The 53,633-nt window shown below is 36.4% G+C and carries 49 protein-coding genes, 2 tRNA genes and 1 other RNA gene (1 of these 52 cut by a window edge); 29 read left to right on the top strand and 23 right to left on the bottom strand.

Translation table 11 applies throughout. From position 1 onward, the window contains the following. Positions 1–78: 78 nt before the first annotated feature. Both BC781_RS25515 and BC781_RS25510 read right to left on the bottom strand, forming a co-directional pair. Positions 79–186 (bottom strand) — tRNA-Glu (locus BC781_RS25515). A gap of 161 nt (positions 187–347) precedes the next feature. Further along, a tRNA-Glu gene (locus tag BC781_RS25510) sits at positions 348–455 on the bottom strand. Between the two features lie 820 nt (positions 456–1,275). Here BC781_RS25510 and BC781_RS16245 point away from each other — a divergent pair. Together BC781_RS16245 and BC781_RS16240 are read left to right on the top strand one after the other, a co-directional pair. Further along, the gene (locus BC781_RS16245) at positions 1,276–2,109 is read left to right on the top strand and encodes a hypothetical protein (RefSeq protein WP_109619706.1); all 834 of its coding nucleotides are present in this window, start codon (positions 1,276–1,278) and stop codon (positions 2,107–2,109) included. 146 nt (positions 2,110–2,255) lie between these two features. After that, complete coding sequence (locus BC781_RS16240; RefSeq protein ID WP_109619705.1) at positions 2,256–3,221, top strand: zinc-binding dehydrogenase; 966 nt, start codon at positions 2,256–2,258, stop codon at positions 3,219–3,221. 61 nt (positions 3,222–3,282) lie between these two features. Here BC781_RS16240 and BC781_RS16235 read toward each other — a convergent pair whose 3' ends face one another. The 7 genes from BC781_RS16235 to BC781_RS16205 all read right to left on the bottom strand — a co-directional run bounded on the left by BC781_RS16235 (position 3,283) and on the right by BC781_RS16205 (position 9,270). Beyond that, positions 3,283–3,828, bottom strand: a complete 546-nt coding sequence (locus BC781_RS16235) for an LOG family protein (RefSeq protein ID WP_109619703.1) — start codon at positions 3,826–3,828, stop codon at positions 3,283–3,285. A gap of 37 nt (positions 3,829–3,865) precedes the next feature. Further along, the gene (locus BC781_RS16230) at positions 3,866–4,642 is read right to left on the bottom strand and encodes an adenosylcobinamide-GDP ribazoletransferase (protein WP_109619701.1); all 777 of its coding nucleotides are present in this window, start codon (positions 4,640–4,642) and stop codon (positions 3,866–3,868) included. Positions 4,643–4,645: 3 nt separating this feature from the next. Further along, on the bottom strand, positions 4,646–5,686 hold the full coding sequence (gene cobT, locus BC781_RS16225; protein ID WP_109619699.1) for a nicotinate-nucleotide--dimethylbenzimidazole phosphoribosyltransferase: 1,041 nt from the start codon (positions 5,684–5,686) through the stop codon (positions 4,646–4,648). Positions 5,687–5,775: 89 nt separating this feature from the next. Then, positions 5,776–5,964, bottom strand: coding sequence for a DUF5522 domain-containing protein (locus tag BC781_RS16220; RefSeq protein WP_109619697.1), 189 nt, complete (start codon positions 5,962–5,964; stop codon positions 5,776–5,778). Positions 5,965–6,235: 271 nt separating this feature from the next. Continuing rightward, positions 6,236–7,162: a ribose-phosphate pyrophosphokinase gene (locus BC781_RS16215; RefSeq protein ID WP_109619695.1), complete on the bottom strand. Its 927-nt coding sequence runs from the start codon at positions 7,160–7,162 to the stop codon at positions 6,236–6,238. A 342-nt stretch (positions 7,163–7,504) separates the two neighbouring features. Further along, positions 7,505–8,740 carry a chorismate-binding protein gene (locus tag BC781_RS16210; protein ID WP_109619693.1) on the bottom strand — a complete coding sequence of 412 codons (1,236 nt, stop codon included), beginning with the start codon at positions 8,738–8,740 and terminating at the stop codon, positions 7,505–7,507. Between the two features lie 113 nt (positions 8,741–8,853). Continuing rightward, positions 8,854–9,270 (bottom strand): hotdog fold thioesterase, encoded by a 417-nt coding sequence (locus BC781_RS16205; protein ID WP_109619691.1) that lies wholly within the window; start codon positions 9,268–9,270, stop codon positions 8,854–8,856. Positions 9,271–9,427: 157 nt separating this feature from the next. On the opposite strand from BC781_RS16205, the gene BC781_RS16200 reads away from it, so the two are divergent. Continuing rightward, positions 9,428–10,063 carry a histidine phosphatase family protein gene (locus BC781_RS16200; protein ID WP_109619688.1) on the top strand — a complete coding sequence of 212 codons (636 nt, stop codon included), beginning with the start codon at positions 9,428–9,430 and terminating at the stop codon, positions 10,061–10,063. Between the two features lie 114 nt (positions 10,064–10,177). On the opposite strand, the gene BC781_RS16195 is transcribed toward BC781_RS16200, so the two are convergent. Further along, complete coding sequence (locus BC781_RS16195) at positions 10,178–11,584, bottom strand: MATE family efflux transporter (RefSeq protein WP_146201712.1); 1,407 nt, start codon at positions 11,582–11,584, stop codon at positions 10,178–10,180. A gap of 215 nt (positions 11,585–11,799) precedes the next feature. Between BC781_RS16195 and BC781_RS16190 the strand changes: the two genes are divergently transcribed. From BC781_RS16190 to BC781_RS16160, 7 genes are all read left to right on the top strand, one after another. Beyond that, complete coding sequence (locus BC781_RS16190; protein ID WP_109619685.1) at positions 11,800–12,912, top strand: hypothetical protein; 1,113 nt, start codon at positions 11,800–11,802, stop codon at positions 12,910–12,912. 248 nt (positions 12,913–13,160) lie between these two features. Continuing rightward, positions 13,161–14,468 carry a Na+/H+ antiporter family protein gene (locus BC781_RS16185; protein WP_109619682.1) on the top strand — a complete coding sequence of 436 codons (1,308 nt, stop codon included), beginning with the start codon at positions 13,161–13,163 and terminating at the stop codon, positions 14,466–14,468. 253 nt (positions 14,469–14,721) lie between these two features. Then, entirely contained in the window at positions 14,722–16,215 is a 1,494-nt protein-coding gene (gene cysS / locus BC781_RS16180) for a cysteine--tRNA ligase (protein WP_109619680.1), read from the top strand. 119 nt (positions 16,216–16,334) lie between these two features. Then, positions 16,335–17,348: a M28 family peptidase gene (locus BC781_RS16175; RefSeq protein WP_109619678.1), complete on the top strand. Its 1,014-nt coding sequence runs from the start codon at positions 16,335–16,337 to the stop codon at positions 17,346–17,348. A 301-nt stretch (positions 17,349–17,649) separates the two neighbouring features. After that, on the top strand, positions 17,650–19,323 hold the full coding sequence (gene rho, locus BC781_RS16170; protein ID WP_109619675.1) for a transcription termination factor Rho: 1,674 nt from the start codon (positions 17,650–17,652) through the stop codon (positions 19,321–19,323). 127 nt (positions 19,324–19,450) lie between these two features. Next, positions 19,451–22,879 (top strand): cyclic nucleotide-binding domain-containing protein, encoded by a 3,429-nt coding sequence (locus BC781_RS16165; RefSeq protein WP_146201711.1) that lies wholly within the window; start codon positions 19,451–19,453, stop codon positions 22,877–22,879. Between the two features lie 74 nt (positions 22,880–22,953). After that, entirely contained in the window at positions 22,954–24,354 is a 1,401-nt protein-coding gene (locus tag BC781_RS16160; protein ID WP_109619671.1) for a leucine-rich repeat domain-containing protein, read from the top strand. Between the two features lie 66 nt (positions 24,355–24,420). Here the strand turns inward: BC781_RS16160 and BC781_RS16155 are convergent, their stop codons facing one another. Genes BC781_RS16155 through BC781_RS16145 form a run of 3 tightly spaced genes read right to left on the bottom strand, consistent with a single transcriptional unit; the run spans position 24,421 to position 25,890 of the window. Further along, a complete protein-coding gene (locus BC781_RS16155) occupies positions 24,421–24,897 on the bottom strand; it encodes a hypothetical protein (protein ID WP_146201710.1) in 477 nt (158 codons plus the stop codon). 10 nt (positions 24,898–24,907) lie between these two features. After that, entirely contained in the window at positions 24,908–25,336 is a 429-nt protein-coding gene (locus BC781_RS16150; RefSeq protein WP_109619667.1) for a hypothetical protein, read from the bottom strand. Further along, entirely contained in the window at positions 25,333–25,890 is a 558-nt protein-coding gene (locus tag BC781_RS16145; protein ID WP_109620197.1) for an RNA polymerase sigma factor, read from the bottom strand. Before BC781_RS16145 ends, BC781_RS16150 begins: the two co-directional genes overlap by 4 nt. A gap of 231 nt (positions 25,891–26,121) precedes the next feature. Between BC781_RS16145 and BC781_RS16140 the strand changes: the two genes are divergently transcribed. Continuing rightward, positions 26,122–27,939: an ABC transporter substrate-binding protein gene (locus tag BC781_RS16140; protein ID WP_158281502.1), complete on the top strand. Its 1,818-nt coding sequence runs from the start codon at positions 26,122–26,124 to the stop codon at positions 27,937–27,939. Positions 27,940–28,023: 84 nt separating this feature from the next. On the opposite strand, the gene BC781_RS16135 is transcribed toward BC781_RS16140, so the two are convergent. The 4 genes from BC781_RS16135 to rnpB all read right to left on the bottom strand — a co-directional run bounded on the left by BC781_RS16135 (position 28,024) and on the right by rnpB (position 31,882). After that, the gene (locus BC781_RS16135; protein ID WP_109619662.1) at positions 28,024–29,202 is read right to left on the bottom strand and encodes a class I SAM-dependent methyltransferase; all 1,179 of its coding nucleotides are present in this window, start codon (positions 29,200–29,202) and stop codon (positions 28,024–28,026) included. Between the two features lie 22 nt (positions 29,203–29,224). Beyond that, positions 29,225–30,004, bottom strand: coding sequence for a tryptophan synthase subunit alpha (gene trpA, locus BC781_RS16130; protein WP_109619660.1), 780 nt, complete (start codon positions 30,002–30,004; stop codon positions 29,225–29,227). Between the two features lie 204 nt (positions 30,005–30,208). Continuing rightward, positions 30,209–31,360, bottom strand: a complete 1,152-nt coding sequence (locus BC781_RS16125; protein ID WP_109619658.1) for a sigma-54-dependent transcriptional regulator — start codon at positions 31,358–31,360, stop codon at positions 30,209–30,211. Between the two features lie 120 nt (positions 31,361–31,480). After that, positions 31,481–31,882, bottom strand: an RNA gene (rnpB, locus tag BC781_RS16120) — RNase P RNA component class A. Positions 31,883–32,175: 293 nt separating this feature from the next. Here rnpB and BC781_RS16115 point away from each other — a divergent pair. From BC781_RS16115 to BC781_RS16100, 4 genes are all read left to right on the top strand, one after another. Further along, positions 32,176–33,249: a DUF1573 domain-containing protein gene (locus BC781_RS16115; RefSeq protein ID WP_109619656.1), complete on the top strand. Its 1,074-nt coding sequence runs from the start codon at positions 32,176–32,178 to the stop codon at positions 33,247–33,249. A gap of 68 nt (positions 33,250–33,317) precedes the next feature. Continuing rightward, a complete protein-coding gene (locus BC781_RS16110; protein ID WP_109619654.1) occupies positions 33,318–34,472 on the top strand; it encodes a glycosyltransferase family 4 protein in 1,155 nt (384 codons plus the stop codon). Positions 34,473–34,540: 68 nt separating this feature from the next. Continuing rightward, complete coding sequence (locus BC781_RS25875; protein ID WP_109619652.1) at positions 34,541–34,759, top strand: cysteine-rich CWC family protein; 219 nt, start codon at positions 34,541–34,543, stop codon at positions 34,757–34,759. 142 nt (positions 34,760–34,901) lie between these two features. Continuing rightward, a complete protein-coding gene (locus BC781_RS16100; protein ID WP_109619650.1) occupies positions 34,902–36,077 on the top strand; it encodes a MalY/PatB family protein in 1,176 nt (391 codons plus the stop codon). A gap of 74 nt (positions 36,078–36,151) precedes the next feature. Here the strand turns inward: BC781_RS16100 and BC781_RS16095 are convergent, their stop codons facing one another. Next, positions 36,152–36,769: a glucosaminidase domain-containing protein gene (locus tag BC781_RS16095; protein ID WP_109619648.1), complete on the bottom strand. Its 618-nt coding sequence runs from the start codon at positions 36,767–36,769 to the stop codon at positions 36,152–36,154. A 578-nt stretch (positions 36,770–37,347) separates the two neighbouring features. Here BC781_RS16095 and rpsL point away from each other — a divergent pair. The 5 genes from rpsL (at position 37,348) to pgmB (ending at position 41,714) form a co-directional block, all read left to right on the top strand. After that, positions 37,348–37,731 (top strand): 30S ribosomal protein S12, encoded by a 384-nt coding sequence (rpsL, locus tag BC781_RS16090; RefSeq protein ID WP_109619646.1) that lies wholly within the window; start codon positions 37,348–37,350, stop codon positions 37,729–37,731. A gap of 85 nt (positions 37,732–37,816) precedes the next feature. Further along, the gene (gene rpsG, locus BC781_RS16085; protein WP_109619643.1) at positions 37,817–38,302 is read left to right on the top strand and encodes a 30S ribosomal protein S7; all 486 of its coding nucleotides are present in this window, start codon (positions 37,817–37,819) and stop codon (positions 38,300–38,302) included. A gap of 6 nt (positions 38,303–38,308) precedes the next feature. After that, on the top strand, positions 38,309–40,450 hold the full coding sequence (gene fusA / locus BC781_RS16080) for an elongation factor G (protein WP_109619641.1): 2,142 nt from the start codon (positions 38,309–38,311) through the stop codon (positions 40,448–40,450). A gap of 106 nt (positions 40,451–40,556) precedes the next feature. Further along, entirely contained in the window at positions 40,557–40,862 is a 306-nt protein-coding gene (rpsJ, locus tag BC781_RS16075) for a 30S ribosomal protein S10 (RefSeq protein WP_109619639.1), read from the top strand. A 195-nt stretch (positions 40,863–41,057) separates the two neighbouring features. Then, positions 41,058–41,714 carry a beta-phosphoglucomutase gene (gene pgmB / locus BC781_RS16070; RefSeq protein ID WP_109619637.1) on the top strand — a complete coding sequence of 219 codons (657 nt, stop codon included), beginning with the start codon at positions 41,058–41,060 and terminating at the stop codon, positions 41,712–41,714. A 77-nt stretch (positions 41,715–41,791) separates the two neighbouring features. Here pgmB and BC781_RS16065 read toward each other — a convergent pair whose 3' ends face one another. Further along, positions 41,792–43,018 (bottom strand): ROK family protein, encoded by a 1,227-nt coding sequence (locus BC781_RS16065; RefSeq protein WP_109619635.1) that lies wholly within the window; start codon positions 43,016–43,018, stop codon positions 41,792–41,794. 222 nt (positions 43,019–43,240) lie between these two features. Here BC781_RS16065 and BC781_RS16060 point away from each other — a divergent pair, with 222 nt between their 5' ends. Continuing rightward, on the top strand, positions 43,241–44,092 hold the full coding sequence (locus BC781_RS16060; RefSeq protein ID WP_211323849.1) for a helix-hairpin-helix domain-containing protein: 852 nt from the start codon (positions 43,241–43,243) through the stop codon (positions 44,090–44,092). A 207-nt stretch (positions 44,093–44,299) separates the two neighbouring features. Here the strand turns inward: BC781_RS16060 and BC781_RS16055 are convergent, their stop codons facing one another. Continuing rightward, positions 44,300–45,373, bottom strand: a complete 1,074-nt coding sequence (locus tag BC781_RS16055) for an Ldh family oxidoreductase (protein ID WP_109619631.1) — start codon at positions 45,371–45,373, stop codon at positions 44,300–44,302. A 499-nt stretch (positions 45,374–45,872) separates the two neighbouring features. Here BC781_RS16055 and BC781_RS16050 point away from each other — a divergent pair, with 499 nt between their 5' ends. Continuing rightward, on the top strand, positions 45,873–46,883 hold the full coding sequence (locus BC781_RS16050) for a glycosyltransferase (protein ID WP_109619628.1): 1,011 nt from the start codon (positions 45,873–45,875) through the stop codon (positions 46,881–46,883). A 115-nt stretch (positions 46,884–46,998) separates the two neighbouring features. Next, entirely contained in the window at positions 46,999–47,526 is a 528-nt protein-coding gene (locus BC781_RS16045; RefSeq protein ID WP_109619626.1) for a D-glycero-alpha-D-manno-heptose-1,7-bisphosphate 7-phosphatase, read from the top strand. 60 nt (positions 47,527–47,586) lie between these two features. Here BC781_RS16045 and BC781_RS16040 read toward each other — a convergent pair whose 3' ends face one another. Then, positions 47,587–48,525 (bottom strand): transporter, encoded by a 939-nt coding sequence (locus tag BC781_RS16040; protein WP_109619625.1) that lies wholly within the window; start codon positions 48,523–48,525, stop codon positions 47,587–47,589. A 130-nt stretch (positions 48,526–48,655) separates the two neighbouring features. On the opposite strand from BC781_RS16040, the gene BC781_RS16035 reads away from it, so the two are divergent. The 5 genes from BC781_RS16035 to BC781_RS16015 all read left to right on the top strand — a co-directional run bounded on the left by BC781_RS16035 (position 48,656) and on the right by BC781_RS16015 (position 52,129). Further along, positions 48,656–49,198: a pyridoxamine 5'-phosphate oxidase family protein gene (locus BC781_RS16035; RefSeq protein ID WP_109619623.1), complete on the top strand. Its 543-nt coding sequence runs from the start codon at positions 48,656–48,658 to the stop codon at positions 49,196–49,198. A gap of 117 nt (positions 49,199–49,315) precedes the next feature. After that, positions 49,316–50,017 carry a DUF3291 domain-containing protein gene (locus BC781_RS16030; RefSeq protein WP_109619621.1) on the top strand — a complete coding sequence of 234 codons (702 nt, stop codon included), beginning with the start codon at positions 49,316–49,318 and terminating at the stop codon, positions 50,015–50,017. A 91-nt stretch (positions 50,018–50,108) separates the two neighbouring features. Further along, the gene (locus BC781_RS16025; protein ID WP_109619619.1) at positions 50,109–50,948 is read left to right on the top strand and encodes an ABC transporter ATP-binding protein; all 840 of its coding nucleotides are present in this window, start codon (positions 50,109–50,111) and stop codon (positions 50,946–50,948) included. A 47-nt stretch (positions 50,949–50,995) separates the two neighbouring features. Next, entirely contained in the window at positions 50,996–51,763 is a 768-nt protein-coding gene (locus BC781_RS16020; protein WP_109619617.1) for a hypothetical protein, read from the top strand. 6 nt (positions 51,764–51,769) lie between these two features. After that, complete coding sequence (locus BC781_RS16015) at positions 51,770–52,129, top strand: GntR family transcriptional regulator (RefSeq protein ID WP_109619615.1); 360 nt, start codon at positions 51,770–51,772, stop codon at positions 52,127–52,129. A gap of 75 nt (positions 52,130–52,204) precedes the next feature. Here the strand turns inward: BC781_RS16015 and BC781_RS16010 are convergent, their stop codons facing one another. Next, positions 52,205–52,546, bottom strand: coding sequence for a hypothetical protein (locus tag BC781_RS16010; RefSeq protein WP_146201709.1), 342 nt, complete (start codon positions 52,544–52,546; stop codon positions 52,205–52,207). A gap of 339 nt (positions 52,547–52,885) precedes the next feature. Next, positions 52,886–53,083, bottom strand: a complete 198-nt coding sequence (locus BC781_RS16005; protein ID WP_146201708.1) for a hypothetical protein — start codon at positions 53,081–53,083, stop codon at positions 52,886–52,888. A 93-nt stretch (positions 53,084–53,176) separates the two neighbouring features. Here BC781_RS16005 and BC781_RS16000 point away from each other — a divergent pair, with 93 nt between their 5' ends. Continuing rightward, positions 53,177–53,633, top strand: partial view of a CHAT domain-containing protein gene (locus BC781_RS16000; RefSeq protein ID WP_109619609.1) — the 5' portion only. It continues 2,132 nt past the right edge of the window; 457 of the gene's 2,589 nt are visible here — the first part of the coding sequence; it begins with the start codon at positions 53,177–53,179; its stop codon lies beyond the right edge, outside the window.

Here is a 53,633-nt window from a genome sequence, read left to right as displayed (position 1 = left end):
CGATCTCCACCCTCGAGAAAGGAGGGTATGTCTGCCAATTTCATCACCTCACAGTGTAACCTGTTGTAATTTTAATAGCTGTAAGGGAAGGACTCGAACCTTCACGGAGCAGTTAGGCCGAAGCTTTATGCTGCGATCTCCACCCTCGAGAGAGGAGGGTACGTCTGCCAATTTCGTCACCTCACAGTGTAACTTGTTGTTGTAATTTTAATAGCTGTAAGGGAAGGATTCGAACCTTCACGGAGCAGTTAGGCCGAAGCTTTATGCTGTTATCTCCACCCTCGAGAAAGGAGGGTATGTCTGCCAATTTCATCACCTCACAGTGTAACCTGTTGTAATTTTAATAGCTGTAAGGGAAGGACTCGAACCTTCACGGAGCAGTTAGGCCGAAGCTTTATACTGTTATCTCCACCCTCGAGAGAGGAGGGTACGTCTGCCAATTTCGTCACCTCACAGTGTAACTATTTTGCTGTAGGGGAAGGATTCGAACCTTCACGAAGCGGTTAGACTATCAGAGGGTGAGAAGTAGCTACTCATTCTCTGCAAGTTTTATCCCTTATCTTCACCCCCGAGAAAGGAGGGTATGTCTGCCAATTTCATCACCCCACAGGATTATTTTTGAGATTTTCGTAATGATTATCCCTTTTTGTTGTTACAAAGTAAATGGATTAAGATTTTTATTGCAAATATTTCAAGTAAAAAACTTTATTTTTAGATATTATTCAAATAATTGAGTGAATGTTTGCAAATATGTTAATCAACATTGTAATCAGAGGTGTTTGATTGACATTTTTACATTTCGAATCATTAAAGTGTTAATGAAGTATCTATTTTGATGGGTATTTGATATTTATTTCTATCTATATTATTGAATTCTTAAATATTGTGTATTTTTGTTGTTGTTTTTAAAATGATGATGGAGTTGGTTGAGGAGAGGAAATGTATATGAAATTTAAATGGGCTTAAAAGAGATAGTTTTCTTTTCGTAGCCATTATTTATTAAGAAAAATAGCCAGTCTTAATTTATATTTTTTACATGTTTAGGTATCGGGAGGATATCTTTGATAGAGTGTCGTTTTGAAATGAAAACGCTGTTTTTTAATCAGGTTTTGAAGATTGAAGTATATTCTGAAATACTTATTGGGTAAGTGAGAGAATGAACAGGTATAAGTTCAGGAAAAATATAGGTTGATAAGTAGCCACCACATACTTATATAACTTAGGTTCATATGAATTACTATTGTGACCACTCGATCTTGTAAAAATTTATTTATTATGAGACGCACAAGTTTACACTTGATTTATGCAGCCCTTTTTGCTGCAAGTACTTTGACGATTTCTTCTTGTTCAGAGGATGATATCGTAAACCCAAATTCAGTAGAAGTATCTGCTTCAACATCTGCGAATGCTAGAGCAATTGGCATTGCTGATGTACCCGTAGGAGCTGATAAAACTTTCTATAAGTTTAACCTAAATAATGGAAAATCTAACTGGTCTGATCAAGGAAACTATTGGTTAGGCGTTGTAGCCGATGAAAAAGTTAGGGAAGTATATATTTATGCTAGCTCTAAACACACTACTTGGCAAAGAGTAGACCCTAATGGGGGAGCTTACGGAAAAGGAAGCTTTGATGTAGATGCTTTCTTGAGAAACGAAGCCAAACTATTCAATTCAGAAAAGGAAGGGCTTAATGTAATTGATATTGATTCTGAGGTTTATTTCTTCTTTGGAAATAGATATGCAGCAGTACAGGTTGATCAAGGTGAAGTATTCCGTGAGTCTGTAGGTAATAAGACAGGAGAAATTACAAAAGATATTTCAAGTGTGGATTATTTACCTTTCAAAAATACATACGACTTTAACGGAAGTGGATTTTTTATTGGTGTTACTACTGATGGTTATGTAGCAGCAGCAAAGTCACTAAAAGACACTTTTGTAGTACCTGAAGGAAAAACAAACTCAGATGTAAACATGAGTTCTAAAACTGCAGGAAAAGTAGTGAGCTTAGAAGTGACAAACAGCAAGACGGTTAAGTTTACGCTTACAGATGGGAAAACTAAATTAGGTTTTGCTCAACGTGCTAAACACGAATTTATCAAAGTGGATTAATCATTTGAGTTAAAGAATTAATCATAGTAATTAAGAGAAGTCTAGGTTTAGGCTTCTCTTTTTTGAATTCAATGATCCATATTTCAATTAGAAAGAGCTATTAATTATTGCTTTATCAATTTTATATTTACTTATAAAAACGACCCATGAAAGCGTATGTACTTCAAGTAGAGGGCTTAAAATTAAAAGAAATCAATAAGCCACTCATAAAGTCAAATCAAGTAATGATTGCTACAAAAGCAATCAGTCTGAACCCTGTTGATTACAAAGTCACTCAAGGAACATTTGACCTCAAAAGACCTATCACCATAGGAATTGACGTTGCTGGAGAAATAGTTGAAATAGGCGATAACGTATCCTCAGTTAAATTAGGAGATAGAGTCTGCGCCATGGTTAATATCTTTGAGACAGGTTCTTTTGCTGACTTTGTGGTTGTTGATAGCGAAATCTTGACAATTCTTCCTTCAGATGTATCATATCTAGATGCTTCTACTATTCCTTGTGCAGGAATTACAGCCTATCAAGCCATTCATGAAAAAGTTAATATCCGCAGTGGACAAACTGTTTTTATAACTGCTGGAGGTGGTGGCGTAGGAGGATTCGCTATTCAGTTTGCAAAACAAAGGGGCGCAACGGTTATTACTTCAGCTAGTGGTGACTTTGATAGAATAAGAGAATTAGGCGCAGATTACATTATTAATTATAAGGAAGAAGATATCTCTACGAAAATCATGGAGATTACCCAAGGAAAAGGAGTTGACTACTTTATCAATAGTATTTCTGCATCGGATATTGAAAAATATGCGGCAATTCTGAGATTCAATGGAAGTATTGTGGGAATCACAGGAATACCTGAAAAATATCCATTTATACCATTTACAAAAGCAGCAGGGATTTCGGAAGTAGCACTTGTTGCTACTTATAATACCAATGATAAAGATAGTTTACGAGAGGTAGCTAAAGCTGGAGAACAAATAGCCGAATGGATTAGTAAAGGTGAAATCTCAACGAATATCACTACAGAAATCCGTTTTGAACAAATTCCAGAAGCTTTAGAATGGTTTGAACGAGGAAAAACGAAAGGAAAAGTTGTTGTCAATAAAGAGCTTTAAGTAATAATAAGATTAGTAGAATTCCTTGCTTCTCCTTTTCAGAAACAAGGAATTCAATTTCTTATTGCAATGCATTTTCTAAAAGACTGACTAACTTTAGAGGTTCTTCTACAAAATTAAGACGCTCATAGTCACTTGCCTTAAGGAAACCTTCAGCTATCATTTGTTCTGATAATTGTTTGAAAGGAGTGTAAAACTGGTGAGTATCTAAAATACCAAAAGGTTTAAAGCGCTCTCCTAGCTTCTGAGCAACCCAAAATTCATAGATTTCATCTAGTGTACCGATACCTCCAGGAAGAGCAATGTAAGCATCTGAAAGCTGAGCAATTAAACCTTTACGGTCTAGCATGTTTTTTACAATATGCATTTCTTCTACTCCTCTGTGAGCCACTTCATGCACTACAAGATTTTCAGGAATCACACCAATGATTTCACCTCCCAAACGAAGGACTTCGTCAGCCACTACTCCCATAAGTCCTATATTTCCTCCACCATAAACAATTCGCCAATTGTTCTTTACTAATTCTTCTACTAAAACCTTTGTATCCTCTACAAACTGAGGATTCAGTCCTGTATTTGCTCCACAAAAAATGGCAACTGTTTTCATTCTATATTTGAATTATATTTTAGATCAGTATGATAATTTAGGCTTTCAGTAATGCTAGAAAACCAAAGTAAGTAACAATTTCAGCTACTTGCTGAATTGCTCCCAAGCAATCTCCTGTATAACCACCAATCCATTTGTTGAGGTAAGATCTCATCCATAGTTTGAAAATGATAAAGGGAATAAACAAAGCTATGAGTTCTATTCTAGCAATCAGAGCAAACGGAATTAGGGTGAAAAAGACTGCAATCCACAAATCTTTTCGTTTGAGTTGCTTACTAATTGGCTTTGCTTTACTTAGAGCATCTTCTCTAACGTAAGGCAATGTATAGACAAATGAAGCCGCGAAACATCTGCTTAGGGCATGTCCTCCAACAAAAAATAATAACAATAGATTGATGTCTGCGATTTCAGCAATGCTAGAAAGTAATGAAAACTTAAGCAATAACAGCAGCATAATTCCAACTACGCCATAAGCTCCTGTTCGGCTGTCCTTCATGATTTCTAGAATGCGCTCTTTTGTCCAACCACCACCAAAGCCATCGCAAAAATCAGCAAAACCATCTTCATGAAAAGCTCCAGTCATCAGTATACTTGAAATCATGGATAATACAACTCCTACTGTTTCGGAAGTGTACTGAGCGGTAATCACAAAAACTGCCCATGCTACAAAACCAACAAACCACCCGATGATTGGAAAGTATCGGGTGGCTTTATTAAGGTATTCTTCTTTGTATTCATACTTTGTCCACTTCGGGATCGGAATACGAGAATAAAACATGAGGGCAGTTAAGAATATATCTTTCTCCCTGTTCATTTTTTACATTTTATCACTTACACCTGCAGACTCAAAACTTGCCATTTCATTGAAGAAGTTTACTGCAGATTCTAAAATTGGGTACATCAAAGCCGCACCTGTACCTTCACCTAGTCTAAGGTTCAAGTCCAAGATAGCTGGCGCACCAATATATTCTAACATTTTTCTATGTCCACTCTCATTTGATTGGTGAGTGAAAATAGCGTAATCTTTTAGGTATGGGTAAGAAACAAAACCACCTAAGAATGCTGAAGAAGAAATGAAACCATCTACCAATATCAACATCTTAAGCTCAGCGGCTCTTAACATCGCTCCACACATCATCACGATCTCAAAACCACCAAATGTTTTCAATACCGAAACAGGATTATCTTTTTCTACAGGATTGGCACTTTGCGCAGCTTTCAGAATACGAAGTTTGTGCTTGAATTGTCCATCTGTAACTCCTGTTCCTCTACCAACACATTGCTCAATTGGTAAATGACAAAGAGCACTCATCAATAATGCTGCTGATGAAGTATTGCCAATACCCATTTCACCAAAACCAACAACATTACAACCTTCTTCATGAAGTTCATTGATAATGCGAACACCCTTATCTATAGCTTCAGAAAATTCTAAGGTATTCATGGCTGCTCCATAAAGCATATTTTTTGTTCCTTTACCAACAGAATAATCAAGAAGCTTATCATTAGGAGTGAAATCATGATTAACACCAGCGTTGACAACCTTAATTTTCATATCGTTCTGACGACTGAAGACATTGATTGCAGCACCATCATTCAAGAAATTATGTACCATTTGCTGCGTTACTTCCGAAGGGTATGCACTTACACCTTCTTCTGCAATACCATGATCGGCAGCAAAAATCAACATATGTGGGTTTTTAAGTTCTGGCTGTAGCGTATTTTGAACCATCGCTACTTTACGTGCCATATCTTCTAGTTTCCCTAAAGAACGGATTGGCTTAGTTTTATTATCGATTTTATTATCGATTGCGTCAAGCAATTCTCTATGAGCTGCTTTGATCTGAAATTTCTTCATAGCACTTGTGTTTTTGTAAGTTCCTTAACCCATCAATTTGGTGAGGGTGAATATTTTTGTATCAAAAGTTAGCCCGACACGCTTAATCGCTAACTTTTATCTGTGTTGTTTTTTACTTCTGGTTTCTTTCCGTAAGGGCAATGGCGGCATCCATTTTTACAGCAATAGCCTCTTTTAGAGTGGTAGGAAGCCGTAAAAACATACAGCCCATTTTCTATGTAATAATCCTTCCCCTCTTCCAATGGTGCTTTTTGTGTTGAATTCGGTTGTGTTTTCATCTGTGCGCTCTAAAAAGTACACCTCGTATGGTATTATTGAATTTTGCTAAAGCTAGTCATGATTTTTGTCATCTCATAAATGGAAAGGTAAAAAGTTTCTATAAATAACGCCATTTGATTGTTGAGAAAAGAAAGTGAAAGTAGAATGTTATTCTAGAGTGTCATTTGAGTTTGAGTGTCGATAAAATGATGGATAAAAAAAAGAGGTATGTCTATAAAAAACAACCTCTTTCTTCTCTTCAAACATTCACCTTTTGGTGATTGCTTTATACTAAATAAACAATGAGCTGATAGATTCGTGATCTTGAATCTTACGGATTGCTTTTGCAAACAATTCAGCCACTGTCAATACATTAATCTTATCTGTAACGTCTTTTACAGGTAGTGTATCAGCTACTACCATTTCTGTCAATACAGAGTTTTCAATTCTTTCGTATGCAGGTCCTGAAAGTACTGGGTGTACACAGATTGCTCTTACACTCTTAGCACCTTTTTTCATGATGATGTCTGCTGCACTACACATAGTACCTGCAGTATCAATAAGGTCATCTACAAGGATAACGTCTTTACCTTCTACATCACCAATTACTTGCATAGAAGCAACTTCATTTGCTCTTTCACGGTATTTGTCACAGATCACGATGTCTGATTTGAAATACTTCGCGTAAGCTCTTGCTCTTTTACTACCCCCTACGTCTGGCGCAGCAAAGATCAAGTTGTCCAAGTTCAAGCTCTCGATGTATGGTACAAAGATCGGTGAACATTGTAGGTGAACTACAGGAATGTCGAAGAATCCTTGGATCTGGTCAGCGTGAAGCTCACAAGTAACTACACGAGTAGCTCCTGCAGTACGTAGCATATCTGCTACCAATTTTGCCCCAATAGCGACTCTTGGTTTGTCCTTACGGTCTTGTCGAGCGTAACCGTAATATGGCATGATTACCGTGATTGTTGAAGCAGATGCTCTTTTTGCGGCATCAATCATCAACAAGAGTTCCATCAAGTTTTCAGCAGGAGGACAAGTAGACTGAATCAAGAATACGTCACATCCCCTAACTGATTCGTTGAAGTGTACAGAGATTTCCCCGTCACTGAAAGTTTGTTTTGTTACTTTGCCAAGCGGCTTGCCATAGGCATGCGCGATTTTTTCGGCTAAATATTCTGTTCCGGTTGCGGAGAAGAGTTTTACTGAGGCCATCACTCTTTAAGTATGCTTTCTTTAAGAATTGATTATATTTTTGTTACCAACAGCTTGCGCTAACGGCGGCAAATTTAAGAAAATGCTGGAAAGAAATGACTTAGATTCTAATTTTTTCCAATTTTGATTAAAGAAATATTTAAATATCTCCTCATTTGTCTCAAGTCGGAAATTTGTTAGCTTTCTAGCTTTTCATGTAACTAGAACAGCAAACTCTTTAAAATCTTTCCATTTCTTCTGACTTCCTTACTGTTTTTATAATATTATTTTTATGCTAACGAATGAAAAAACATTGGGCATAAAAAAATAGCTCCCGACGAAGAAGCTATCCTTTTATGTTATTTACGATTCAATGATTTTTAACATTGTGTCCATTTTGATTTCTGTTTCTTGGAACTCTTTCTCAGGAATAGAGTCGGCAGTGATACCACCTCCTGCATACAAGATAGCTTTCTTTGCTAAAAGCTGTGCACATCTCAGATTTACAAAGATGTGTGTATGTTGTTCCATGTTTATAGGACCTAAGAACCCTGCGTAGAATGATCGATCATATCCTTCTTCTTTCAAGATAAATTCTCGGGAAGGTTTAAGAGGCATTCCACAAATCGCAGAAGTTGGATGAAGTAATTTTAGCATTACACTTCCAAGTTCTGGAAAGTTGATTTCATCTGTATCTACTGCAAAATAAGAACAAAGGTGAAGAAGGTTTCCTGCTGGAACAGTTTTCGGACCTCGTTCTTCATACTCTCTTACTCTAATTTTCTTAAAGCAATTGATGATATATCGACTCACCATGGCTTGCTCCTCAATCTCTTTCTGAGACCACATCGCTCTTGACATATCATTGAGTCCGTTACGAGCTTGTGTACCAGCCAAAGACATGGTTCTGAAAATTTGTTGAGCATCTACGCTCAAAAGTGTCTCTGGTGTAGCACCAATCCAAGTCCCGATTTCAGGAATTGAGGTAAAAGAAACGAAAGCGTTTTTATAAGAAGAGCAGAGTTTCTCAAACATCTGGATTACGTTGAAGCTAGCAGGTAATGCTGTTTGCTTGCTACGCGATAATACCACTTTGTTGAATTCACCTTCTTTGATCTTAGAAATTCCTTTTTCAACTAACGCTAGGTGCTGTTCTTTTGAAAGACTATGAATACTTTCAGAGCCTACATGATAAGGAACATCTTCATTTTTATCTTCTGATTTGAGGTTCTCTTCAAGTTTTTGAAGGAAAACCTCTTTCATACGATGCTCTTCACTACCAATCACAAAACTTCTATTCCCTTCTGTGAGGGCTTTCTGATTGATATTGAAATGAAGATCGGCATGAAGGTATAATTGTTCCTCCCCCTCTGCATAAAAAGGCGCTAGAATAAATCCAGCATCTAACTTTTCAAGTTCTCCATCTATGGTTGTTGGAGTTCCTGAAAGGTCAATGATTAAATGTTGATCTTCTTCTTTGGGCATTCGCCATAGTGCTATCGGTAGATCAAGAGTATATGCAGTTTGCAAAATACGCTTCATCAAAGTCGATGGCGAAGTGTGTTGTCCTATGAATGAATCAAATATCGTTTGTGCCATTTTCGCTTTCCTCTAATTTCCTTCAGACGCTCAGATCATCCTATTTTATAGTCGAAAGACACAAAAATAAGAAGCTCAATGTGCTAATAAAATTTTGGCAAGGGAAATCCTTACTATTTTTTGTCAATGATGGCTACCGTCATACGGCTGATGCAAATCAGATTTTCATCTTCATCATGAATTTTGATTTCCCAAACATGTGTTCTTTTTCCCAAATGAATAGGAGTGGCTGTTCCAGTTACAAAACCTTCCCTAGCACTTTTTATATGGTTGCAGTTGATTTCTAGCCCAACAGGAGCTTGTGTAGCCATGTCTATGTAGCATAAAGCGCCAACACTACCTAAGGTTTCAGCCAATACAGCCGAAGCCCCTCCATGTAATAAACCCATAGGCTGTTTTGTTCTATGATCTACGGGCATAGTGGCTTTCAAACAACCGTCTGAGACTTCTGTAAATTTTATTCCGATATGCCCAACCATATTATTATGATTGTCGTTAAGCTTTTCGGCAGTTAAATGTGGATTAAACATAGTTTAAATAACTATCGTTAGATGAATTATATATAAAAAGTGATAAATTTCGTTCTTTATAAAAGCAGAAGGACAAACTAAGCCTTTTTTTGTACATATCTATCATCACTTTTCCATTTTACAGTAAATCGATTCCGTTAAGTAAAACTATATCTATATGATAAAAGAAATTTACCTTATACGCCACGGACAAACTGAGATGAATAAACTCGGTTTTGTACAAGGTTCCATAGATACCAATCTTGATGAGACTGGGAGAAAACAAGCTGAAGATTTCTTCAAAACCTACCAAGATGTCCCTTTTGATAAAATCTATACTTCAAAACTCAAACGCACAAAGCAGAGCCTTGATGGCTTTATTCAAAAAGGAATTCCATTCCAACAATTATATGGTCTGAACGAAATCAGTTGGGGAGAGAAAGAAGGTCGTGCTCTTACCGATGCTGATAACGATTATTACAACCAAATGATTGAGGAGTGGGACAATGGAAATTATGATTTCCCTGCAGGTAAAGGAGGAGAGTCTCCAGCACAAGTGCAATCACGTCAGATTACCGCTTGGGAGTACCTCATGTCTAATATGCATGAAGAACGTATTTTGGTAGCAATGCATGGTAGAGCTATCCGAATTTTATTGAGCTATCTGATGGATACACCTCTTTCTGAGATGAACCAGTATAAGCATCAGAATTTGTGTTTGTATATCATCCAGTATGATACGGAAACAGACGAGTACACAATCGTTGAAGCCAATAAGATAGATCACCTTCAAAACTCTTCTTTACCAATCTGATATCAAGCATGAAAACTTGTCTAAATTCCTCTAGTTGGAGGTTTGTCTCTGAATCCTAGGAACAAACCTTCAACCTAAAAAACTGAAAATCTATCAACTTGTTTAGCCTAGATGTTAGGCTGCTACTTTTTCTCCTATTTTACGATATTCTAGCCTACGCATAATTAAGTAGTATCTGCAACCTTCCAAAATAGCCGCAATACTTAACCCAATTGGCAAGCCCCACCAAATACCTGAAGGTCCCATATCAAATTTGAAAGCTAGTAAGTAACTGCTCGGAATCCCTATTATGAAATAAGAGATAAAGGTAATCATAGCAGGTACCTTTACATCTGCAACTCCTCTTAATGCTGCTTGATAAATGATACTCAATGCATCAGGAAGTTGATAAATTGCAAGAATCATCATGAAAGGAATTGCTTGTGCAATCACTCCAAGCTCGTTTGTGTAGAAGCTTGGCAATTGTTCTCTGAAGGTATAGAAAATACTAGCAGACAATAATGCCAATAGAATAATGATATGTACTGAAGCTTTTACTGAAGTTGACATACCTTCCAAATCTTTTCTTCCATATCCATTACTCACTTCTATAGTTGTACTCACACTCACTCCTTGATAAATCATAAAGCCAAGCGTAGAAAGACTAATCACAACTTGGTGAGCAGCTAAAGCTGTTTCTCCTAGCCAGCCCATCATAATTGTAGTCATCCCGAATGCAGATGCCACCATTACAAGTTGCCCTCCAATAGGTAAGCCCAATTGGAATGCTTTCTTGATCTCTTTTTTAGCAGTTAGAGTCGGACTTAGTGCTAAAGTATATTTTTGATATGATTTTCTTTTTAAGAATACAATGATGTATAAGAGTGCCATTAAGAAACGAGAAGCAGTTGTCGCCCATCCTGCCCCAGCTAACCCTAATTCTGGGAAACCGAACTTACCATAAATCAATAGGTAGTTACCAATGATATTGAAAACGTTTGCCGTCAGAATGATCTGCATAGAAGTTTTTGTATCCGAAATTCCTTCAGAGAATTGCTTGCTAGCATAAAAGAACATCAGTGGCATCAGTGAAAGAATCAGAATGTAGAGGTATTCTTTAGCCATTGGTAAAATACTTTCGGGTTGTCCCATGTGGTTAACTCCCAAAGAAAGTAAGAGCATTGCTAAAGTAAGAACCACACCAATTGCTAGATTGGCAATCATTCCATTCCAAAGTCCAGAATCGACAGCTTTGTCATTTTCTTCTCCTTTGGCCATCCCGATAATCGGAGTCATAGCAAATGAAAAACCCATACCGAAGATTAGCGCAATATTGAAGATCGTATTGGTGAAAGAAGCAGCCGCAAGTTCCGTCTCTCCTATGTGCCCAATCATTACATTATCTACAATACCGACCATGATTTGCCCTGCTTGTGCCAACAACACAGGAAGTCCTAATGCCATGATTCTTTTATATTGAGAAATGTAATCACGAAATCCTACTCTTCGATTCTCCAAATTTGATGCTTTTGTATTCTTCACAGTTTCTTTTCTTGCTTGTCTTAGTGGAAAAGGTGCAATCAAACTAGTTTAAAAGGCTTGAGCCATCTTTCCCCGCCAAACATAACAGTATTCTTACTCTTTTCTTTTCATCTTCCTAAAAAGATTAACAGCCTTTTGCAATCGATGATTGAAGTAGAATTCATTAATTTCGCTGTTCATTCATCATAAAGGTTTTCATTTCGTCTCTATAAATTATGGCTAAGCATAAATCAAGCATTCAGAAAAAACTTAAAAAAGACAAGAAGAAAAGCGTTACGCCACTTTCTACTTACCGAAATCTATTGGGGCGAATTGAGATCAAAAAGAAACGAAATGAAAAGCTCAGTAAAGAACTTTCTCATTTACTGCAGACCTACGAGAAAAATATAGCACCTCATTTTAAGGGTCGACATGAAAGTGTCTCACAGATTGTTGATTTACTAATTTTCCACTTATCAGATCCTTCATTAAATGCATATCAAGTAAGCTTGATTCAAGACTGGATCCAGGAGTGCTTTTATTTTCTGTCAGACTCATCTTTTGCTCATACCGAAAAGTACCAAAAGCTCTATGAAGCCTATGTTGGTCAGTTAAAAACAGAAATAGAAGAGGAAGACACGCATGCAGAAGAGGTATATACTTTTGTCCGTAAATCTGCGGAAGAAGAGTTAGGTGTAAATTTGGAGACTTTTCTGAATGAAAAAGAAATTTTAGCCTTTTGTCAGAACCCTAATGCTTTTGTGAAGGCTTACGCTCATAAGTTTGAGAAAGCATTACAAATTCAAAAACCGAATAAAGAGGAAGAGGCTACTTCAGACTTGGAGCAGCATAACGAACAGAAAAATGTACTGAAGAATACCTCCGTCAATGATTTATACAAAAAGCTCGCAAAAGTACTTCATCCAGACCTCGAGCCTAATGAATTCAAGAAAGAAGATAAGCATGAATTGATGAGTAGTTTGGTAATTGCTAAGAAAGAAAATGACTTATCAACAATCATGAAGCTTTATCAAGAACATATTGATGATGCCGAGTTTGAGTTTGCAGAGAGTGAATTGGAAAAAATGATTCCGCTTTTAAAAAAGAAGGAAGCTAGCCTTGAAAAAGATTTTGAGCGAATGAAAAGTCGTAGTCCTCAAGTTCGATGGATCATGGAACATATTTATGGGAGAACTTCTCGAAGTATAGAAAAGAAAATGGAGCAAGTAAAGGCCAATATGAAAAATGAAGTGCTAAAAGATCAGAAGTTCGCAGAACAGATTAGTACAATAAAAGGCTTGAAATATGAATTGGAAACGAATAATCGTAAGCACTTTATAGGTTTATAATTCATTTTCAAAAAGTTCTAGTAAATCCCTAAAGAATCTAAAACAAGCAAACACACAAACGATTATTACTCATATTTGCGATATGCAATTTACAATCACAACTACCACTTGGCAACCTACAGCCTGTACTTATTGGCATTGTCATTAATTCCCTCATTCGAGAAAAAGAAGTAGGAAGTCGCATTTGTATGTCAACTGATTTACTTCAAAAACAAACTTAAAATTTTCATATTTAGTATATTCGTCACATGGAAATATTGACAAACCCCGTGGTAGTGTCAGTACTTACCCTTATAGTACTGTGCCTACTCCGACTCAACGTTATTTTAGCTATACTCGTATCTGCACTTGTTGCAGGATTGGTGGGAGATATCCCGATGACTCAATCAATGACTTTTTTAATTGCAGGAATGGGCGATAATGCCGAGACTGCTTTAAGCTATATTTTATTGGGAGCTTTAGCGGTAGCAATTAACCGTACAGGAGCTGCCGCCGTTTTAGCGCACAAGATTTCAAAAGTAGTAGGCTCAAAGAAAAGTATTTTACTCCTTATAATAACACTGTTGGCATGTGCATCACAGAATCTAGTACCTGTGCATATTGCTTTTATACCCATTCTGATTCCTCCACTATTGCCTTTGATGAATAAACTAAAGTTAGACCGTAGAGCCGTTGCTTCAGCTTTAACTTTTGGTTTGCAGACACCATATTTGGTATTGCCTGTAGGCTTCGGGTTGATTTTCCACAATGTGATCAAAGAACAAATGCATGCCAATGGCATTACTTCTGTAGAAACTTCTATGATTTGGAAATCTCTTTGGATTCCTGGTATTGGAATGATCTGCGGACTTCTGATTGCTCTTTTCATCAGCTATCGAAAAAGTAGAATCTATAAGGATATTCAGATTGAGGGTAGTGTAGAGCATCATGAAACGGAATTTGAATTGAAACACATCTTTTGTTTGGTAGGAGCAGCTGTTGCATTTATTATTCAGCTATGGACAAGTTCACTTCCGCTTGGTGCTTTGGCAGGGCTTATCGTGATGTTATTGAGTAGAGCAATCACTTGGAAAGAGATGGAGGATGTAATGCAAGGTGGAATTGGTGTGATGGCATTTATTGCAATAGTAATGCTAGTTGCTGCTGGTTTCGGAAATGTAATTCGTCAGACCAACGGTGTAGAAATGCTAGTGCAAGCTGTGAGTTCAAGTGTAGGAGATAGTCAAGCCTTTGCGGCATTTTTGATGCTTTTAGTCGGACTCTTAGTAACAATGGGAATAGGTACCTCTTTTGGTACAGTTCCGATCCTCGCTACAATCTATTGTCCTTTAGGTTTGGAGTTAGGCTTCTCAATTCCAGCAATCATTGCATTGATTGGTGTAGCGGGCGCATTAGGCGATGCAGGTTCGCCAGCTTCTGATAGTACATTGGGACCTACTTCTGGTTTAGCGATTGATAAACAGCATGACCATATTTGGGATACATGTGTGCCAACATTTATGCACTATAACATTCCACTTATTCTCTTCGGAGTGATAGCTGCAGTAGTACTTTAAGTGCAAAGAATAAAAGTGAAACTATTTAGGAGCTAGCTGGAAAGTTTAGCTCCTTTTTCTAAATATAGTGGCGTTTTCATAGTTTTTGAGTTCGAACTTCATGATTTAATAGTTTTTATATTTATAACTCAGAAGAAAGCTATCAATCTAATTTCATATTGAAAAAAAATTAGCATCTTTGCTTCACTAAAATAAATCCTACAAAGAATACTTAGATCGTTCTGATCTTCGACATATATTTATCTTCTTTTTTATGCAACAACCTCTAAAAATTTACAATACGCTTACGCGAAAAAAAGATAAATTCGAACCTATCAATCCGCCGTTTGTCGGTATGTATGTGTGTGGTCCTACAGTATATGGAGATGCGCATTTAGGACACTCGCGTCCTGCTATTACATTTGATACGGTTTTCCGTTACCTTGCTCACACGGGCTACAAAGTTCGCTATGTCCGTAACATTACAGACGTAGGGCACCTTGTAGGCGATGCTGATGAAGGCGAGGATAAGATTGCTAAAAAAGCGAAAGTTGAGCAATTGGAACCAATGGAAGTGGTACAGTACTACACTGACCGTTACCATGAAGATATTTACCGTCTGAACGTAAAGACACCTAGCATTGAACCTAGAGCTACAGGTCATATCATTGAGCAAATTGAGTTGATCAAAAGTATCTTTGATAAAGGTTATGCCTATGAGTCTAACGGATCGGTATACTTTGATGTAGTTAAATACAATGAAGACAAACCTTATGGTGTTCTTTCTGGTCGTAAGATTGAAGAAATGCTAGAAGGTAGCCGTGACTTGGACGGACAAGGTGACAAGAAAAACTCTGTTGACTTTGCACTTTGGAAAAAAGCAGAGCCTGAGCATATCATGCGTTGGCCTTCGCCTTGGTCAGATGGTTTCCCTGGTTGGCACTTAGAGTGTTCTGCTATGAGTGTGAAATACTTGGGCGAAAAGTTTGATATTCACGGAGGAGGAATGGACTTAAAATTCCCTCATCATGAATGTGAAATTGCTCAGCACGAAGCAGCACACAACTGTTCTCCAGCTAACTACTGGATGCACAACAACATGATTACCATCAACGGTCAGAAGATGGGTAAATCTTTGGGTAACTTTATCACTTTGAGAGAGCTTTACTCAGGAGATCATGATTTGTTGGAGCAAGGATATAGCCCAATGACAATTCGTTTCTTCATTCTTCAATCGCAATACAGAAGTACGCTTGACTTCTCTAATGAAGCATTGAAAGCAGCTGGTAAAGGTTACAAAAAGGTCATTAATGGTCTTCGTCTTACTAAAAAGCTAGCTTATGTTGCCGATGAAAGTATTGAAGTAAACGAAAAGCAGGTTAAGCAAATTGATAGTATCATTAACTCTATTTATAGAGGAATGAATGATGATTTCAATACAGCAGTTTCACTTGCAGGTCTTTTTAACCTTCTGAAAAAGATCAATGGAATTCACCTTGGAAATATCAAGCCAGCAGAATTAGGCGAAGAGACGTTCAATAAGGTGATTGAAACATACCAAACTTTTGTAGAGGAAATCTTCGGTTTAGTAGAAGAGAAGCCTGCAGATTTGGAAAAAGCCATTGACCTTATCATTGAGGAATATAAAACGGCTAAAGAAAATCGTGATTACGACAAAGTAGATAAAGTCAGAGCTGAGCTTAAAGAAATCGGCATCGTTCTTAAAGATATGAAAGACGGTGTTGAGTGGGCTTACGATGAATTTTAATCAGAATATATTTAGAGGATGGTAAATCATATTTACCATTCTCTTTTTCATATACAGCTATTTTTTAAGTTAGGAATAACTTCCTTCCCCTTTTACACTTTTCAATAGACAATTCAAAAATGGTTTTTCATAAGAGTATCTTAGCAGCTGCTACAATGGTTAGCATGTTAGTTTCTTGTCAAGGCAATCAAAGTTCTACGACAAAAGATGAAACGACTGCTAAAGAAGTGAATGTGCAAGCTCCGCAGATCAATGCTGATTCGGCTTATGCCTTTGTGCAAAAACAAGTGGACTTTGGCCCAAGAGTACCAAACACACCAGAACATGTAGCTTGTGGTGATTATTTGATTTCAACTTTAGAAAGATTTGGGACTACAGTCCATGTTCAAGAGTTTGAAGCTGAGGGCTACGATGGTACGATTTATAAAGGTCGTAATATCATGGGGCAAATTAACCCATCTGCATCTAAACGTATTTTGTTGGCAGCACACTGGGATACCCGTTTTGTGGCAGATCAAGATGAAGAAAGTAAGCATTATGAATTTATTGATGGAGCTAACGACGGTGGAAGTGGAGTCGCAGTCCTTTTAGAAATAGCGCGTACCTTACAGCAATCGTCATTAAAACCTAACGTAGGGATTGATTTACTGCTTTTCGATGTTGAAGATCAAGGTAAGCCGAGCTTCGTAGAGCAAGATTATACACAACCTTACAAGTCTTATTACTGTCTAGGTTCTACTCATTGGTCTAAGAACAAATACCCTAATGGTTATCATGCTTATTATGGAATACTATTGGATATGGTAGGAGCAAAAGGAGCTACATTCCCTAAAGAAGCATACTCTATGAATTATGGTCGTAAGATCGTGCGTAAACTATGGAAAACAGCTGAGTCTTTAGGTTATGGACACCATTTTATCCATCAAGAAGGAGATCCTATAACGGATGATCACGTGCCTGTAAATGAAATAGCTAAAATTCCGATGATAGACGTTATTCATCAAGACCTTACAGGGCAGGGAACATTCTTCGAGCACTGGCACACTACAGACGATACTATGGAAAACATCGATAAAGACGTTTTAAAAGCCGTAGGTCAGTCAGTATTACAGCTTATTTACAATGAAAAATAGACCACGAGATGGTTTTAATGATAAACTCGCTTATATTGCACAAATCTTAAAAAATAACTGCTTCACACTTTCATAGCCGCTTAGAGGGCAAATAAAAGAGGCGAATAATTAATTACAACTGTTGTTATTTATACACGTTTAGCTTATTTTTGGCTGTGTTTAATGAGATACAACATCATATCACATTATTTTTTGCCTCTCTCAAAAAGTAAAGCAAATTCATCATTTTTATTCAATCCGTTAATTTCTTGGAATTAGAACCCTATCACAAGGGTATAATTATAGAACCTCACACACTATTATGTATACTATAGAAGAACTGGAGATTAGGCTGCTTTCAGAATTGAAAGATATTGCCAAAGACCTTGGGGTAAAGAACTACAGCAATACAACCAAAAAAGAACTCATCTATAAAATATTAGATCAACAAGCAATTCTTCCAGAGTCTAAACTACCTAAAAAAGAAGACTCATCTAAAGCTGAAAAATCTCCTAAAGCAGAAAAGGCACCTAAGCCTAAGAAAGCTGAAAAATCAGAAAAGAAAACGAAGAACGATAAAGCTGATGCTCCTAGAACATTGATTTCTCGCCGTAGAAGAGTAAATGTTCAAGATTCAGATGAAGCACCTAAAGCAGAACCTGTAAAAGAATCAGCTCCAGCTCCAAAAGCACCAGAACCTAAAGCAGAACCTGTAAAAACAGAAGCGCCTGTTTTTGAAAAGAAATCTAAAGCACCTGCAAGAGAGTCAGTGGTTCCTACTGAAGAAGTAGAAGCTCCTGTAGCTGAAGCTCAAGCAGCAGCTCCATCTCCAGCACCAGCACCTCGTAAAAAAGCACCACAGACTGTTTCAATGAAAGAGTTTGATGGACTAATTACAAATGAAGGTGTTCTTGAAATCATGCAAGATGGCTATGGTTTCCTTCGTTCATCAGACTATAACTATTTGGCAAGTCCTGATGATATTTATGTTTCTCCATCTCAGATCAAATTGTTTGGTCTTAAAACAGGAGATACAGTTCGCGGACATATCCGTCCTCCAAAAGAGGGTGAAAAATATTTTGCACTTCTTCGAGTTTCATCTGTAAATGGTAAAACTACAGAGGAAATCAGAGATCGTGTTCCTTTCGAATACTTGACTCCTTTATTCCCAGATGAGAAATTGAAGTTGAGTAACCGTCCTGATATTTATTCTACTCGTGTTCTCGATTTGTTCGCTCCTATTGGTAAAGGTCAGAGGGGTATGATCGTGGCACAGCCTAAATCAGGTAAAACGGTACTTTTGAAAGAAGTGGCCAATGCTATCGCTAAAAACCACCCTGAATGTTACCTAATCATCCTTCTTATTGACGAACGTCCTGAAGAGGTAACAGATATGCAGCGTAGTGTAAATGCAGAAGTTATTTCATCTACTTTTGATGAAACTGCTGAAAGACACGTGAAAATCACTTCAATTGTATTGGAAAAAGCAAAACGTATGGTAGAATGTGGGCATGATGTAATCATCTTGCTTGACTCTATTACTCGTTTGGCTCGTGCTTACAATACAGTAGCTCCTTCATCGGGTAAAATCTTGTCTGGTGGTGTTGATGCAAATGCCTTGAACAAACCAAAACGTTTCTTCGGTGCGGCTCGTAACGTAGAAAACGGTGGTTCTTTGACAATTCTTGCTACAGCATTGATCGAGACAGGTTCTAAGATGGATGAAGTAATCTTCGAAGAATTCAAAGGTACAGGTAACATGGAATTGGTATTGGACAGAAAGCTTGCAAATAAGCGTCTTTATCCTGCTATCGATATTCCTGGTTCGGGTACGCGTCGTGATGATCTACTTCTTGATAAAGATACACGTCAGCGTGTTGATATCTTAAGACGTATGATGTCTGACATGAACTCTACTGAAGCAATGGAATTCTTGAAAAAGAATATGCGTGGCACAAGATCAAATGACGAATTCTTGATTACAATGAACGGCTAATTCGTTTTAACCTACGAGTAATCAATTCATATAAATTTCAAAGACCTTTTCTTAGGATTATCCCAAGAAAAGGTCTTATTTTTTACTATATTTTCTGAGAGATATATTTTTTACCTAAAGAAGCATCGTGCAGACCTTTTTACAAATACCATCAATATACCTCCGTTATTTTCAACGCTTTCTTTATGAATTGAAGTTATTGGAAACACCTCGGGAATATTATGCTGTGAAGTTTTTATTTGCGCATCATTTCTTCCAAGGCTTGACCCATGCGCTCATACTTACGGTTTGCTATCATCAGTTTTTGTCGTCTGCTTCTTTTACAGAACTGCCTTGGGCATTTCTTTTTTCATCTATCAGTGTCATGGCAATAGGTCGAGTCTTTGCTTATTTGGAACGGCACTTACACATTCAAAGTCAGATTTATGTTCTTTCTAGTTTTATCCTTCTAATCCCAATTTCATTGCTTTTACAGCAATTTTGGGGCAACGAAAGTTTGATAGGAGTATTTACCATCATAGCAATCAATTTGCTTTTATTCTTGGAAAGGATAAAATCTTGGGTACTCTCCAATAAAATCTTTGATTTTGGGGGATTTCATTATCTCCAACAAGTCAATTCGCTATCATCTTTTCCTGGCAGATTTCTAGGCTTTGGTTTTGTATTCTGTTTCTATCTGATTTTTGATACAGATAATATTTTACTAGAGCTAAGTCTTTTCACCTCAATACTTTCTTTTATTGCTATTTGGCGACTGATGCGTCTGAAGTTTATTCGACTTGAAGGAAGAAACTACCTATTTCAAGTTCTTAAACCAACCAGTCAACACAGCCCAGAAGATTTTTTGCAGTATAGTTTCAATAATTCCTACATTCTCAACTTAGGATTTATAGCACTGCTCACAACGATTATTACAGTCTTTTTAGATTATTCTTTTCTGAAAGAATTGCACTCCTATAGCATTCAGAGTAATGAAATAAAACCACAGCAAATCGCTTTATTATTTCTAATTAGCTATGGGATGGCAAGTTTTGGGAAGATTTATTTCACAACTTCTCAAAGTATCAGATGGGGAGTGAAAAGATTGCTACTGATTCTACCTGTTTTTATCGTTGGTATTATTCTCATTGTAACACTGAGTGAATCCCTTTATGAAGTAGACAAAATACCATACCTTTTTATCGCAGGAATTATCATTATGTCTGCGGTATTCTATGACAATTCAATCCAACAAGCAGTAACGTTTTCACTTTTTCAACTGCTTAAACATAAAGCAAGGACATATACATATACTACAATTTCGGGTTTGGTAGTGCCATTGGGTTTGGCTTTTTCTGCAAGTCTTTTGTTACTGATTCGAAATACCAAACACTCATTTAGTTTGGGTTATGTAGGCATTTTACTTCTGCCTGTACTATTGTTATTTATTGTAGTTGTTTTTACGCTCTACAAACAATACATCAATTATCTAAAGGAGGCTGTTGCGCTAAGGGCAATCGACTTTGATAATCATTCTACAAAGGATAAAGAGTTATTCAAACATCTTCATGAACGACTGAAATCTATTCATACAGATCAAGTTTTGTATACCGCAGATATTATCATGCGGATTGATCCGAGTGGTAGACATGAAATGATTACTTCATTGCTTTATCATGAAAACAGTAAGGTAAGGGAGTATGCAATAGAGCAGATTCCTAGAAATTCATTGAGCAGTTATCAGATGTTGATTGTTTGGGTACTGAAAAATGAAACAGATTTAGAGCTGAAAAGTAAGGTACTCAAGTTTTGCTGTAAGTATAATCTGATGACAGAATCTGAAATGATTGATTTTTTACAAAGTGAGAGTCATCAGTTCAGACGATTTGCACTGTGTGGTTTACTAGAAAACGAGCGTATTGAGCTGACCGAGTTAGCAATTATGAGTTTGAAGAATATGCTTGTTTCTGAAGATGTGGAAACACAAATAGATGCGATTGATATTATTGGGAAATACCGAATTGTACAGTTTTCACCGATACTCAGAGAGTTGTTCTATCATGAGAATATAACGGTTCGGGAAGTCACAATTCTTGCACTCGGTAAAATGCGAGATACTGAAATGAAGCGTGAAATCTTTGATTTGCTTCGCAGTGATTTTTCATCAACGGTAGTTATAGATGCTTTAAGTTTTTATGGAGAGGAAGTTTTAGGGATCATCGAAGAGGAATTTGTTTTTTCTTCGAAAGAAGCAAAGACTTACTTACTTGACCTTTGCACACTTTGTGCGAGAATAGATAGTCGATCGGCTTATCAAATTTTATGGCAATTGGTCGATTATCCTTGGCATGAAATGCAGAAAGCAGCCTACAATGCTCTCGGAACAACACGATTTACGCCTAAAACGAATTCGGAACAACACTTAGTTTTTGATCAGATTGATAAACTTTTTAATCATCTATATTGGTTATATACCGCTATCATTCTGTTCGAATCTAAAACGGAATATGACAAACTTTCACAAGGACTTCAGCAAGAAAGTATTTGGGTAGAACAGCACATCGATCAACTTTTTACCTTAGTGATTAAAAGTTATGGTTTTGAACTAGCCGATAAAGCACTGTTTATCTTTTTTGCGGAAAGGGAATATGACGATACGGATATCGGTGATTTGGATGATATAAATGACCAAACTGAATTTGAAACACAACGTTACCTTTTGCTCAAAAATCAACTTTCTGAACAAGTTTCACGAAGCTTTATCGAAAAAATGCTTTGTATTAATGGCTTCTATCAGATTGAAGAAAGAAGAAGGATTTTATCAAACTATTATACCCACAATATTATTGATGAGCTGAGTATCATCAACTACATTTTATCGCCTAGAAAAGTCGGTATTTTTTTCCATGATTGGACAAAAGCAACGGCACTTTACGCAACCTCTCCCGATTTGGTATCTAGTATGATGGATACCCTCAAATACCTTCTGAATAGTAATGATATTTTGCTGATGGAAGCAGCTTTTACTTGTTTGAAAGATTATGGTTTCCACAGAGGTTTTCCGATTTCTAATTTGTTAAATGAACTTGTTTCACCTACTCGAAAAAATATACTCATGGGAATTCTTAGTGATAATATGTTGCCGCTTACGGAGCTTGAAAAAGTAACAATTCTGAAAGACACTCAAATCTTTGGTGATATAGCTGAGCATGAACTGTTAGACATTGCGGCATTGGTTCAAGAAATTCGAGTGAAAAAGGATGAGACTATTTTTCATAAAGGAGAAAAAAGTGATGCAATGTATATCATCTATGAAGGAGCAATTTCACTCAGTGGAGATAGGCAAAGCTACCAATCCCTTTATAACTATGACTTTTTTGGAGACTTAGGATTTTTAGATGGTACATCTCGCCCTTATAAGGCAGTGGCAATGAAAGAGAGTTTATTGTTGAAAGTGAGTCAGAGTGATTTTTACCAACTGATGATGCGAAAATCTGATATTCTTAAAAGCATAATGTTGACACTCTGTGACAGAATCCGATCTCAGAGTCAATTACTTCATCAATTCAAAAAGTAGTTTTATTGATGTCGTCTACTAACAAACCTGAATAGAACAATTACCAAATAACTAAAACCAATAATCTTTAAACTATGAAAATTTTTTACGCTTTCATTTTCCTTTTTACACTCTCAAATACTTTTTCGATAGCTCAAGAGAGGAGTGAAAAAGAATGGAAAGAACTGAAAGAACGGCAAGAGTATTTTGCATTTCAAAAAGACAGTACCCAAAAAGCTAAACGGTTGAAATTTGCTAAGTATGTAGATGCACAAGACCGGCAAGCACCTACTGAAGCTCAAATGGAGAGACAGCTTAACTATCAAGTGCTCTTGAGTAGAACGGATACTACACTCAAAGCAATTCGGATAAGTGGGGCAGGGTACTCAGAGTTACCTCAAGAGCTTTTTAAGCATACGGAAGTCGAGTATCTTGATCTTAGTAGAAATAAATTGACGGAAGAACAGCTTTTGACATTGACGCAATTCCCGAAGCTGAAAAAGTTAATTTTAGACTATAATCAATTAGAGAACCTCCCGAAATCATTCAAAAAGCTAAAGCAACTAGAATATGTTTCTTTAGTGAGTAATGAGTTAGATGAAAAAGTGAAATTGCACTACATTTCAAAAGTTGATACGCTGTATCTCAGTAGAAATGAATTGCATGAAGTACCTCGGAAAATCAGAAGGTTGAAAGGTCTTCAGAAGCTGATGATCAAGAATAATTACCTTGTTGATGTTCGGAGGATTGCTCGATTGAAAAAGCTCACCGATTTAGATGTTAGCTTTAATCCTGTGTTTTTGTCTCCTTATGAATTTGGGAAAATGGCAAAGCTTGAGCGACTGATTGCTAATCATGCAAATTTGAAATTTATACCTAAAGAAATTACCTCGATTTCGAATTTGAAGATGCTCTCTTTAGCAGAAAATCAGCTTACAGAAATCCCTTCTTTCATTGGTGATTTAGATAGTTTAGAAAGTTTGGTTCTTTATAAAAATCAGATTGCGGTTATTCCGTCTTCACTATTCAAATTACAGCTCAATTGGTTAGACCTTTATCACAATCAATTAAAAGAAGTACCTTCAGCGATTTCTCAATTGGGAGAATTAGAGATTCTTTTTCTTTCCCATAATCAATTGGAGGCTATTCCAGAGACAATCAATGAGCTGAAACAATTGAAAGAATTTTATGTGCATCATAATCAGTTGAGGGCTTTCCCTGCTATTGATAATTTGAAAGAGCTTTGGATTGTTCGCATCAACAATAATCAGTTGAGTGAATTCCCTGAGAGTATATTGAGTTTAGAAAAATTGAAGGAATTAGATCTTTCTTCAAATATGATAGGTGATTTGCCTGTTGGAATTATGGAAATGCATAACCTTCAGTCATTCCGTTTCAATGATAATTTAGTTGAGAAATACACTGCAAGTCATGATGAGGTAGAACAACTCATACAAAACTTGGAACAGAAAGGAGTAGAAGTGACTTTTGAATAAAAAAATAAAGCCAAGTGTTGGATATCCTTCACTTGGCTTACAAAACAAACTGAATATTTAAGGTCTTTATTTATATCGTTGTCCTCCACGTTGTTGTCCAGACATCCGCTTTAAAACCTCTTTTCTTATTTCCTTTTCGGCATTGAGCAAAACAGCTATCTGACGTTCGGATATGACACTTTGTAATTCTTTGTAATACTTCTTTTCTAACTCAATTTCTTTTTCTTTTAAGTCAAATAGCTTTTCAAATTCTTGAGATAATTGGGCATCGCTTTTGGCTAAAAACCCATTTTGAACTTGATTGATCTCTTTTCGAATATCTTTACGTTCTGTTTCAAAATTGGAGTACACATTCCAAAAAGCAACAGAATCGGTAGCATTCAAGTCTAGCTTTTCTGTGATATAATTTACTCGCGCTTTCTCCATACGAGCTTTACGGTCGCCTTTTTGCTTATTTTTTTGTTTGTCTTTTTGTGCAAAAACCTGTGTGGTACTCAAGCCCATAAATATGAAGCTCAGTAGAAGAATAAAGTTCTGTTTCATAATATATTGGTTATAGTAGTTCCGACAATTCATCGAAGGTGAAATCGTCCAATAAAATTTCATTATCTATGTCTAAATCGTTTGTAATCAGATTTTGAATACTTTCTTCATCTAGGTAATCGACAAGTTGTTCATAGCTGAGGTCTGAATTATTAAGGTATTCATAGAGTTCCCGATTTGAAATATCTTCAAAATATGAAGCAATCACTTCCGTATTTTGAGGTGCTGTAGTCTCAATTTTTTGCCAAAGAACAGCAGATATTCCGATTAGTAAGGCAATAGAAGCAGCTATACTCCAAGAGTTTTTTCTAATGAAAGAAATCTCTTTCGTACTCTTTTTTTCCAGTTCTACTGTTTTTATGACCTTATCGGGCAGAGTATCAAAATAGCCCTTAGGTGCTGAAAAAGGATTTTTTTTATAGTTATCACTTAGTTTCATAAGGCTATGCTATTTTCTTTCAGTTGTTTCTCTATCTTTTTTACCGCATGATGATAAGAAGCTTTCAAAGCCCCTTCGGAAGTTTCTAAGACTTCTGACATTTCTTTATAACTGAGTTCTTCAAAATATTTGAGTTGGAAAACGACACGTTGTTTTTCGGGTAAAGTCAGAATAGCTTTTAAGAGCTGTTGCTGAATTTCATCTCCCGATAAATCTGCGGATTGTTCAACTTTCAAGCTCAATTCGGCAGTAACATCATGGATAGGTAGGAAGAATCTTTTTTTCTTTTTCTCTAGAAAATCAAGACAGACATTTACAGCTATCCGATACAACCATGTGAATAACTTCGCCTTTCCTTCAAAACGGTCTAAGCTTTTCCATGCTTTTACAAAGGTATCTTGTGTAAGATCGTCAGCATCTTCGTGAGTAATCACCATTTTTCGGCATAGGAAATAAACCCGTTCCTGATAATTTTCCATCAGTAAACGGAAGGCAGCTTCTTTTTCATTTGGCCTTTTGAATTTCGCTATGATCGCTTCATCTGCGTTTTGCATACTATAAAAAATGGGAGATTGACTCATAAGCTAACTTCTAATCTCTTTGTTTTGCTTCTTTGACTTACTCCCTTGTTGAAGGTTTAATGCGGACTTAAATTTTTTTCATTTTACTACTTTTTTCAGACTGACTCTATAAATAATCATAAGTTTTGAGAGACTGACTATCAGAAATAAGTGTAATCTTCTAACTTTGCGAGTTGGTGTATGAGTATCAAACTATTTTCCGATATGAGAATTTTTCTGTTTGTATTATTTGGTCTGCTCGCATTTGGGGGACAAGCGCAATCGCTAAAGCAGCAAAAGGAGCAATTCCTTTATGCACAAGATTTAGTGAAAAGTGAAAAATATGAGCAAGCAAAGGTTGTTTTGAAACCGATTAAAAATGCAGGTGCATTAGCGCCTTATGCGTCATATTTATTTGCCTTCTCAGATTATAAGTTAGACAATCTGTCTGCGGCAGAGCAAGAATTGAAGGCTTTATCTCAGCGATCTCCGAATTGGAGTGATATGGATGAAGCTAATTTTTTGAGAGCAAACATCCTTATGGAACAAGGGAAAACGGATTTGGCATTTGCTGTTTTTGACAGAATCAAATCAGGGTCTTTCCGCACAGATGTTTATGCATCTAAGGTTCCATATTTAGCTGATTTGGATGAAGATCATCTGAAGTCTTTACATGAACGTTATCCAGAGGATAAGGCTGTAGGGCAAATTTTATTGGCAAAGATTGCATCGAAGCCTAGTTACCAAATAGATCAAGCACTTTTCAATGAGTTGAATGATTCTTTCGGAGGTGATGATAAAAATATTTATAGAGAGCTAATCAATAAGAAATCGGTTAAAAAAGATAGTTACAATGTGGCTGCACTTTTACCATTCTTTAGCTCAAATACAGACCCAAATAGTTTTAGCAACAAACGAGAGTTTGTGTATAAAATCTATGAGGGAATGAACATTGCTGCAGAGTGGCTTAAAGCTGAAGGTGTAGATATTAATCTTTTGGCTTTTGATACACAACGCGATGTTAGAAAAGTAGAAGACTTAGTTTCGCAAAAGTCTTTTGAGAATATCGATATGATTGTAGGCCCACTTTATGGTGATATTGTTCCTGTAGTGAAAGAGTACAGTGAGCAAGCTGAAAAAGTAATGGTCAATCCGATTTCGACAAGCAACGTATTGACAGATAGCTCAAATTACTCATACTTGCTTTTCTCAGACCCTGATACACAAGCAAAGTCTTTGGTTAATTATCTGCAAAGTAAAGGCGATTCAAGTGTAGCATATATTGCTTACGGTTCTGATGCCGCAGATAAAGAGCTTGCTTATGCGTATAAAAAGCATGCAGAAGAAGCTGGGGTAGAAGTACAGATGATTGCAAAGTTTGTCGATTTCCAAGACATGCAAAAAAGCTTTGATTTGCTAAATACAACTTATGATAGCGCTGAATTGGCAGAAGATGATCAAGTGCTGGAAAGTATTTCAGATTTGAGAAAGCGTCAGAAAGGAGAGTTACCAGAATTGGTATTGGCTGAAGGGCAGTCTGTAGTAATGTATGACGATCGTCCTGCACACGTATTTATTGCAGCTAAAAAGGAGCGTGTAGCATCAAGTATTTTGAGTGCACTTAGAAGTGTACAAGCAAATGCGCCGATCTATACAACAAGTAAATGGCTTGATTTTAAATACCTAGCATATGACCAAATGGAAGCCGCTAGAGTTCATTTCTTATATCCAGAATTTAATGATTTAGATGGAAACGCTACGGTAAATAAGTTTGTGAGAGATTATATGGCAAAATATAATGTTCCTCCTTCATTTCACGCTTTTGCAGGTTTCGAGACAATTTATTATTTCGGAAAAATGCTGAATAAGTACGGAACTAGATTTGGGCAAGAAATTGCAATGGATGGTGTGAGAAGAGGTGCTTTATTTCCTGCACATGCTTATCCTGATGGAGAAACAGATAACCAATATGTTCCTATCGTAAGATTTGTAGATGGTAAACTAGAAATGATCAATTCGATTAGTAATTTTATTGATAACTAGAATTATCCATTACCATAAAAAAAATCCCTTTTGGATGCATCAATCATTCAAAAGGGATTTTCTTTTTATAAAGTATTTATACTTCTAAACTCTGCTACACTTGATCAATGTTTTCTTTTCATCATTGAGAGTCGTTGCAAAAAGATAATAATCTCCTCCTTCTGAGAGTCCTGTTTTCTTACGGATATCAGCCACAGACATTGGGAAGTTACGAACAGTGATCGATGCTTTTTTATCTTTCAGTTGCTTCTTGATTTCTTTCTTATTCAAGGCAAAATGACTTTCTATTTTAAAAGATCGCCCTTGAAAATCTTCAATGAATTGATCTGAAGTATAAAGGTGCGAGTTCGGGTGCAACTTCTCTAATCCAAACTTCATTGCAACGCTTCTGTAGCCTCCGCCTTTCAGTATGGCAGTATTGGGTTCGTAAAGGTATTGTTTTAATTCAGAGGTGAATGTAATTGGATTTTCTTGTTCTTTCAGATAATCAAAAGTAAAAATCTCTTCTTTATCTCCGATTAAATTTACACATCGAATTTCAGCTTCACCCTCAAAGCCTTCCTTCATGCAGAATAATAATTCTTTGCACTCATTTTTGATAGCAATAACATACAAGGCAATAGTTTCAGGCAACTGACGTAAGGAGGCTTTAATATCTAGCATTGGAGATGCCTTTACGACTACCGTTTTTGCTTTTGAAAGCAAGTCAGTTTTGATGCCTAAAAGGTCGGGTGAACAATCTTCAAAAGCGACAAGTTTTCGATTGGCTTCATCTCTGCGATCAGGATCGAGATAGATGATATCAAGAGGTGTAGAAATTTCGGCTAGAAAATCTTCAGCACTGCTATTTTTTACTTCAAGATTCTGAACATTCAGTGCGTCAAAGTTCTGTAGCGATGTTTGTGCAAGCTCTTCTGAAAGCTCAACGTAATAGCCTTTTTCAAAGTGTTTGCTCAAAAAGCAACTGTCTACTCCGAGTCCTCCTGTGAGGTCAGCAAATGTTTTTCCTTCAAAAAGAGAAGCTTTGTAAGCTGCGGCTTGTTCAGATGAGCATTGCTCTGAAGAAAGTGGGCTTGAAAATATCAAGTCATCGTTGTTGAACCACGAAGGAAGTTTATCTTTTAGTTTCTGACGACAAACAATCTGATTGACTAACATCTTCATATCCAGGTCAGGGTACTTTTTGGATTGAAGCATCAATTGACTAGCGTCTGCTCCGATATTTTGACGGATAAAATCTTTCTCCTCGTGATTCAACTGCATATTTCTTTTTTCTAAAATTCTTTTACTCTCCCTTCAAGACTCCTGTTACAAAATTACTTGTATTTGTCTTGATTTCTCCTTCTTGTGATAATGCCTTGATAAATGCGCTACCGATGATTGCACCATTGGCATATTCGCAAGCTGTAGAGAATGTTTCATGATCTGAGATACCAAAACCAATAAGTGTTGGTTGTTCCAATTTCATATCATTCAAACGTTTGAAATAAGAAATTTGCTCTTCGCTGATTCCTTTCTTCGCACCTGTGATACTCGCATCAGAAACTACATAGATAAAACCAGATGAGTTTTCATCAATTTCTTTGATACGCTCATTGGTTGTTTGAGGAGTAATAAGGAAGATATTGTGAAGCTTATGAGACTCCATCAAATCTTTATACTCATCTCTGTAAACTTGCATTGGTAGATCAGGCAAAATTAGACCATCGATGCCAAGCTCTTCACAAGCCGCACAGAAACGCTCTATTCCGTATTGCATTACAGGATTGACGTAACCCATCATCACTACAGGAATGTGAACTCTTTCGCGGAAGCCTTTCAATTGTTCCAAAAGTTTTGGAATAGTCATTCCGTTGGCTAATGCCTTGTCATTACTTGCTTGGATTGTAGGTCCATCGGCTACTGGATCAGAATATGGCATCCCGATCTCAATCATATCGGCACCAGCTTCTTGCAAACTTTCCAATACACTTACGGTATCATCTAAATTTGGATATCCAGCAGTAAAATAGACGTTCAGAACGCCTTTCTTCTTTGATTCGAACAGTTTATCAATCTTGTTCATATTGGTCTTTTAATCTGAAACGTAAAGTTAATTGCAATGAGCCTTTATTCTATTGAACAAAAGCTTCGACTTCAAAATTATTGATAATTCTAATGAAATAAAATTGGAGAGGGGGAGGATGATGTATTTGAGGTTAATAGAGTTTAAAAAACAAAAAAGGCAAGTCACGATTGACTTGCCTTTTTTATTCTATATTTTGACCTCTTAGAGGTGCATTTCTACGTCTTGCGCTGTAATGCATTCGTTCGACATAATCGTCAGACGCTCTACGACATTACGAAGTTCACGGATATTTCCAGACCACTCTGGTTCCATTAGTTTTCTGACAGCTACATCGTCAATATCCTTTTTCGTTTCGCCATATTCTTGTGCGATATCGTCCAAGAATTTATCAACTAATAATGGAATATCATCTTTACGCTCCTTCAATGGAGGAACTTTCATTAAGATTACACTCAAACGATGGTAAAGGTCTTCACGGAATTCTCCGTCTTCAATCATTTTTTTAAGGTCTTTGTTCGTTGCCGCTAGAACACGAACATTTACCGTCAATTCTTTATCGCCACCTACACGAGTAATCTTCTTTTCTTGTAAAGCTCTCAATACTTTAGCTTGAGCTGAAAGACTCATGTCTCCAATCTCATCCAAGAAAAGTGTACCTCCGTCTGCTTGCTCAAACTTACCTACACGCTGTTTTACAGCTGAAGTAAAAGCTCCTTTTTCATGTCCGAAAAGTTCACTTTCAATCAATTCAGAAGGAATGGCAGCACAGTTTACTTCAACAAGAGGTTTTTTATTACGGTTACTTTTGGCATGAATCCATTGTGCTACAAGTTCTTTACCCGAACCATTTGCACCCGTAATCAAAACACGAGCTTCTGTAGGTGCAACTTTATCTATCGTTTCTTTCAGTTTGATAATAGGTTCAGACTCGCCTACAATCTCATTCTGAAGTTTTACTTTCTTAGTCAGTACTTTTGTTTTCTTAACCAATTTAGATTTATCCAAAGCATTTCGTACTGCAAGAAGCAATCGATTTAACTCTACAGGCTTTTGGATAAAATCATAAGCCCCTTTTTTGGTAGCTTCTACAGCCATGTCAATATTGGCATGAGCAGAAATCATAATGAATTCTGTATTCTTACCCAGTCCCATTGCTTTTTCGAGAACCGTAAGTCCGTCCATTTTTGGCATCTTTACGTCACTCAAACAAATGTCGAAGTCATTAAGGGCTAATTTCTCAAGACCTTCTTCGCCATCTTTGGCTTCTTCTACTTTATAACCTTCAAATTCTAGAATTTCTCTGAGTGTATAGCGGATGCTTTTCTCGTCATCAATGATAAGGATTTTTGCCATGGTTTTTTAAGGATTGTAGAGTGCTTGGGATAATTTCCTGATTAATTAAAATAGTAGTCCTGTAAACACAAACTTACAAAAAGTTAGGATTGTGAAAATCATTAAAGACTATTAAATAAAAAATTGAGCAGGACTATAAGCCGAGTTCTGTCCTGAAAGATTCAGTTCTTATCATTTATCTAGGCTACAAGTTGCCTTGTAGATCAATCAACCTACCCATTCCGCCCACTTTCCGAAGAAAGAAACAAAGCGAGCGACTTTGCACTACCCGTAGGTATGTAACGGAACCTATTTGGTTTTTCAGCCCGTAAGGTTTACCATGCCTTCTGCGTCACCGAAGAAGCGGTGAGCTCTTACCTCACCTTTTCACCCTTACCCCTCGAAAGAGGCGGTATATTTTCTGTGGCACTTTCTGTCACTCTACAAAGATAGAATGCCTTCCTGTTAGGAAGTACGGTGCTCTCTGCTGCTCGGACTTTCCTCTTCAGAGTTAGACTCTGAAGCGATAAGACACCCTGCTCAACTCACAAAATTATAAATTTGCCTCTTTTAAATGGCATATTAGCTGTTAATATTTTTTTTGGAGTGGCACTATTTCTATCCTTTTTTTGCTAAAGGATTCTGAAGTTTCTTTAAAAACTTAGAATAAGACAGGGTGGAAAAGAGATAAAAAAGTAAGCTTGTGTATATTTGTATTCTAGGATGATCGTTAAGTTGGTCTAGACTGTAGTCCAATAAGATTAGGGAATACCAAGTCTTTTTTGCTATTTAGCAAGACCACTATGTTTCAGAGGAGTCCACATTGATTTTGACTTATGAGAGAAAAGTTTAACCTGTTAGTATTTATTTCATTATTCGGATTTTCGGGGAGTTTATTGGCCCAATCATCTTTAGTACAATTTAAAGAGACTGAGTTTGATTTCGGACGAATTCCAGCGGGGCAAGAGAAGTTAGAGCATAAATTTGAATTTGAAGTAGTTCAAGAAGGACTACAGATAGATACAATTACGGCAGATTGCTCTTGTTTAGGTATCTATTATTCGAAAGAAAAATTATCGAAAGGAACTTCATCTGTTATTACAGTTGCTTACATCCCTTACAAAGCTGGAGGATTTGAGAAAAGCTTTAAGGTAAAATATAAAGGACAAAGTGCGAGCTCAGAGCTGATGTTAAAAGGTTTTATAGAGCCTACAAACATGTCTGAAAAAGTACAATACCCATATGAAATAGGTCCGCTGAGATTTAAGTCGAAAAAAGTTCGATTAGGTTCAGTTTCAGATAAAGGTCTTCTGAAGAAAACAGTGGAATTTTATAACAGTCAGAAAGACACACTTAAGTTTATCAAACAACCAAAGACACCAAAGTATATAAAGGTTGTACTTGACGAAACTAAACTACCACCTCATTCAAAGTCGACAATGGATATATTCTTGCAACCAGAGTTGGTTCCTGAATTAGGTGCAAAAGAAGATTCATTACATTTCTATACAAATTTGGAAGATGGAGGAGAGTTTGTGTTACCTCTTTCATTTAATCTTACAAAATATAGATCTGAAGACGTAGGAGACAAAGCTTCAAGTCCTAAGATCAGTGTCTTTAATGATGAAGTTGACTTAGGGAAAATCAAAGTAGTAGACTATTATCTTGTAAGCATCAGAGTGATGAATACAGGCGAACTTCCATTGGTGATAGAACAAGTGAAAGCAGGGAGAGGCTGTGAGGTTGTTTCTTTAGAACAAAAAGAAATTGCACCATACAGCAGTATTAATATCAATGTCAAATTCTGGGATCAAGATCAAACAGGTCAACAAGTACGTAGAATCACTATTGTGAGTAACGATCCTGAAGCACCAGAAAAAGTGATTGAGATCAAAGCTGATTTACAGTAACTTTTATACCAATCAATCAATTATCTAAATTATCCAAATCTAATCTAACCGTTATACTTTTTCGTGATATGTTGAAAGTCGGATTTGACGCCAAGAGGGTGTTTAATAATTACACGGGGCTAGGAAACTATTGTAGAACTTTAGTTGAAAACCTAGATGAAATGTATCGTGATGAGATGGAACTTCATCTTTATACTCCACGAGTACAAGAAAATCTGCGTACAAAGCCTTTTTTAGAGAATTACCCAATTCACCTTCCTGAAGGTGGCTCTAAATCATATTGGCGAACAAAAGGGATGACTAATGATTTGGTAGAAGATGGAATAGATATTTTTCATGGGCTAAGTCATGAACTTCCTTTAGGACTTAAAAAATCTGGAGTTAAGAGTGTGGTGACAATCCATGATCTTATTTTCAAGATTTACCCTAGACAGTATAATCCGATAGATAATATCATTTATAATCTCAAATTTAAAAGTGCTTGTCAGCAGGCTGACAAAGTAGTTGCGATTAGTGAGAATACGAAATATGATATTGTCAAGTATTTTGACATCGCTCCAGATAAAATAGAGGTGATCTATCAAACCTGTGATGAGAGCTTTTATTATCAAGTGAGTGAAGAAAAAATAGAAGAGGTTAAGCATAAATATTCGCTTCCGAATGAGTATTTGTTGTATGTAGGTTCAGTGATTGAGCGTAAGAAATTACTATCAGTGGTTGAAGCTCTGAAACAAATGCCAGAAGATCAAAGAGTACCTTTGGTTGTTGTTGGGGGTGGAACATCATATAAAAAGAAAGTAAAAAGTTTTGTAGCTAAGCATAAACTGGAAAAGTGGGTGTTGTTCAAAGAGCAAATTGCTTTTGCCGATTTTCCAGCTTTATATCAGGGTGCGAGTATTTTTATTTATCCTTCAGTATATGAAGGATTTGGTATACCTATTATTGAAGCCTTGTTCAGTAAAACACCTGTCATCACTTCTCATTTTTCATGTTTACCAGAAGCTGCAGGTCCGAATGCCTATTTTGTAGACCCGAATTATCCTGAGACAATAGCAGTAGGGATTGAAAAAATCATGTCTGACCATAGCTTGAGAGAAGATATGATTTTGAGAGGTTACCAGTATGTTCAAAGATTCCATAAAGAACAAGTGACAAGAGATGTAGCTCAGATGTATAAGCGTCTTGTAGGATACGAAGAAACTGTTGTCGAATCTTTAGGATAGGAACAAGGTCATTATAGAGAAGTGTTGAAAAAGTAGTAATAAACTATAAACTATAAACTAATACAATTATGCCTTCTCACGAAACAAAAAAGTGCCTCAGATGTGGTGCTGGATTTGAGTGTAAAGCAGGCAACATCACACAATGTCAGTGTTTCACAGTACAACTTACAAAAGAAGAGATGGAGTACGTGAGCGAGAAGTATGATGAATGTCTGTGCGCTAGTTGTTTAAAAGCTTTACAAGAAGAAGCTCAACAAAAATTAAAAGAAGCAAATGCTTTAAAATGATAATATCTTCAGAAGATTTAGTGGAGAGGAATGTATTAACATTTTAAGGAAAAGCTATTTTTTGACTTTTTCACTCGAATGAAAGCTCAATCTCATTATTTTTATTTAGTAAATCGTTTTTTGAAGAATTGAGTCCCTTTTTATGAAATACAATTTCGACGAAGTCATCTCTAGATTAGATACAAAAACTGTCAAATATGATTTGAGAGAAATGCTATTCCAAAACTCGGAGGTCATTCCGATGTGGGTGGCTGATATGGATTTTAGAGTACCTAAAGAAGTAGAGGAATCCCTTCAGCAAAGAGTAGCGCATCCAATTTATGGATATACCATTCAAAAAGAGACTCATTTTTTCAAATCGGCAGCATCGTGGTTGAAAAAACGTTTTGACTGGACTGTTTCTGAAAAAGACATGATTTTTAGCCCGGGCGTTGTCCCTGCTTTGGCTATGGCAGTTCAAGCTTTTACCGAAAAAGGAGATAAGGTTGCTTTTTTTAGCCCAGTTTATCCACCTTTTTACCATGTAGTAGAAGAGCAAGGAAGAGAAGTTTTTGATATCCCGATGGAGATCAAAAACAATCGATTTGAACTTAATTACGCTTTATTGGGTGAGAAGCTTTCAAGTGGAGTAAAGCTATTATTATTAAGTCATCCCCATAATCCAGGTGGGCGGGTATGGAGAAAAGAGGAGTTGCAGCGAATTCTCGAACTTTGTCAAAAGCATAATGTCGTTATCATTTCCGATGAAATTCATGCAGATCTTGTTTGGTGGGGAGAAAAGCATATTCCTTTAGCTTCAATAACTGAGTCTGCAAAAGATTTAGTGATTACTTGTTTGGCTCCTAGTAAAACATTCAATTTGGCAGGGCTTGCTTGTTCTTATTTAGTGATTGAAAATCCAAAGTTGAGAGAACAATATCTTTCCATAGCAAAACCAATGCACCTTAATTTTGGGAGTACCTTTGCAACAGAGGCTTTAGTTGCTGCTTATGAACATGGAGAAGAATGGCTCAGTCAATTGCATGAATATGTAGAACAGAATATCAATTTCTTCACAGGGTATTTATCGCAAAATATCCCTCAAATAAAAGCTATGAAGCCAGATGCAACCTATTTGGTTTGGTTAGACTGTAGAGAATTAGGTATGGAACAAAGAGAGTTGGTGAAGTTCTTTACACAGAAAGCAGGATTAGGATTAAATTCGGGTACTGATTTCGGTAAGGAGGGAAGTGGATTTATGCGTATCAACTTAGCATGTCCTAAATCAGTTGTAGAAAAAGCTTTAGCGCAATTGGACGAAGCTGTAAAAAGTCTTTAGATAGAATGAATTAGAAATAAAGAAGGCGATCTCTACCCAGAGATCGCCTTTTATGGTTTTAGAAGTTGAATCCTTTAGCGAATAGCAGCTGCATATTGCTTTTTGCTGCGCCCTGATACCTCCTCATTTCGAATTAAATCAACAATAGGAGATACGTATTTCATCAATATTTTCTTGGTTTGCTGTTCGTAATTAGGGTTTGTAGCATACCCACCCTTTACGATAGCCTCAATTTGCTTAATAGCGCTTTTAGTCTCAAAAAGACCATGCTCTGTATATGCGGGCCAAGAGTTTAAAACCTTGCAGTAATCTTCTACTGCTTGGTCTAAAGATGTATAAGTACGGTAACGGCGATATCTTGCTTCACCATTGTCCCATACCACCTTACTTGCTTTACGGTTGGCAGAAGCATAGATATTAAAAATTCTATAATCGCTTCTCAAAGCCCAACCTTGCTCCATGATAGCCTGTGAAATAGCTACCTTGGTGTTTATGCCATATTTCAGACATATTGGTTCGAAAGTGTAATACAGTTGGCGTATATAGGCTTCTTGCTTACTCATTGGTTTTGGTGTTTCTGAAGCCAACACCTCTGTTGTTAATTGAATAGTAGAAATTTGTAATAATAGTGTAACTAAAGTGATTCTTGAAATTTTCTGAAAACTGAAATTGGGCGTCTGCCTGTCTTCCATATTTAGATAATTTGGTTAAACATAGTGGGTTAGAGTGATTTACTTACCCACGTAAGATAAAAGGCTTGCAAATTTAAGCGAATAAAAACGACATATACTATTAAAAAGTGTTAAAAAAATAAAGTTTCATTTTCATTTCTCAGGTAAAAATTGTATTTTAATCAGATTTGTACCTATTCAAATATTATATATTTATTTTTTTAGCTAACGATTAGTGTAATTTTCTCACTTTAATCCAATCCTGTCTTTTGATACTTCAGAGCTTATAAAAGCCGTTTTCTTGCTTGTTCACGAAATTCTTTCAAAAACTTTACTGTTGTTCTGAGTGAAATGTAACTTTTGTGAGGTTATTGAAACAAAAATGTTTTTGAGGGCTCTACATTAAGAAAAATTTACTGGAGTGCCCTAAAATGGCCGTATGAGGGTTTTATGGAGGTTGTAAGCTTAGTTGTTGAAAATCTTAATGTTAACTTAACTTGCTCGAAATAAAATATTTAGGGGAAATATTGTAATTAGAGACAAAATTTTTACCTTTGCAGTTCGAAAAAAGTTGAGTGTAATAAAAAACAATTAGTTAAATGCCTACTATTCAACAATTAGTAAGAAAGGGTAGAAAGAAAATTGAATACAAGTCTAAGTCTCCGGCTTTGGACTCGTGCCCACAAAGAAGAGGTGTATGTACTCGTGTATATACAACAACTCCTAAGAAACCAAACTCAGCAATGCGTAAAGTTGCCAGAGTAAGGTTGACAAACGGTAAAGAGGTGAATGCCTACATCCCAGGTGAAGGTCACAACCTACAAGAGCACTCTATCGTGCTTATCCGTGGTGGTAGAGTAAAAGATTTACCAGGGGTTCGTTACCACATCGTTCGTGGTGCGTTGGATACTGCTGGTGTTGAAGGAAGAACTCAGCGTCGTTCTAAATACGGTGCTAAACGTCCTAAAGCAGCTAAGAAGTAATCTTCTAAAAAAGGCAAAAATTTTTCTTTCTAACTAAGTATTAATTTGAAAGCAACCGGACGGGTTGCTGTAAAAAAGAATAACAATGAGAAAAAGTAAACCAAAAAAGAGATACGTCCTTCCTGATCCTAAATTCGGGGATACTTTGGTAACTAAGTTCGTTAACAACTTGATGTTGGACGGTAAAAAAAGTGTTTCTTACAAAATCTTCTACGGAGCACTTGAATTGGTTGAAGAAAGACTAGGTAAAAACAGTGACGAGCCTGTAAGCGGATTGGATGTTTGGAAAAAAGCGCTAAACAACTGTACTCCTGCTGTTGAGGTTAAATCTCGTCGTGTTGGTGGTGCTACATTCCAAGTACCAATGGAAGTTCGTCCAGAGCGTAAGCAATCGCTTGGTATCAAATGGATGATCATGTTCGCTAGAAAGCGTAACGAAAAAACTATGATTGAGCGTCTTGCTGGGGAGATCATCGCTGCATCGAAAGGTGAAGGTGGTGCTATGAAGAAGAAGGACGACACTCATCGTATGGCAGAAGCAAACAAAGCATTCTCACACTTTAGATTCTAATAAGCAGTGGCTAAGAAAATCGGACTTTCGCATCAAAGAAATATCGGTATCATGGCGCACATCGATGCCGGTAAGACAACAACTACAGAACGTATTCTGTACTATACTGGTAAATCTCACAAAATTGGTGAGGTACACGATGGTGCAGCAACTATGGACTGGATGGAGCAGGAGCAGGAAAGAGGTATTACAATTACTTCTGCTGCAACTACTACAACATGGAATTACCCTACTGAACAAGGTAAGGCAACTCCAGCTTCAGAAGAGTACAAAGTAAACATTATTGATACTCCTGGTCACGTTGACTTTACTGTAGAGGTAGCTCGTTCACTTCGTGTATTGGATGGAGCTGTAGCTCTTTTCTGTGCCGTATCAGGTGTAGAGCCTCAATCAGAAACTGTATGGCGTCAGGCTGATGATTATAAGGTACCTCGTATCTGTTTCATCAACAAAATGGACCGTGCGGGAGCTGACTTCATGAAAGCCGTGAAAACAATTGAAGAGAAATTGGGTGCAACTCCAGTTCCTTTACAATTGCCAATCGGTGCTGAAGAAGGATTCAGAGGTGTTGTTGACTTGATTACAAACGAAGCTATCGTTTGGAATGAGGAAGATCAAGGCTTTACTTACGAAGTGATCGATATCCCTGCGGATATGGTTGACGATGTAGCTGAAGCTCGTGAGGCATTGATCGAAGCTGTATCAACTCACAACGAAGAGTTGATGGAGAAATTCTTCGACGATCCAGATTCAATTACTGTTGAAGAAATCCGTGCTGCAGTTCGTAAGGCTGTAATGAACATGGAATTCTCTCCAGTTATGTGTGGTTCAGCATTTAAAAACAAAGGTGTTCAAGCATTGCTTGATGCTGTTTGTTCTTACTTGCCATCTCCACTTGATTTGCCTGATACAGTAGGTACTAACCCTGAAACAGGTGAAGAAGAGACTCGTAAAGCAGATCCTTCAGATAAATTTGCAGCACTTGCATTTAAAATCGCAACTGACCCATTCGTAGGTCGTTTGTGTTTCATGCGTGCTTACTCTGGTACTTTGGAAGCAGGTTCATACATCTTGAACATGCGTACAGGTAAAAAAGAGCGTATCTCTCGTTTGATGCAAATGCACTCGAACAAGCAGAACCCAATCCCATTTGTTGAGGCTGGTGATATCTGTGCGGGTGTAGGTTTCAAAGACATCAAAACAGGTGATACTCTTGTAGAGCTTGGTGCTCCTATCGTACTAGAAGAAATGGTATTCCCAGAGCCAGTAATTGGTATTGCTATCGAGCCTAAAACTAAAGGTGACGTAGATAAATTGGGTGTAGCTATTGCTAAACTAGTAGAGGAAGATCCAACACTTACAGTTGAGACTGACCACGAAACTGGTCAAACGATCTTGAGAGGTATGGGTGAGCTTCACTTAGAGATCATCATCGACCGTCTTCGTCGTGAATTCAACGTAGAGATCAACCAAGGTGCTCCTCAAGTAGCATACCGTGAGGCTATCAAAGGTTCTACTGAGCACAGAGAGGTATACAAGAAACAAACTGGTGGTAAAGGTAAATTCGCCGATATCCAATTCGAACTTAGCCCAGCTGAGCCAGATGAGAACGGTGTTGTACAACCAGGTCTTCAGTTTGTGGACGAGATCAAAGGTGGTGTAGTTCCTAAAGAATTCATCCCAGCGATCCAAAAAGGTTTCGAAGCTACAATGAGCAACGGTGCGTTGGCAGGTTTCCCTATCGATGCAATGAGAGTTCGTTTGTTCTTCGGTTCTTACCATGATGTCGATTCAGATGCATTGTCATTCGAATTGGCGGCAAAACTAGGTTTCAAAGCTGCTGCTAAGAGCTGTAGCCCAGTTATCCTTGAGCCAATCATGGAAGTATCTGTAGTTACTCCAGACGAATACACTGGTGCGGTAATCGGTGATATCAACAAGCGTCGTGGTCTTCCAAAAGGACAGGAAGTTTCTAACGGTGCAGTTGTAGTAAAAGCTGATGTACCTTTAGCAGAGCTATTCGGTTATGTAACTGATCTTCGTACGATTACTTCTGGTCGTGCTTCTGCGTCATTGACGTTCTCAGAGTACAAAGAGGTGCCAAGAAACATCCAAGAGGAAGTAATTAAGGCAGCAAGAGGAGAGTAATCCGATTTTAGAATATATTAGGAAGCCTGACCTAAGGTAATCGAACTTTAGGTCACTTCTTTTAGCTTTCTTATTAGCAGACGGCTAATTTTAATACTAAGAAATTATGACACAAAAAATCAGAATCAAACTAAAGTCTTACGACCATAACTTGGTTGATAAGTCTGCAGCCAAAATCGTTGAAGCTGTAAAGAAAACAGGTGCAGTAGTTAGTGGTCCAATTCCACTTCCAACTCGTAAAGAGAAATTTACAGTTTTGCGTTCACCACACGTAAACAAAAAATCAAGAGAGCAATTCCAACTTTGTACTTACAAAAGATTGGTTGACATCTTCCCAACAAACTCGAAGACTGTTGATGCTCTTATGAGATTAGAATTACCTAGTGGTGTTGATGTAGAAATCAAAGTCTGATTCTATTTTGCATCGAATATAAGAATCTCCGCAACTCAAACGGTTGCGGAGATTTTTTTTTATATATACTATCATATCCCCCCCGAATACCTTAGTTTTGACCTGTATAATAACCGTTTCGAACATTTTGAAGCTTTCCGCATGTTGTAGAAAGAGTACGGTTAATATGAAAATGAAAAAATAAGACATACGAACATGAGTACAATCAAAGCTTGCCTTTTCGACCTTGACGGAGTTATTGTTGATACTGCTAAATATCATTTCCTAGCTTGGAAACGTCTTGCTGATGAATTGGGAATCAACTTCACAGAAGATGACAATGAGAAACTAAAAGGTGTAAGTAGAGTTCGTTCTTTGGAAATCATTCTTGAGCTAGGTGGTAAAACACTTTCTGAAGAAGATTTCAATTCATTCATGACAAAGAAGAATGACTGGTACTTGGAGTACGTAGACCAAATGAAAGAAGATGAGATTCTTCCAGGTGTTTTAGACTTCTTGAAAGCATTGAAAGCTGAAGGAGTGAAAGTAGCACTAGGCTCTGCGTCTAAAAACGCAATGCGTATCCTTAATCTTTTAAATATTACTGATTACTTCGATGCAATTATCGACGGTACTTCTGTATCTGCTGCTAAGCCAGATCCTGAAGTATTCTTGAAAGGTGCTGAAGCAACAGGAACAACTCCTGCTGAATGTGTAGTATTTGAAGATGCTGAAGCAGGTGTAGAAGCTGCTATCAACGGAGGAATGAGAGTAGTAGGTATTGGTGAAGAAGAAGCATTAGGAAAAGCGAATATCGTAGTTCCTGGTTTCGCAAACTTCTCAGTAGAAGACCTTAAGAAAGCTTTGGCTTAATAGCTCTTAGTTTTAGCTCTATTAAAAAAGGGATGATAGTTGTATCATCCCTTTTTTTATGTGCTTTAGCCAGAAAACTATACGTACAAATCTGCATTAATCTTAGAAGTTCCAAATAAGTGTTCCGAAACAAGTGTCGTAGCTCCTAAGCTACCCGCTTTTTGCCCAAGATCAGAAGCTTCAAGCTTAATATCGTTATATATTTCAATCAATGAGTTTTTCATGATGGAAGATCGGACAGGATAAAGAATACTATCACCAGCTTCACTCAGAATACCACTCAGAATAATTAACTCAGGGTTGAATAGGTTGATAAAAGTACCCAAACTTTTACCTATATAAGCACCTACATTTTCCATTACTTGCATTGAAAGTAAATCACCTTTTTTTACTTCCTCTACAAATGCTTCCAATAGATAATAACGACGCTGTCTCTCCTCATCAAGGTTATTCAGACGTGTTTCAGCTCCTTCTCTTAGAGAAGATTTAAGCTGCTTTACAATTGCACGGCCTGAAGCAACAGTCTCCAAACAGCCAATCTTTCCGCAAGTACAAACAACACCATTTTCTTCTACTTTGATGTGACCGATCTCACCTGCTAGACCCGAGTTACCCGTATAAAGCTCTCCGTTAACCAAGAGTCCCATACCAATACCCCAACCCAATGAGATACAAGCAACATTGTCAATGTCTTTGGCTGAGCCAAAATACTTTTCTCCCAGAACAACGGAGTTAATATTGTTTTCAATTTGTACAGGGATTTTCAGATATTCTTGACAGAAATCTCTGAATCCAAGTGTCTTGAAGTGAGTGAACGTCTCTCCAGTTTTGCTATTTACCAAACCTGTGATTGCAATACCACAACCAATGATTTTTTCTTTCTCAACATCACAAGAAGAAATAAATTCTTGTACTTGATCTAGGATTTTGATTAAATCTTCTGGGCCTCCATCAAGGTTTCCACTAGAGAATGATTGGAAACCAATCTCTTCTTCACAAAGGTTAAGCATAATTGCAGTAGTTCTTCTACCACCAATATTTACACCTAAAAAATATCCTCCTTCTGCATCTAGTTTGTATGAAGTTGGTGGACGACCAACTTTACTAACTTCTACATCTGTTAGTTTAATATATCCTTCGTCTTGAAGCTCTTTGGTTAAGCTTGAAGACATGGGTAATGTCAATTGTGTTTCTTTAGCAATTTCGGATGGAGACAGAATTTCCTTCTCTCGAAATAATTGCATGATCTGTCTCTTTCTAATTTCTTTCTTTACCGAAACTTTCCCTGTAGCTTTTTTCTCCATCCTCTAAAAGTTATCTGCTGTATCATTGACAATTTAAAATAAAAAACGCTTATTTTTCCTACAACCAATACGAATTTATCGATTAACCTCATTCTACTTTACCCAAAAATAGAAACATAAACGATGTTCAAGGCTTTTTTTCAGAAAGTACAACACTTTTTTCAACTCAGTAAGAGAGAAACGAACGCATTATTTTTACTTATATCTCTACTTTTCACATCTATGTTTATTTCAAGTTTATGGGATACTTTTTTCCCTCTTAAAGAATCAGATTATTTAGCTCACGAATATGATAGTTTGCTGAAAGCGATTGAGAAAGAAGAAGAACAGCAGAAAGAGAAACCAGTAGAATATTTCACTTTTAATCCGAATAAAATAGGTTTAGAAGAATGGGAAAAGTTGGGAATGCCTTCGTACCTATCTGTTAGAATTGAAAACTTTAAGTCTAAAGGAGGTATTTTTTATAAGAAAGAAGATCTAAGAAAAATATATGGATTAACTGATTCTACCTATCAGAAGTTAGAACAGTATATTTCAATTCCTCAAAGAAAGAAGTTTCAGAAAAAATACGCAAAGAAGAATTTTTATGTGAAAGATAAAAAGGATTCTATACAGAGCGATTCCTCTCAGATTTTTGTGAAGTTTAAAAAGAAAGAAATTAAGAATTTTGATTTAAATACTGGGAATCAAGAAGACTTCAAACAGATTAAAGGGATTGGAGAAAAGCGAGCAAAGTCTATTATCAATTACAGAAATAAGCTAGGAAGTTTTTATGCTTTTAATCAGCTGATGGAGATTGAATACTTTCCTGAAGTATTGGTCGATAGTTTAAGAAAATATTGTGTAATCGATAAGGCTCAAATCAAAAGAATCCATATCAATCACATTAGCTATATGCAATTAGGTCGTCATCCTTATCTGACTTGGAAAGAGGCAAAACTAATTGTGAATTACCGAGAACAGCATGGGGCATTTTTAACTGACGAAGATTTCAAATCACTGAAATATGTAAACAAAAAGACGATTGATCGAATCCTACCTTATTTAGACTTTACTGAAAATCCAAGTTTGTGAAATTCTTATTTTTCAAAAAGTTATCAACAATTAATGGTTTAGATTTCTGATTTTCTTGATTTTATCTTTCATTTATCAACAATCGAAGTGAACAAGTCAGACTTATCAACACTTTTAGGTAGGTTTTTCAACATTTCACCAACTAAAAAGAGACGTTTCCAGTAGAAACGCCTCCAATTGTGAATAACTCTGTTAGAAATAGCTTTATTAAAGCGGAAATTTCATTCCAAATTCAGCAGCTACTTCTTCCAAATCTTTTATCACAGGATCCAACAATGGGATTCCTTCTAACTTTCTGATTTTTTCAAACTCACGCTCAGGATCACCCGGAATTAATACTTTCTGATCTGGAGAAACAGGTTCTGCTTCTCTGAATCGAGAAATCCAAGTATCCATATCGGCCTTAAATTCATCGGCAGGACGGAATGCATCTACACGCATTGCACCAAAGAAATGCCCCAGACCTTCCCCAACCGGATTAGGATGCAAAGGCAAGAAACTTACAAATGGTGGAGCCCAAGGGCCAAAATTTGCCCCCGAAAATACTGCTGAGAAAATATCTACGATTGACCCTAAGCAATATCCTTTATGGCTACTACGAACTCTGTCACTTCCTAGAGGTAATAAAGCTCCTCCACCTTTCAGGGCTGAAGCATCTACAGATTGATTTCCATCTGCATCTTGAACCCAACCTGTTGGGGCTTCCTCTTGCTTACGTTGCAAGATTTCTAGCTTTCCATTTGCTGCTGTTGTTGTTGCAAAATCTGCCACAAACGGAGGTTGCTCATTGGCAGGAATAGCTACCGCGATTGGGTTTGTACCCAACATACGTTCTTTGGCAAAAGTAGGAGCTACTAACGGACTAGCATTAGTCATTGACATCCCAATCATATCTCTTTCAAGTGCCATCATAGCATGATGACCAGCTATCCCGTAATGATTCGAGTTTTTGACAGAAGCCCATCCCGTTCCTACGTTGTCAGCCTTGTCCATCACGATCTCCATCGTTTTTGGAGCCACAACAAGTCCAAGACCAGCATCACCGTCTACTACCGCAGTACTTGGTGTTTCATGAACAATCTTGATATTTGGTGTCGGATTAATTCTTCCATTTTTCCAAAGTCGCACATAGCCAATAAGACGTGCCACACCATGCGAATCTACCCCTCTAAGGTCAGCAGAAATCAAAACTTTTGCAGCCATTTCAGCTTCTTCAATAGGACATCCCATTTCTTGGAATACTGAAATACAAAAGTCCTGTAATTGTTTATAAGAAAACATATACAATGCAATTAATACTCATCGAGACTACCGAGCCTTGTAATATATGAATCAGTCGGGTCTCGACATGAAGTTTATTTTTTGGAGAGTTTCTCTCCCACTTTATTTCATTTAAAAATTGATTTCCCTACTCGTCTTAGATAAATACATCTTTTTTAGATTTCGGGAACTTTATTAGTTTTTGAAACTAAAATTATGGTAAAATTACCTTAAGGTAAACTCTCCATCATTTACATTATGCTCACATTATAGTTTGAAATTTTCAACTACACATTTACACATAAGACCCTAAAATACTTTACATTAGGGAAAGGCTTCAATTATGACAAGAAGCGTTTATAACCAGCATTTTCCCTTAAGGAAGGGAGAACTTCTTGAAATAAGTAAAATTGTTCGCAAAAATTAAGATAAAACTATAAAGGCTCAGAATAGATAAATTCAAACCTTAAGCGTTTTTATCTGGCGGACAAAGTTAACACACTATATTTTTTAATAAAAATTGGAAAGTAAAGCAATAAAAGTCAGCATCTTGATTGCTGCCCGAAACGAAGAAACGAACATCATTAATTGCCTTCAATCCATTGCAGCTCTTGAGTCTGAAAGAGCGACTTGGGAAGTGTGGGTAGGAAATGATGGTTCGGAAGACCGCACAGAGGCTTTAGTCAGAGAATTTATTGCTGATAAGCCTAATTTCCACCTTGTAAATATTGAAGGGCAGATTGATGGTTTGAAAGGGAAAACCAATGTATTGGTTCAATTGGAAAAGCAAGCAATTCCTTATTCAAACCCTGATTATTTAATGTATACCGATGCAGACATTCAAGTACCATCTTCTTGGGTAGAGAGTATGCTGCCAAAGGAAAATGAGCCTGCTGAGTGTATGATCACAGGTGCCACTACAGTTACTGAGGGAAAACTTTTTCACCGCCTTCAAGGACTTGATTGGCTAATTGCATTATTTTTTATTTCACAAGCAAGTAAAAGAGGAAATCCGCCTACTGCACTCGGAAACAATATGCTTGTACATACACAAACTTATCTGAAGGTTGGGGGATATACAGCGATTAAACATACGCCTGTAGAAGATTATGCTTTGTGTCAGCTTTTCAAGAAAAATGGTTTTAAGGTAATCCACCGATATTCAAGAGAAACTTTGTGTATAACTGAGCCTTGTTTGAGTTGGAAGGAGTTATTCAAGCAAAGAAGGCGATGGATGCACGGAGCGTTAGAGACACCACTTTGGATCAGAGGTATTCTGATTTCTAATTCTTTTGCTCTTTTAGCTCTTCTTGTAGGTATGGCTTTTTATCCTTTACTAACTATTGCTGCTTGGGCTACAAGAATTTTATTTCTTTGGGCTTCTCAATATTGGATTCACCGAAGTCTGGCTTTGAAAGTAAGACCTTTGGATTTTGCCGCATTTGACTTCTATTTATTGTATTTCAACTTCAGTTTACTAATCTATTATTTGTTTACTCCAAAAGTGAAATGGAAAGGTCGTACTTTTTAATAAACCACAGATTTATAATATTTTAAGAATTTCGCATGGTCTTATCAGACGGAATAACTAGCTTTGTAGGCTGAATATTTCTTATAAACTTTGATAAAAAACTAATAAGGGTCGGATGAAGACGAAATGCGTTTTTCTAGATAGAGATGGAGTTCTAAATAAAGACTACGTTGATTACGCTTATACATTAGACAAATTTGAGATTTTACCTGGTGTTCCAGAAGCTTTACAAAAGCTAAAAGATGCAGGTTTCAAATTAGTAATCCTTACAAATCAGTCGGGAATTGTAAAAGGAGTTTATGAGAAGAAAGATGTGATGATCTGTCACAATGCACTTCAGGAAGCTTGTGATAATGCAATCGATTATATGTACTATGCGCCATTGCATGAGAAATGGTCAAATTCTTTGAGCCGTAAGCCAGGAACTTTGATGTTTGAGCGCGCTTTGTACAAGTTCGATGCAGATCTTGAAAACACTTGGATGATTGGTGATAAAGAAAGAGATTTGGTACCTGCTTTAGAAGTAGGAATTCCTCACAGAATTCAAGTAGATAATGAGCCTGTGGAAGGTTCATGTTCAACACACTATGCTAAAGATCTTTTGGATGCCGTAGATAACATTATCTTGGCTAGCGAAAAATAAATTGTTCACATTAGTGAATTTGAATAGGGTAAAGAGTTATATACTTTTTACCCTATTTTTTTATTCGTGCATTTTCAAGATTTTTCCAATATCACCGAATGGACTAGGAATAACGAAGTTGATTTGAAATCTCAAAAGCCAATCAATTCCTGCGTCTATACCTGGAGCACCTGGAATGGGTAAGGTTTGAAAAGGTGCTAATAAATTAGGTTTGACAGCACCATATTGTCCTTCAAGCATTAACTTAATTGGTACCTTTCCAAGTTTTGTCATTTTTCCAACTCCTAATCCAATTGGGAAAAAGACTTTACCATCATCTGCTGTCCAATCGGCTACAATATTAGGGTTGTAGCGTAGTTGCCACTGATTGGGGAGATTATAAACAAAAAAACAAAGGAAACTCGCATGGTTAGTTCGTGGTCTATCACTATCTCCGCCTACAGACCACCATTGCTGCGCTAAAGTACCAACGAGAAACTTTTTCTTGATGTAGAATAGAATTCCGGCAGGACCTAATTGCCATTTTCCAGAACCAAAAGAGGAAGAACTTGCAGTAGGAAAAATAAAAGAAGCTCCCAATCCCCATAATAATCCTTCAGATTTCTTGGGACCAAAACCTGCTCCTAAAATAATATCCCCAAAACCTGTATCATGCCCATCAAAGAAATCGGGTTGATCTATGTCAAATTTAGGTAATGTGATTAGATTGAAAACAGGACGAACAAAGAATAAATAATCTTCACCCAAAGGCATAGGAAGAATAGGCTGAAAACTAAAAAGATTAGCAGATTGGGTATCATCATTTACATTGTTATTCACCCAAACCGTATTGTTCTGAAATGCTAGACTCCAGACTTGTGTTAGAGGGTTGTCCATTGCTCTAGCTAAAGCTTCAAGTTGAGCTTCGGTTAACTCTTCTTTTTGAGCTTTCACTGAAATTGTACCGAATATTATGAGAAAGCAAGTAAAGGCAAAATAGAGGGCTTTTTTTAAAGTCATTTCTAAATCCTAATCATGATTTATAAGGTTATCCAAATTAATTTCTTCATGAAAGGAATTGATAGAGGATTAAACAATTCAGTTGTAGTTCTTTTAATTATTCAAATCTAAATTTCTATTTGCTCATTTTATGATGAATCTTTTTGAAGAAGCGAAACAAGAATTAGCACGAAGTAATGCTGATCGTAAGCATCCTTTCCGATTTTTTACTTTAGGAAGTTATAATTCAGATCAAAATTTCCCAGAACTAAGAACAGTTGTCAAAAGAGGAATAAAAGATGATTTCTCTATTTATTTTTTTACAGATTCTAGAAGTCCTAAAGTTGAGCAGTTGAAAAAACACCCGAATGTTTCAGTGCTATTTTATCATTCCAAAAAGCAACTGCAAATACGGATAAGAGCAAAAGCAGAATTGATAGGCACTGATTCTATATTTTATCATGAACAATTAGAAAGAGCAAAACAGGCTCCGTCTGTTTCAGATTATCAAAGTTTACTTTCTCCTAGCTCACCTTTGTCTTCAGATTTGAAGTTTGGTGAAAAATTACACTTTTCTTTAATTCTTTTACACGCTTCAGAGTTAGATATCCTTCAATTAGACAGAGCTGAACACCAAAGATTTTTATATCAGAAGAAAGGTGATAAATGGATAAAGACAAGACTTGTACCTTAGTTAGACTTACAAGAACCAAGCTCAAGAAATGAGTGTTTGAAAGTAAAATATAGCTGAGCCTAAAAAATATCTCAATAGCTGTATTTACTAGCTAAAACGTACTTACTTCATTCTTTTATGCAACCAATTACTACAATTTCCTTCTTCAAATATGATAGTTTAAAATCTAAATTTTGGGCATTTAAAATGATGCAAGATGCTCATCAATATCTGAAAAAAATAAAGGGTCAAACATCGTATAAGTTGATGGGGAGTGGTGCAGGCTTAGGTTTTAATCCTTTGCCCGATTGGTCTGTTTATAGTTTACTGCAAACTTGGACTTCTGAGAAAGATGCAGTCCATTTTTTTGAATCCTCAGAATTGATTGAATTATATAAAATTCATACCATTGAGACTTGTACATTGTATATGAAAACCATTCTAACTAAAGGTGTTTGGAATGGAGAAAACCCTTTTATTTCTAGTGAAAAAGTGGATACTCAAAATATCCCGATAGCAGTTCTTACGAGAGCTACAATAAAGCCTTCCCTTTTATTTCATTTTTGGTCATCAGTGCCAAGTTCTCAAAAGCAACTTCAAACTTATGAAGGTTTATTGTTCAGTAAAGGAGTCGCTGAAATTCCTATTTTTCAGATTGCGACTTTTAGTCTTTGGGAAAATGAAGAGGTAATGAAATCCTTTGCTTACTCTCATAATGGACATAAAAGTGCGATAAAGAAAACTAGAACTTTGAAATGGTATAAGGAAGAAATGTTTACAAGATTCTATCCGTTTAAAGTTGAAGGGACATGGGAAGGGAAACAGATTTTGACTACTTGATATTTTTTTTTGAATTCAAACATGAATTTTTAGAACAAAATTTTTTAGCTTACGTGTACTAATATGCTAGAACACTAAATCAGTACTTTTTATGATAGAAATAAATAAACTCTCTTTTGGTTATAAGAGAAATAAAAAACTGTATGATCAGCTTGATCTAAAACTTGTATCTGGAAATATATATGGACTCTTAGGTCAGAATGGAGCTGGTAAATCGACTCTTTTTAAGATTATCATGGGACTAAAATTTCCGAAAGAAGGAAGTTGTAAAGTTTTCGGCTATGAAAGTAAAGAGAGAAATCCAGAGGTACTTCAAGACATATTTTTGCTTGCTGAAGAGTTTTATTTGCCTGATTTGTCTATCACTGATTATGAGAAGGCACTAGCTCCTTTTTACCCAAATTATAATCCCAAACAATTCAGAGACTGTCTCACAGAATTTAAAGTAGATTGGGCAGGACATCTGAAAGAGCTTTCTTACGGACAAAAGAAGAAGGTTTTAATTGCTTTTGCTTTAGCTACAAACTGTAAAATTGTATTGATGGATGAACCTACCAATGGTTTGGATATTCCATCAAAAAGTCAATTCAGAAAAATTATAGCCTCAAATGCAAGTGAAGAACGCATCTTCATCATTTCAACACACCAAGTAAGAGACTTAGAAAGCTTAATTGATCCTATCATTATTGTTGATCAAGGAAGAGTAGTTTTCAACCAAAGTTGTGAGCAAATCACAGACAAGTTGGTATTCACAAGACAGCAAGAAATGAGCGTGAACAACCCTCTTTATTATGAAACTGCTATAGGTAATGATTACGTCATAGGCTTGAATGAAGAGGGAGTAAATTCGAATATAAATCTTGAATTACTCTTTAATGGAGTTACGAGTGAACCACAGAAGTTTGAAGAAGTATTTGAAACCCTAAGCTAGAAATCATGAACCAAGCTATATCAATTCTTAGATTAAAAAATCTATTCATGTATGAATGGATAGTTAGTAAGAAAAAATTAATGTACACTGCTGCAACTTATATTATTGCAGTAATCAGTTTAGCATTGCTCAGTAGTATTTTCTCAAATGACGGTGTAGATACTGATTTTCATAGAAGTATTTTAAGTACGGTACTTACGATAGGCGCAGCAATCGTGGGAGTTAGAGCTTATGGACATCTCAACGAATCGACGAAGGTTTTACATTACATGACCATTCCAAGCTCACTAGAAGAGAAGTTTTTTGTACACTGGTTCAAGTCACTGATCGGGTTTATTGTCTTTGTGATCACATTACATTTTGTGGTTAGTTTGTTAGGACAAGGAATATGGGCAGTTTTCAATCTAGGTGCATTTTCCTTATTAAGTCTTGGAGGTTGGACTTCTGAACTTCTATTGACTACAGTATTTATTCATGGATTCTTCTTTTTCGGAGGAGCTATTTTTCAGAAAAATCCATTGATCAAATCATTATTATTCTTGTTTGTATTAGGTCTTGTTTCAATAATAACAATGTTTACATTGGATGCAATGGACATTGTTACAGGATTAATTCAATCTGAAAGCAGCGTTACAGTTATGCAAAATGGAGAAATGATTACTAGAACAAATACTCAGTTACCAGGAGGAGTTCTGAATCTTCAAAATGAAGTGGACAAAGCCGCTTTTGAGAATATTTTAACAGCTCTAATGTATATAGCTACTGTATTCTTTTGGGCTATGGGGTATCGAAGATTTAAAACAATAGAAGCCTAATCGCTTATGGAGTTTAATAGTAAAAAGTCAATCTACTTACAAATAGCCGATCTTCTGATTGAGAATATCTTGAAAAAGATATGGAAAGAAGGAGAACGTATTCCCTCTGTGCGTCAGTTAGCAGTAGAGTTAGAGGTGAATCCAAACACTGCTATGAGAACCTATACTTATCTTCAAGATCAGGGAATTATATACAATAAAAGAGGTATTGGTTATTTCATTTCTGCAGATGCTTATAGCAAAGTGTTAGATGTTAGAAGAAAAGTGTTTTTGATGAATGAAGTTCCATCATTTTTCAAAAATATGGAGTTACTACAAATTGATTGGGAAGATTTGAAACAACAGTTCCAATTATTCCAAAGCTAGATAAACTAAAAAGGCATAGGTAAAAACTACCTATGTCTTTTGTTTTGTTGTGATTATGTAAGGTTCTGAGTAGTGTTATAGAATCATATATTTCCAAATCTTGCTCAGCTGTTTAATTGATGAGTGAATTTGAATCAATATTCTTTCTCCAAAATCATGAACCCATGAAGTACCTAAAATGATTTGACTCTTCTTTTCTTTAAGGCAGAGCCTTTGTTCTAATTGATCTAAAACGCATTTGATCATATGTTCTAGCTCAATTATTGAAACTGATGGAAATGTATACTGTAAAATGTGAGCGATCTCATTGATGGATTTACCTTCTTGAAGCAGATTTAAAATCATGACAAGAGGCTTTCCAATAACTATTTCATTAGTATTACTCACTAACTTATAGTTATTACTTTCTATGTTCATATGAACGTTAAGTTGTCTTATGTCATGTTTAGTCATCACTCTCATCAGTTTTCTCTTGATTATTCACCCTAGTTGCAAATGAATTAAAAAACTCAATTGGGGGAGGGTGGGGCTATAATCCCTCCGACCCAAAGAGTTTACACTAACGGGGTTACGTTAAACTAAGAATATATACTATCATTTAGATTCTCTAGATCTTTATAAAAGACTACAGATAAATGATTTGTGTAATCAAGAAATAGGATGTGATACTGTAAAATTGAAACCTATTTCGATATTATGCAGAATATTTGGTCTTGTTTATTGACCTATTATTGGGGATATAGTTTTTGAAAAAGCTTAATTTTCTTCACTTTCACCCTCTTCATTGGGATCTGTATAACTAGCTGACTGTATCATCATAAAATTTACAGAGTCTGCTGCAATTTGATTTTCATTTGTTGTATTTTGCATAGGAGCAATTTCAGTTTCTTCATTACAACTATGAAAAAATAAACATAAACTGAATAAAGCGATGATGGCAATTAGCTTTCTCATGTTTGTATTTTTAAATTTTAGTTTTGTATTTTTTTCTTTTGTTATCTTAGACAATGAAAGCCTTTATTTGTAATCAGTCGAATCATTTTTTTTATGATTTATTTATTTATTTTTCTTCAAATCCTTTTTATGCCTTTTGTTAAGTCTCATAAAGACAGTGATTTACTTAGTCTTGGACATGAGGCTTATAAGGAAAGAAAATTTAATAGTTCAGCTAATTATATGCAAAAGGTAACAGAAGTTACTAATGATGCTACGACTAAAGCTTATGCTCAATATTATTTAGCATATATATACTTGAGGGATGTGATAGACCCTGTCAAATGTTATTCAGAAGCTCATGCTTCAATGAAAAATTTTGAAAAAGGTAATATTGAGTCCCCCAGATTTTATTCAAGAGTACTAGATTTACTTGGTGATTATCACAATAGAGTTGGGAATTTAGACTCTGCGGAATTTTATTATCATAAAAGATATTTATTTTCAAAAAAAAATGGACAGAGTGATAAGGTCATATCTTTAGCACTAACTGGCTTGGCTCATAATCTTT

This window comes from Sediminitomix flava (genome assembly GCF_003149185.1).
GTDB classification, from domain to species: Bacteria; Bacteroidota; Bacteroidia; order Cytophagales; family Flammeovirgaceae; genus Sediminitomix; species Sediminitomix flava.
The sequence above is the reverse complement of the archived record's forward strand: the minus strand, read 5'-3'. Positions and strand labels throughout refer to the sequence as shown.

Coding starts and splice junctions, on each gene's coding strand:
- BC781_RS16230 (WP_109619701.1), bottom strand. CDS start 4,642: ATGAACAGGGAGAAAGATATATTCTTAACTGCCCTCATGTTTTATTCT.
- BC781_RS16020 (WP_109619617.1), top strand. CDS start 50,996: ATGTATGAATGGATAGTTAGTAAGAAAAAATTAATGTACACTGCTGCA.
- BC781_RS16095 (WP_109619648.1), bottom strand. CDS start 36,769: ATGGAAGACAGGCAGACGCCCAATTTCAGTTTTCAGAAAATTTCAAGA.
- BC781_RS16185 (WP_109619682.1), top strand. CDS start 13,161: ATGGAAATATTGACAAACCCCGTGGTAGTGTCAGTACTTACCCTTATA.
- BC781_RS16190 (WP_109619685.1), top strand. CDS start 11,800: ATGGCTAAGCATAAATCAAGCATTCAGAAAAAACTTAAAAAAGACAAG.
- BC781_RS16145 (WP_109620197.1), bottom strand. CDS start 25,890: ATGCAAAACGCAGATGAAGCGATCATAGCGAAATTCAAAAGGCCAAAT.
- BC781_RS16200 (WP_109619688.1), top strand. CDS start 9,428: ATGATAAAAGAAATTTACCTTATACGCCACGGACAAACTGAGATGAAT.
- pgmB (WP_109619637.1), top strand. CDS start 41,058: ATGAGTACAATCAAAGCTTGCCTTTTCGACCTTGACGGAGTTATTGTT.
- BC781_RS16060 (WP_211323849.1), top strand. CDS start 43,241: ATGTTTATTTCAAGTTTATGGGATACTTTTTTCCCTCTTAAAGAATCA.
- rpsG (WP_109619643.1), top strand. CDS start 37,817: ATGAGAAAAAGTAAACCAAAAAAGAGATACGTCCTTCCTGATCCTAAA.
- BC781_RS16175 (WP_109619678.1), top strand. CDS start 16,335: ATGGTTTTTCATAAGAGTATCTTAGCAGCTGCTACAATGGTTAGCATG.
- BC781_RS16025 (WP_109619619.1), top strand. CDS start 50,109: ATGATAGAAATAAATAAACTCTCTTTTGGTTATAAGAGAAATAAAAAA.
- BC781_RS16155 (WP_146201710.1), bottom strand. CDS start 24,897: ATGAAACAGAACTTTATTCTTCTACTGAGCTTCATATTTATGGGCTTG.
- BC781_RS16125 (WP_109619658.1), bottom strand. CDS start 31,360: ATGGCAAAAATCCTTATCATTGATGACGAGAAAAGCATCCGCTATACA.
- BC781_RS16245 (WP_109619706.1), top strand. CDS start 1,276: ATGAGACGCACAAGTTTACACTTGATTTATGCAGCCCTTTTTGCTGCA.
- BC781_RS25875 (WP_109619652.1), top strand. CDS start 34,541: ATGCCTTCTCACGAAACAAAAAAGTGCCTCAGATGTGGTGCTGGATTT.
- BC781_RS16045 (WP_109619626.1), top strand. CDS start 46,999: ATGAAGACGAAATGCGTTTTTCTAGATAGAGATGGAGTTCTAAATAAA.
- BC781_RS16210 (WP_109619693.1), bottom strand. CDS start 8,740: ATGGCACAAACGATATTTGATTCATTCATAGGACAACACACTTCGCCA.
- BC781_RS16205 (WP_109619691.1), bottom strand. CDS start 9,270: ATGTTTAATCCACATTTAACTGCCGAAAAGCTTAACGACAATCATAAT.
- BC781_RS16035 (WP_109619623.1), top strand. CDS start 48,656: ATGATGAATCTTTTTGAAGAAGCGAAACAAGAATTAGCACGAAGTAAT.
- BC781_RS16150 (WP_109619667.1), bottom strand. CDS start 25,336: ATGAAACTAAGTGATAACTATAAAAAAAATCCTTTTTCAGCACCTAAG.
- BC781_RS16110 (WP_109619654.1), top strand. CDS start 33,318: ATGTTGAAAGTCGGATTTGACGCCAAGAGGGTGTTTAATAATTACACG.
- BC781_RS16065 (WP_109619635.1), bottom strand. CDS start 43,018: ATGGAGAAAAAAGCTACAGGGAAAGTTTCGGTAAAGAAAGAAATTAGA.
- rho (WP_109619675.1), top strand. CDS start 17,650: ATGTATACTATAGAAGAACTGGAGATTAGGCTGCTTTCAGAATTGAAA.
- BC781_RS16115 (WP_109619656.1), top strand. CDS start 32,176: ATGAGAGAAAAGTTTAACCTGTTAGTATTTATTTCATTATTCGGATTT.
- BC781_RS16135 (WP_109619662.1), bottom strand. CDS start 29,202: ATGCAGTTGAATCACGAGGAGAAAGATTTTATCCGTCAAAATATCGGA.
- BC781_RS16160 (WP_109619671.1), top strand. CDS start 22,954: ATGAAAATTTTTTACGCTTTCATTTTCCTTTTTACACTCTCAAATACT.
- trpA (WP_109619660.1), bottom strand. CDS start 30,004: ATGAACAAGATTGATAAACTGTTCGAATCAAAGAAGAAAGGCGTTCTG.
- rpsJ (WP_109619639.1), top strand. CDS start 40,557: ATGACACAAAAAATCAGAATCAAACTAAAGTCTTACGACCATAACTTG.
- BC781_RS16040 (WP_109619625.1), bottom strand. CDS start 48,525: ATGACTTTAAAAAAAGCCCTCTATTTTGCCTTTACTTGCTTTCTCATA.
- BC781_RS16240 (WP_109619705.1), top strand. CDS start 2,256: ATGAAAGCGTATGTACTTCAAGTAGAGGGCTTAAAATTAAAAGAAATC.
- BC781_RS16055 (WP_109619631.1), bottom strand. CDS start 45,373: ATGTTTTCTTATAAACAATTACAGGACTTTTGTATTTCAGTATTCCAA.
- BC781_RS16235 (WP_109619703.1), bottom strand. CDS start 3,828: ATGAAAACAGTTGCCATTTTTTGTGGAGCAAATACAGGACTGAATCCT.
- BC781_RS16005 (WP_146201708.1), bottom strand. CDS start 53,083: ATGAGAAAGCTAATTGCCATCATCGCTTTATTCAGTTTATGTTTATTT.
- cysS (WP_109619680.1), top strand. CDS start 14,722: ATGCAACAACCTCTAAAAATTTACAATACGCTTACGCGAAAAAAAGAT.
- BC781_RS16215 (WP_109619695.1), bottom strand. CDS start 7,162: ATGGCCTCAGTAAAACTCTTCTCCGCAACCGGAACAGAATATTTAGCC.
- cobT (WP_109619699.1), bottom strand. CDS start 5,686: ATGAAGAAATTTCAGATCAAAGCAGCTCATAGAGAATTGCTTGACGCA.
- BC781_RS16140 (WP_158281502.1), top strand. CDS start 26,122: ATGAGAATTTTTCTGTTTGTATTATTTGGTCTGCTCGCATTTGGGGGA.
- BC781_RS16030 (WP_109619621.1), top strand. CDS start 49,316: ATGCAACCAATTACTACAATTTCCTTCTTCAAATATGATAGTTTAAAA.
- BC781_RS16220 (WP_109619697.1), bottom strand. CDS start 5,964: ATGAAAACACAACCGAATTCAACACAAAAAGCACCATTGGAAGAGGGG.
- BC781_RS16010 (WP_146201709.1), bottom strand. CDS start 52,546: ATGAACATAGAAAGTAATAACTATAAGTTAGTGAGTAATACTAATGAA.
- rpsL (WP_109619646.1), top strand. CDS start 37,348: ATGCCTACTATTCAACAATTAGTAAGAAAGGGTAGAAAGAAAATTGAA.
- BC781_RS16015 (WP_109619615.1), top strand. CDS start 51,770: ATGGAGTTTAATAGTAAAAAGTCAATCTACTTACAAATAGCCGATCTT.
- BC781_RS16100 (WP_109619650.1), top strand. CDS start 34,902: ATGAAATACAATTTCGACGAAGTCATCTCTAGATTAGATACAAAAACT.